Source organism: Laceyella putida, from assembly GCF_042665195.1.
In the GTDB taxonomy this organism is placed as follows: Bacteria; Bacillota; Bacilli; order Thermoactinomycetales; family Thermoactinomycetaceae; genus Laceyella; species Laceyella putida.
Genome location: NZ_JBHTBW010000046.1, coordinates 1 through 56,327 on the forward strand (window position 1 = coordinate 1; position 56,327 = coordinate 56,327).

At 46.3% G+C, this 56,327-nt stretch carries 56 protein-coding genes and 1 pseudogene; 23 read left to right on the forward strand and 34 right to left on the reverse strand.

Going from position 1 to position 56,327, the window contains the following annotated elements; translation table 11 throughout:
* Positions 1-409: 409 nt before the first annotated feature.
* Positions 410-1,084, reverse strand: a complete 675-nt coding sequence (locus tag ACFQNG_RS13905; protein ID WP_379865887.1) for a deoxynucleoside kinase — start codon at positions 1,082-1,084, stop codon at positions 410-412.
* Between the two features lie 664 nt (positions 1,085-1,748).
* On the opposite strand from ACFQNG_RS13905, the gene ACFQNG_RS13910 reads away from it, so the two are divergent.
* The gene (locus ACFQNG_RS13910) at positions 1,749-1,949 is read left to right on the forward strand and encodes a hypothetical protein (protein WP_379865890.1); all 201 of its coding nucleotides are present in this window, start codon (positions 1,749-1,751) and stop codon (positions 1,947-1,949) included.
* Positions 1,950-2,397: 448 nt separating this feature from the next.
* Here ACFQNG_RS13910 and ACFQNG_RS13915 read toward each other — a convergent pair whose 3' ends face one another.
* The 8 genes from ACFQNG_RS13915 to ACFQNG_RS13950 form a co-directional block, all read right to left on the reverse strand.
* Positions 2,398-3,177: an enoyl-CoA hydratase/isomerase family protein gene (locus tag ACFQNG_RS13915; protein WP_379865892.1), complete on the reverse strand. Its 780-nt coding sequence runs from the start codon at positions 3,175-3,177 to the stop codon at positions 2,398-2,400.
* A gap of 51 nt (positions 3,178-3,228) precedes the next feature.
* Complete coding sequence (locus ACFQNG_RS13920) at positions 3,229-4,899, reverse strand: long-chain fatty acid--CoA ligase (RefSeq protein WP_379865894.1); 1,671 nt, start codon at positions 4,897-4,899, stop codon at positions 3,229-3,231.
* A gap of 58 nt (positions 4,900-4,957) precedes the next feature.
* Positions 4,958-6,697, reverse strand: coding sequence for an acyl-CoA dehydrogenase family protein (locus ACFQNG_RS13925; protein WP_379865897.1), 1,740 nt, complete (start codon positions 6,695-6,697; stop codon positions 4,958-4,960).
* A gap of 27 nt (positions 6,698-6,724) precedes the next feature.
* Complete coding sequence (locus ACFQNG_RS13930) at positions 6,725-7,780, reverse strand: phosphotransferase family protein (protein ID WP_379865899.1); 1,056 nt, start codon at positions 7,778-7,780, stop codon at positions 6,725-6,727.
* Between the two features lie 66 nt (positions 7,781-7,846).
* Positions 7,847-8,629 carry an enoyl-CoA hydratase/isomerase family protein gene (locus ACFQNG_RS13935; protein WP_379865901.1) on the reverse strand — a complete coding sequence of 261 codons (783 nt, stop codon included), beginning with the start codon at positions 8,627-8,629 and terminating at the stop codon, positions 7,847-7,849.
* Positions 8,619-9,509 carry a 3-hydroxyacyl-CoA dehydrogenase family protein gene (locus tag ACFQNG_RS13940; RefSeq protein WP_379865904.1) on the reverse strand — a complete coding sequence of 297 codons (891 nt, stop codon included), beginning with the start codon at positions 9,507-9,509 and terminating at the stop codon, positions 8,619-8,621. The genes ACFQNG_RS13935 and ACFQNG_RS13940 overlap by 11 nt, the downstream gene beginning before the upstream one ends.
* 39 nt (positions 9,510-9,548) lie before the next feature.
* A complete protein-coding gene (locus tag ACFQNG_RS13945) occupies positions 9,549-10,322 on the reverse strand; it encodes an SDR family oxidoreductase (protein ID WP_379865906.1) in 774 nt (257 codons plus the stop codon).
* A gap of 28 nt (positions 10,323-10,350) precedes the next feature.
* A complete protein-coding gene (locus ACFQNG_RS13950; protein WP_379865909.1) occupies positions 10,351-11,568 on the reverse strand; it encodes an acyl-CoA dehydrogenase family protein in 1,218 nt (405 codons plus the stop codon).
* Between the two features lie 193 nt (positions 11,569-11,761).
* On the opposite strand from ACFQNG_RS13950, the gene ACFQNG_RS13955 reads away from it, so the two are divergent.
* A complete protein-coding gene (locus tag ACFQNG_RS13955; protein ID WP_379865911.1) occupies positions 11,762-12,388 on the forward strand; it encodes a TetR/AcrR family transcriptional regulator in 627 nt (208 codons plus the stop codon).
* 131 nt (positions 12,389-12,519) lie between these two features.
* The gene (locus tag ACFQNG_RS13960) at positions 12,520-13,059 is read left to right on the forward strand and encodes a flavodoxin family protein (protein WP_379865984.1); all 540 of its coding nucleotides are present in this window, start codon (positions 12,520-12,522) and stop codon (positions 13,057-13,059) included.
* 298 nt (positions 13,060-13,357) lie between these two features.
* Here the strand turns inward: ACFQNG_RS13960 and ACFQNG_RS13965 are convergent, their stop codons facing one another.
* Positions 13,358-14,491, reverse strand: coding sequence for a DUF418 domain-containing protein (locus ACFQNG_RS13965; RefSeq protein WP_379865913.1), 1,134 nt, complete (start codon positions 14,489-14,491; stop codon positions 13,358-13,360).
* 218 nt (positions 14,492-14,709) lie between these two features.
* Here ACFQNG_RS13965 and ACFQNG_RS13970 point away from each other — a divergent pair, with 218 nt between their 5' ends.
* The 3 genes from ACFQNG_RS13970 (at position 14,710) to ACFQNG_RS13980 (ending at position 17,994) form a co-directional block, all read left to right on the forward strand.
* A complete protein-coding gene (locus ACFQNG_RS13970; protein ID WP_379865916.1) occupies positions 14,710-15,318 on the forward strand; it encodes a TetR/AcrR family transcriptional regulator in 609 nt (202 codons plus the stop codon).
* A gap of 156 nt (positions 15,319-15,474) precedes the next feature.
* Positions 15,475-16,290, forward strand: a complete 816-nt coding sequence (gene yunB / locus ACFQNG_RS13975) for a sporulation protein YunB (RefSeq protein WP_379865918.1) — start codon at positions 15,475-15,477, stop codon at positions 16,288-16,290.
* A gap of 507 nt (positions 16,291-16,797) precedes the next feature.
* Positions 16,798-17,994 (forward strand): iron-containing alcohol dehydrogenase, encoded by a 1,197-nt coding sequence (locus ACFQNG_RS13980; RefSeq protein WP_379865920.1) that lies wholly within the window; start codon positions 16,798-16,800, stop codon positions 17,992-17,994.
* Between the two features lie 214 nt (positions 17,995-18,208).
* Here the strand turns inward: ACFQNG_RS13980 and ACFQNG_RS13985 are convergent, their stop codons facing one another.
* Positions 18,209-19,282: a M42 family metallopeptidase gene (locus tag ACFQNG_RS13985; RefSeq protein WP_379865922.1), complete on the reverse strand. Its 1,074-nt coding sequence runs from the start codon at positions 19,280-19,282 to the stop codon at positions 18,209-18,211.
* A complete protein-coding gene (locus ACFQNG_RS13990; RefSeq protein WP_379865925.1) occupies positions 19,279-19,962 on the reverse strand; it encodes a YneB family resolvase-like protein in 684 nt (227 codons plus the stop codon). Before ACFQNG_RS13990 ends, ACFQNG_RS13985 begins: the two co-directional genes overlap by 4 nt.
* 81 nt (positions 19,963-20,043) lie before the next feature.
* Here ACFQNG_RS13990 and ACFQNG_RS13995 point away from each other — a divergent pair, with 81 nt between their 5' ends.
* Positions 20,044-20,220 (forward strand): DUF896 domain-containing protein, encoded by a 177-nt coding sequence (locus tag ACFQNG_RS13995; protein WP_379865928.1) that lies wholly within the window; start codon positions 20,044-20,046, stop codon positions 20,218-20,220.
* Between the two features lie 152 nt (positions 20,221-20,372).
* Positions 20,373-21,269: a DMT family transporter gene (locus ACFQNG_RS14000; RefSeq protein WP_379865930.1), complete on the forward strand. Its 897-nt coding sequence runs from the start codon at positions 20,373-20,375 to the stop codon at positions 21,267-21,269.
* A 49-nt stretch (positions 21,270-21,318) separates the two neighbouring features.
* Here the strand turns inward: ACFQNG_RS14000 and ACFQNG_RS14005 are convergent, their stop codons facing one another.
* Together ACFQNG_RS14005 and ACFQNG_RS14010 are read right to left on the reverse strand one after the other, a co-directional pair.
* Positions 21,319-22,191, reverse strand: coding sequence for a cation diffusion facilitator family transporter (locus tag ACFQNG_RS14005; protein WP_379865985.1), 873 nt, complete (start codon positions 22,189-22,191; stop codon positions 21,319-21,321).
* Positions 22,192-22,270: 79 nt separating this feature from the next.
* Positions 22,271-22,894 carry a LysE family translocator gene (locus ACFQNG_RS14010; RefSeq protein ID WP_379865986.1) on the reverse strand — a complete coding sequence of 208 codons (624 nt, stop codon included), beginning with the start codon at positions 22,892-22,894 and terminating at the stop codon, positions 22,271-22,273.
* Between the two features lie 176 nt (positions 22,895-23,070).
* Between ACFQNG_RS14010 and ACFQNG_RS14015 the strand changes: the two genes are divergently transcribed.
* Positions 23,071-23,397, forward strand: a complete 327-nt coding sequence (locus ACFQNG_RS14015; RefSeq protein ID WP_379865932.1) for a transcriptional regulator — start codon at positions 23,071-23,073, stop codon at positions 23,395-23,397.
* On the opposite strand, the gene ACFQNG_RS14020 is transcribed toward ACFQNG_RS14015, so the two are convergent.
* The 3 genes from ACFQNG_RS14020 to ACFQNG_RS14030 form a co-directional block, all read right to left on the reverse strand.
* On the reverse strand, positions 23,385-23,750 hold the full coding sequence (locus ACFQNG_RS14020; RefSeq protein ID WP_379865934.1) for a hypothetical protein: 366 nt from the start codon (positions 23,748-23,750) through the stop codon (positions 23,385-23,387). The genes ACFQNG_RS14015 and ACFQNG_RS14020 overlap by 13 nt on opposite strands.
* A 204-nt stretch (positions 23,751-23,954) precedes the next feature.
* Positions 23,955-24,113, reverse strand: coding sequence for a hypothetical protein (locus ACFQNG_RS14025; protein WP_379865935.1), 159 nt, complete (start codon positions 24,111-24,113; stop codon positions 23,955-23,957).
* Positions 24,114-24,132: 19 nt separating this feature from the next.
* On the reverse strand, positions 24,133-24,498 hold the full coding sequence (locus ACFQNG_RS14030) for a hypothetical protein (protein ID WP_379865937.1): 366 nt from the start codon (positions 24,496-24,498) through the stop codon (positions 24,133-24,135).
* A gap of 330 nt (positions 24,499-24,828) precedes the next feature.
* Between ACFQNG_RS14030 and ACFQNG_RS14035 the strand changes: the two genes are divergently transcribed.
* On the forward strand, positions 24,829-25,746 hold the full coding sequence (locus tag ACFQNG_RS14035) for a class I SAM-dependent methyltransferase (protein ID WP_379865939.1): 918 nt from the start codon (positions 24,829-24,831) through the stop codon (positions 25,744-25,746).
* Between the two features lie 210 nt (positions 25,747-25,956).
* Here the strand turns inward: ACFQNG_RS14035 and ACFQNG_RS14040 are convergent, their stop codons facing one another.
* Positions 25,957-26,430 carry a macro domain-containing protein gene (locus ACFQNG_RS14040; RefSeq protein WP_379865941.1) on the reverse strand — a complete coding sequence of 158 codons (474 nt, stop codon included), beginning with the start codon at positions 26,428-26,430 and terminating at the stop codon, positions 25,957-25,959.
* A gap of 162 nt (positions 26,431-26,592) precedes the next feature.
* Between ACFQNG_RS14040 and ACFQNG_RS14045 the strand changes: the two genes are divergently transcribed.
* Together ACFQNG_RS14045 and ACFQNG_RS14050 are read left to right on the forward strand one after the other, a co-directional pair.
* Positions 26,593-27,381, forward strand: coding sequence for a PHP domain-containing protein (locus tag ACFQNG_RS14045; RefSeq protein WP_379865943.1), 789 nt, complete (start codon positions 26,593-26,595; stop codon positions 27,379-27,381).
* Positions 27,382-27,497: 116 nt separating this feature from the next.
* Positions 27,498-28,391 carry a DMT family transporter gene (locus ACFQNG_RS14050; RefSeq protein ID WP_379865945.1) on the forward strand — a complete coding sequence of 298 codons (894 nt, stop codon included), beginning with the start codon at positions 27,498-27,500 and terminating at the stop codon, positions 28,389-28,391.
* A 42-nt stretch (positions 28,392-28,433) separates the two neighbouring features.
* Here ACFQNG_RS14050 and ACFQNG_RS14055 read toward each other — a convergent pair whose 3' ends face one another.
* Positions 28,434-28,970 (reverse strand): histidine phosphatase family protein, encoded by a 537-nt coding sequence (locus ACFQNG_RS14055; RefSeq protein ID WP_379865946.1) that lies wholly within the window; start codon positions 28,968-28,970, stop codon positions 28,434-28,436.
* 105 nt (positions 28,971-29,075) lie between these two features.
* Between ACFQNG_RS14055 and ACFQNG_RS14060 the strand changes: the two genes are divergently transcribed.
* Positions 29,076-29,633 (forward strand): hypothetical protein, encoded by a 558-nt coding sequence (locus tag ACFQNG_RS14060; protein ID WP_379865949.1) that lies wholly within the window; start codon positions 29,076-29,078, stop codon positions 29,631-29,633.
* Between the two features lie 103 nt (positions 29,634-29,736).
* On the opposite strand, the gene ACFQNG_RS14065 is transcribed toward ACFQNG_RS14060, so the two are convergent.
* The 6 genes from ACFQNG_RS14065 to ACFQNG_RS14090 form a co-directional block, all read right to left on the reverse strand.
* A complete protein-coding gene (locus ACFQNG_RS14065) occupies positions 29,737-30,486 on the reverse strand; it encodes a glycosyltransferase family 2 protein (RefSeq protein WP_379865951.1) in 750 nt (249 codons plus the stop codon).
* Positions 30,479-31,333, reverse strand: a complete 855-nt coding sequence (locus tag ACFQNG_RS14070; RefSeq protein WP_379865953.1) for a hypothetical protein — start codon at positions 31,331-31,333, stop codon at positions 30,479-30,481. The genes ACFQNG_RS14065 and ACFQNG_RS14070 overlap by 8 nt, the downstream gene beginning before the upstream one ends.
* Positions 31,334-31,546: 213 nt before the next feature.
* A complete protein-coding gene (locus tag ACFQNG_RS14075; RefSeq protein WP_379865955.1) occupies positions 31,547-31,870 on the reverse strand; it encodes a c-type cytochrome in 324 nt (107 codons plus the stop codon).
* A 17-nt stretch (positions 31,871-31,887) separates the two neighbouring features.
* Positions 31,888-32,745 carry a cytochrome c oxidase assembly protein gene (locus ACFQNG_RS14080; RefSeq protein WP_379865957.1) on the reverse strand — a complete coding sequence of 286 codons (858 nt, stop codon included), beginning with the start codon at positions 32,743-32,745 and terminating at the stop codon, positions 31,888-31,890.
* A gap of 184 nt (positions 32,746-32,929) precedes the next feature.
* Positions 32,930-33,085 carry a DinB family protein gene (locus ACFQNG_RS14085; protein WP_379865959.1) on the reverse strand — a complete coding sequence of 52 codons (156 nt, stop codon included), beginning with the start codon at positions 33,083-33,085 and terminating at the stop codon, positions 32,930-32,932.
* Complete coding sequence (locus ACFQNG_RS14090; protein WP_379865961.1) at positions 33,082-33,456, reverse strand: DinB family protein; 375 nt, start codon at positions 33,454-33,456, stop codon at positions 33,082-33,084. The genes ACFQNG_RS14085 and ACFQNG_RS14090 overlap by 4 nt, the downstream gene beginning before the upstream one ends.
* 659 nt (positions 33,457-34,115) lie before the next feature.
* Here ACFQNG_RS14090 and ACFQNG_RS14095 point away from each other — a divergent pair.
* The 3 genes from ACFQNG_RS14095 to ACFQNG_RS14105 are packed head-to-tail and all read left to right on the forward strand — an operon-like array spanning position 34,116 to position 35,900.
* Positions 34,116-34,877 carry a DUF2087 domain-containing protein gene (locus tag ACFQNG_RS14095; RefSeq protein WP_379865988.1) on the forward strand — a complete coding sequence of 254 codons (762 nt, stop codon included), beginning with the start codon at positions 34,116-34,118 and terminating at the stop codon, positions 34,875-34,877.
* Positions 34,878-34,895: 18 nt separating this feature from the next.
* Positions 34,896-35,297 (forward strand): GIY-YIG nuclease family protein, encoded by a 402-nt coding sequence (locus tag ACFQNG_RS14100; RefSeq protein WP_379865962.1) that lies wholly within the window; start codon positions 34,896-34,898, stop codon positions 35,295-35,297.
* Positions 35,298-35,315: 18 nt separating this feature from the next.
* Positions 35,316-35,900, forward strand: coding sequence for a linear amide C-N hydrolase (locus ACFQNG_RS14105; RefSeq protein WP_379865963.1), 585 nt, complete (start codon positions 35,316-35,318; stop codon positions 35,898-35,900).
* Positions 35,901-36,186: 286 nt separating this feature from the next.
* Here ACFQNG_RS14105 and ACFQNG_RS14110 read toward each other — a convergent pair whose 3' ends face one another.
* Positions 36,187-36,810: a L,D-transpeptidase family protein gene (locus tag ACFQNG_RS14110; RefSeq protein WP_379865989.1), complete on the reverse strand. Its 624-nt coding sequence runs from the start codon at positions 36,808-36,810 to the stop codon at positions 36,187-36,189.
* Between the two features lie 294 nt (positions 36,811-37,104).
* A complete protein-coding gene (locus ACFQNG_RS14115) occupies positions 37,105-38,469 on the reverse strand; it encodes an Nramp family divalent metal transporter (RefSeq protein ID WP_379865964.1) in 1,365 nt (454 codons plus the stop codon).
* A gap of 452 nt (positions 38,470-38,921) precedes the next feature.
* Between ACFQNG_RS14115 and ACFQNG_RS14120 the strand changes: the two genes are divergently transcribed.
* The 4 genes from ACFQNG_RS14120 to ACFQNG_RS14135 all read left to right on the forward strand — a co-directional run bounded on the left by ACFQNG_RS14120 (position 38,922) and on the right by ACFQNG_RS14135 (position 45,425).
* Positions 38,922-41,600, forward strand: a complete 2,679-nt coding sequence (locus ACFQNG_RS14120) for a phosphoenolpyruvate synthase (protein WP_417498502.1) — start codon at positions 38,922-38,924, stop codon at positions 41,598-41,600.
* Between the two features lie 160 nt (positions 41,601-41,760).
* Positions 41,761-42,957: a glycosyl hydrolase family 18 protein gene (locus tag ACFQNG_RS14125; protein ID WP_379865966.1), complete on the forward strand. Its 1,197-nt coding sequence runs from the start codon at positions 41,761-41,763 to the stop codon at positions 42,955-42,957.
* 679 nt (positions 42,958-43,636) lie between these two features.
* On the forward strand, positions 43,637-43,822 hold the full coding sequence (locus tag ACFQNG_RS14130) for a hypothetical protein (protein ID WP_379865967.1): 186 nt from the start codon (positions 43,637-43,639) through the stop codon (positions 43,820-43,822).
* 394 nt (positions 43,823-44,216) lie between these two features.
* Entirely contained in the window at positions 44,217-45,425 is a 1,209-nt protein-coding gene (locus ACFQNG_RS14135) for an oxalate decarboxylase family bicupin (RefSeq protein WP_379865969.1), read from the forward strand.
* 387 nt (positions 45,426-45,812) lie between these two features.
* On the opposite strand, the gene ACFQNG_RS14140 is transcribed toward ACFQNG_RS14135, so the two are convergent.
* From ACFQNG_RS14140 to ACFQNG_RS14170, 7 genes are all read right to left on the reverse strand, one after another.
* A complete protein-coding gene (locus ACFQNG_RS14140; RefSeq protein WP_379865970.1) occupies positions 45,813-46,046 on the reverse strand; it encodes a hypothetical protein in 234 nt (77 codons plus the stop codon).
* Positions 46,047-46,155: 109 nt separating this feature from the next.
* A complete protein-coding gene (locus ACFQNG_RS14145) occupies positions 46,156-48,267 on the reverse strand; it encodes an RNA degradosome polyphosphate kinase (protein ID WP_379865972.1) in 2,112 nt (703 codons plus the stop codon).
* Between the two features lie 114 nt (positions 48,268-48,381).
* Positions 48,382-49,953, reverse strand: coding sequence for a Ppx/GppA phosphatase family protein (locus ACFQNG_RS14150; RefSeq protein ID WP_379865974.1), 1,572 nt, complete (start codon positions 49,951-49,953; stop codon positions 48,382-48,384).
* Positions 49,954-51,201: 1,248 nt separating this feature from the next.
* Positions 51,202-51,834 carry an NAD(P)-dependent oxidoreductase gene (locus ACFQNG_RS14155; protein ID WP_379865976.1) on the reverse strand — a complete coding sequence of 211 codons (633 nt, stop codon included), beginning with the start codon at positions 51,832-51,834 and terminating at the stop codon, positions 51,202-51,204.
* Positions 51,835-52,069: 235 nt separating this feature from the next.
* Positions 52,070-52,447: a DoxX family protein gene (locus ACFQNG_RS14160; protein ID WP_379865978.1), complete on the reverse strand. Its 378-nt coding sequence runs from the start codon at positions 52,445-52,447 to the stop codon at positions 52,070-52,072.
* A gap of 128 nt (positions 52,448-52,575) precedes the next feature.
* Positions 52,576-53,235 carry an FMN-dependent NADH-azoreductase gene (locus ACFQNG_RS14165; RefSeq protein WP_379865990.1) on the reverse strand — a complete coding sequence of 220 codons (660 nt, stop codon included), beginning with the start codon at positions 53,233-53,235 and terminating at the stop codon, positions 52,576-52,578.
* A gap of 222 nt (positions 53,236-53,457) precedes the next feature.
* Entirely contained in the window at positions 53,458-53,907 is a 450-nt protein-coding gene (locus ACFQNG_RS14170; protein WP_379865980.1) for an RrF2 family transcriptional regulator, read from the reverse strand.
* Positions 53,908-54,929: 1,022 nt separating this feature from the next.
* Here ACFQNG_RS14170 and ACFQNG_RS14175 point away from each other — a divergent pair.
* The 3 genes and pseudogenes from ACFQNG_RS14175 (at position 54,930) to ACFQNG_RS14185 (ending at position 56,200) form a co-directional block, all read left to right on the forward strand.
* Complete coding sequence (locus ACFQNG_RS14175) at positions 54,930-55,376, forward strand: ArsI/CadI family heavy metal resistance metalloenzyme (RefSeq protein ID WP_379865982.1); 447 nt, start codon at positions 54,930-54,932, stop codon at positions 55,374-55,376.
* Positions 55,377-55,403: 27 nt separating this feature from the next.
* On the forward strand, positions 55,404-55,805 hold the full coding sequence (locus ACFQNG_RS14180; RefSeq protein ID WP_379865983.1) for an ArsR/SmtB family transcription factor: 402 nt from the start codon (positions 55,404-55,406) through the stop codon (positions 55,803-55,805).
* Positions 55,753-56,200 (forward strand): annotated as a pseudogene (locus tag ACFQNG_RS14185) (arsinothricin resistance N-acetyltransferase ArsN1 family A). The gene ACFQNG_RS14180 and the pseudogene ACFQNG_RS14185 overlap by 53 nt, the downstream one beginning before the upstream one ends.
* Positions 56,201-56,327: the final 127 nt, after the last annotated feature.

The window sequence follows — 56,327 nt, forward strand, 5'->3', positions numbered from 1 at the left end:
TGAGCCGTTTTGGTTCCAAAAACTGTAGAATAATCATTTTTAAGTAATCTTTCTGCATCAGTCTCATCAAGGAAGGCTTTTGCTGCGTGTCTTATCCGTTCAATTGTCCGACTATTCAGTCATTTTTCCAGAAACCTCTTGCATTATGTAAATTATGCTTGAGGCGGTTCGCCGTGCAGACGTTTCATGGAGCTTCACCTCCTATCTTTATCGATTTTTCTTTTTCAACAAAATCGATTCGTTTTCCTCTTTTCCACCTACAAAATCAGCTAAATTATATAAAATCATTTTTTCGGTTTCCGCTCTGACGCCTTATCGCTTTTTCAAGTGCTGTCCAACTCCATCATATCAGCGCATAGAATAGAAAAGGGAGCCTCCAGCGAGCGAGTCCCCCTATGGCATATAACATTTAAACGCTGATACCCATTTTGTTCAATCTTGCTTTGACTTCTCTGATCACCCATTCCGCATCTTCCTTATTGTTTACCACATCGATCCGATCCATATCCACCACAAAGACTTCCGAAGCTTTATAATGATGCTGCACCCAGTCGTCATAGCCAGACCATAACGTGCGGTAGTATTCCACTAGGCTGGGATCCTGTTCGAACTCGCGTCCACGCATGCTAATCCGTTTCAACACGGTGTCAAAGGAAGCGCTGAGATACACCATCAAGTCGGGAGCTTTTTTGGGCATCCCTTCAATTTCTTCGAGCATGTTGTCAAGTAGCCGTTCATACGCATGGAATTCCAAGTCGTTGATGCGACCCAATCCATTGAGGGTTTTGGCGAAATACCAATCTTCATAAATGCTGCGGTCCAATACATTTTTTCTGTCGGTTAATGCGCGCTTGATCGCCTTGAATCGCGTATCCAGAAAATGCAATTGCAACAGAAACGGATATCGCATCCGTTCGCTTTCATCTTCAGAAGCGGTATATAACAAGGGAAGCAACGGGTTGTCATCAACAGATTCATAAAACACCTTACTGCCCAACGCCTCTCCCAATAATGTCGCAACACTGGTTTTTCCCAATCCGATCATCCCACCGACTACAATCACTAGTTCGTCACTCCCTACCATCTTGTTCACCTCTAAACCAACGTGCTTATATCGGTTAAAAGTCGTTCATTTCATTTGTTATCATAACGGCTATGTAAATAGCAACTCATTGATGATACCATCAATTTAAGCAAAGATGCTAGGGAAAAATTTGACGTTTGGATTATTTCGTTCGCTTCAATTGAAACCACGGTTCTTTTCCCATATTCAATCTCTTATTTTGGCCAAATGGATTCGATGACACGGCCGCCCCTTGATTGTCCCTCTTCATATATTTCTGATTCATCGTCCAAATATCGAGGTTTTAAATCCTCAACATTTCCATCATAGAAAATCACATGATATCCTTCCCCCGGCTCTTGGGGGTCCTTCTTACTTTTTTGTTTGCGAAACATTATCGTACGCATTCAACGTTGGTTGAACCCAGATTTGTTGTGCATTGAAGGAGCATGCACCGATATAGGTTTTCTTTTAACTATCCTTATTGACAATCTTCATGCTTTTGTGGATTTAAAGGTGGAACATCATCAGGTTACCCTGGATCCCTGTTCTCGTTCATTAACGTTTGACATTGTTTAGCGGTGCCCACAAATATCGGCATGATTAGAAGGAAAAATGGGTAAATTTTATAATAATACGAATTTTGCTGATGGTAAGAAAATATTTTGCAAAAGCAGGTGAATGGATGGATAGAGACTTTATGCTAGGAATTTTAGTTTTAGGAATCGTTTTAATATCCGCTGTCACTGTTGTTGTACTACCAAAGCTAAAGAAGAAACAACAACCCAATCATCATGATCCTTATATTAATCAATATAATCAGCCAAATCCAGGAGTTATAGATGCTGATCACATAACAAGTGATACCGGAAGCGATTCCAGTTAATCAGGTTGATCCTCCAGAAAAGCAAAGTGAGTGAAGTAAAACTATCTTCCCTCCGTTAACTGAGGAGAGGTACTTGGCTTCATACAAGGAGTGTCGGGCAGAAGGTGTTGAAACCTTGTTACTGCAGAAAGGGGATACCGTATCCACTTTGGAAATCATTGAAATAATACTGTATAAACAAAAGGGCAGGGGTGTATAAACCCTGCCCTATTTGGTAGGAGTCTGTTGTATTTTGTCTCATCATTCACGTGGATTCCATTTAGCCAAGCGTTGCGCAATGGCAAGACCGAGGGTTCAAGCACGCATGTTATTGCTGTGCCGACAGATTTTATCGATCTAACGATTTATTATAACCACATTTCAGCTGAGCACACAATATGACTGGAATATTGCTGATTGGCAAAAAGCCCTCCGCTCGATGTTTATCGACGGAAGGCCTGTCAACGGGTTACTGCCCCTTAAAGTGCGGCTTTCTTTTTTCCCGGAACGCGGAGACCCCTTCTTGGTGATCGTAAGAGGTGACCATCAGCGCTTGGGTAGCCCGCTCCATCTCCAAGATATCTGCCAGGTCGCCCAAAAGGGCACGGTTGGCGATTCGCTTGATCTTGCCATATACCGCAGTGGGGCCATTGGCCAGTTTGCGGGCCAAGGCAATTGCTTCCGATTCCAGTTGCTCAAGCGGAACGACATGATTTACCATTCCCCACGCCTCCGCTTTGGCGGCGCTGATGGGTTCTGCCGTGAACAACAATTCTTTGGCCCGATACAATCCCAGCGTGCGGGGGAGAAAGAAAAGACCACCACCATCGGAAATCAGGCCCACTTGGGCAAAACTGAGCGCAAATCGACTCTCTGCCGCCGCCATGATCATGTCGCACGCCATCGCCAAACAAACCCCCGCTCCGGCGGCATAACCATGAACCACGGCAAGCAACGGTTTTTCCAAACTCGTCATTTGCTCAATCAAGCCATTCAGAATCCCGATATGATCATAATATTCTTTAGCACTAGCCTGTCCCATTTGTTTCACATCGCCCCCGGCGGAAAATGATCTTCCGGCTCCACGGATGACGATGCAGCGTATGTTCTCATCCTGCTCGGCTTTTTGCAACGCTTCCTGCAAGCCGAGTAACATTTCTTTGCTGAAGGCATTTAACACTTCCGGGCGGTTTAATGTCAAGACCATCACCCGGTCATCGATGTCCATCAACAGATGTTCGTTTGCCATTTCCTTTTCCACCTTTCGTACTCATTAGCCATATTGCTCGTTTCCTCACGTTTATGAATTTTTGAATTCCTTTTCCTGCAATACGCGCCACAAGATCTTGCCTGTGCTCGTCATCGGCAACGTGGAAACGAATTCGATGCTCTTCGGGCACTTGTAAGCGGCCATCCGTTCCCTGGCCCATTCAATGATCGCCTCTTTGTCCGCCCCACCCGCGACTTGATCCCGCAGGATAATATAGGCTTTCACTGCTTCCCCGCTTCTCCCATCCGGCATGCCGACAACACAAACTTGTTGGATGGCTGGATGCTGGTATAAAATCGACTCCACTTCTGTCGGCCACACCTTAAATCCGGATACGTTAATCATCCGCTTTAACCGATCCACGATGAAAAAATACCCTTCCTCATCGTACTGCGCAATATCCCCTGTACGGAAAAAACGCTTCCCTCCGATCGTGATAAACGATTTCTCCGTCTCTTCCGGCCGCCCCCAATATCCTTGGAAAACTTGGGGCCCGTGAACCACCAGCTCTCCTTCCTCTCCCGCGCCCAGTTCCCGTCCACTCTCAACGTCGATAATTCGCGCATCCACATCAAAAGATGGAATGCCCATGCATTGCAACTTTGGTCTTCCCGGAGGATTAAAGTGACTATGCGACATGGTTTCCGTAAGCCCGTAACCTTCTACGTAGCGCAAATGGGTCAACTCATACAACTTTTCGCCCACCGCTTTCGGAAGCGAGGCCCCGCCCCCGCCTATGAAGAGAAGCGAATCCAATCGCTCAGCGGTCAACGTCGGTTGCGCCAGAAAGTCAACCAGCATCGTGCTGATATTGATCCAATGGGTGCAACGGTACTGTTCGATCCATTCCGCGGCCAATTCCCTGTTCCATCGCGTCATGATCACCATGGTTCCACCGTTTAAAATCGGGGCATGCATCGAATGAACCATGCCCGTTACGTGAAAGAAAGGCAAGCATGACAATGAAACCGTATCGGAGGTGAGGCTTGCCCATGTCTGGGCGCCAAAAATATTGGCTTGGACTGTCCTGTGCGAATGAATACAGCCTTTTGGTTTCCCCGTTGTGCCTGATGTATAGGGAAGAACCGCCAAGTCATCCGCACGCACTTGGCGTTCCTCGGGTTTAAGGCGAGCGGATAACACTTCTCTCCAACTTGTCACCCCTTGCTCGGTGAAGGATTGTGGTGGCAACTGCACTTCTTTGGGCCACGATGTCGATGGAGATCGTTCCGGATTGGCGTATTCGGAGTAGGAAGCCATGATCAGGTGTTTCAAGCTTCCCCGTTTCAATAGAGGAAGCGCTTGGCTTGCCAGCTCTTGGCCAACAAACGCCGCCTCCACCTGACAATCCTGGACGAAAAACGCCAGCTCGTCTGTTTTGTTCATGGGATTGATGGGAACCACCACCGCCCCGATCCGCAGGATGGCGTAGTAGGCCACAACAAACTGCGGGGAGTTTTGCATATAAATGGCAACCCGATCTCCCTGTTTCACTTTCAGCCGCTCTGCCAGGAAGCCGGCTACCCGCTCCACTTGATCCGTTATTTCCCGGTAAGTTAACACGCCTCCGTAATAAATCACCGCGGGTTTGTCCGGATATCTTCTCGCCGCAACAAACAAATTGTCATCAATCGGGGTACACGGTACCGTCAATGTTTTGGGAAGCAACGGTGGCCAATGCGCAAAATGTTTGGATAACATCTTTCTCCTCCCAATCCGTTTGACTTATTGGCGTGGCAAATCGCCTGCAATCTGACTATCAATTAACGGCATATTCCCCCAACTGGGTCAACTCTTCGGCCAACTTTTTCCGCTGTTCAGCCATTCCCGCCAGATGATATTGACCAGCGTCTTTTTGCAACATGGTCAACATGTCGCTTTCCACCTGCCTGTCGTTTGCGAGCAAACCAATCAACCTGCGGACAATCCCTTCGCTTTGCACGAGAGCCTCTTCCGCAAACGTCCGCGCCAACTCGGCTGATCGCCCCATCCAGCCCAACTTGTCGGCCCTTAACTCCGCTGATTCAACTGCATATAAGATAATTCCCAAGTCCGCCAGTTTCATCAGCACTTCTTGTCTTGAATTGAGCCCCGATCCATATGCTTCCCGCGCCAGTCCGCACATCACAAGAAACCAACGCCGGATGATAGAAGTTATCCCTTGTCCCTCCGACAACGTCCCTCCCGATTTCCATTCAGCCTGCGCCTGTTCGATGGCCACCTCAAGCGCGAGTTGCCCTTTACCCGATTTTTTGAACAAAAAGTCAGGGATCAAAAGCCGATTAATTTCGTTCGTCCCCTCAAATATGCGATTAATCCGCGAATCCCGGTACATCTGTTCAATGCGGTAATCGCGCATGAACCCATACCCACCGTGAAGCTGGAGCACTTCATCCACCACCTGATCCAACGTCTCTGATCCAAACACTTTGCAAGCGGCGCATTCGATGGCGTATTCACTTAGCGCCGCCACCACGTTGGCTGGATCGGTCTCCTTGTCCACATCGGCAAGCACATTTTCCAACAACCCCGCCGTGCGGTAATGGAGCGATTCCGCCGCAAAAACGCGCGATGCCATGACGGCGATTTTCTCCTGCGTAGCCGCAAAAGAAGCAAGGGAACGATTAAATTGCCTGCGCTCCTTCGTATAGGACAAAGCCAGTTCCAAAGCCAACTTGGCTGAACCCGTACAGGCGAATCCAAGGTTAAACCGTCCCAGATTAAGAACCGTAAAGGCGATGAGATGCCCTTTGCCCACTTCCCCCAACACGTTCTCCACCGGCACTCGGCAATCTTCCAAATAGACGGAGCGGGTGGAAGAACCGTGAATGCCCATTTTCTTTTCTTCCGGTCCCAATGACAGCCCCGGAAAATCTTTCTCCACAATAAAAGCCGTAAACTGGCTTCCGTTCACCTTGGCATAAACGATGAAAGTTTGCGCAAAACCGGCGTTGGTGATCCACTGCTTTGTCCCGTTCAGCAAATAGTGGGAGCCATCCTCCGTTAAAACCGCCGTCGTTTTGATCCCGAGTGCGTCAGAACCGGAAGTGGGCTCGGTCAGGCAATAAGCGCCTAAATATTCCCCCGATGCCAATTTTGGCAAATAGGTGGCCTTTTGCTGCTCTGTTCCGAAATAAGTGATGGGCAGTGTGGCAATACAGGTATGGTTAGAGTGAGCCACCCCGTACGATCCGGAGCGGCCCAGCGCCTCACCCACCACTCCCTTGGTGATCTTGTCCAATCCCAATCCGCCGTATGATACCGGGATACTGTGGGCGAGCAAGCCCAATTCACCCGCTTTACGCAATAATTGAACCATTAGCCCCTCTTTTTGTTGTTCAATCTCCTCCATCCGCGGCACCACTTCATTCTCCACAAACCCCTTGGCAGTGCGGGCAATCATGCGATGTTCCTCCGACAATGCCTCTGGCGTAAACAATGCGTCTGGCGACGCGGGTTCCACCAGGAAAGAACCCCCGGCCACCTTCCCCTGTTCCATCGCTCTCTCCCCTTTCAACACATCCCATCAGCCGCGCTCAGCATATTGTCTGGCCAGTTGGATCAACGCACGCACCATCTCTCCCAGTCTGGCAAAACGCTCATCTTGCGTTTGCCCACGCTTCCAGCGGTAATAAATCTGCTGGCAAATGACCGCCAGCTTAAAATAAGCAAAAGTCAGATAATACTCGATATAAGAAAAGTCACGCCCGCTTTTCTTCGCATAATCCTCCATCATTTGCTCCCGGGTCATAAAACCGGGAAGCACGGTAACCGGAGGTTGGCCAAAAGCCTTCTTCAGGAAATCCGGGTCCCCTTCTTCCACCCAATAACTCATGGCACAAGCCACATCGGCCAGCGGGTCGCCGACAGTGGCCATTTCCCAATCAAACAGCCCCACCAATCCAGTGAGCTCCGGATCAAACATGGCATTATTCAGTTTATAGTCATAATGGATGATGGTGGGCTCAGGGGATGGCGGAACCCGGTTGGCCAACTGCCTGGTCACCGTCTCCACTCCGGGGATGTCGTCTGTTTTCGCCCGGTCATACCGCCGTATCCATCCCTCCACCTGCCGCCTTAAAAATCCTTCCGGCCGGCTGAGGTCACCCATTCCCGCTTCCTGATAAGGGATATCGTGAAGCCGAACCAGGGCATCCACAAACATCTCCGACAAATGGCGGCATTTCTCCATCGTCGGTGTGTACCCATGGGGAAAAGAAGTGTCCAAGACGACTCCTGTTTTCCGTTCCATCAGGAAAAAGGGGGCTCCCACCACCTCTTGTTCCCCGCTGTAAACCAGTGGCATGGGTGCAAGGGGAAACACAGGGTGCACCCGCTTCAAAACTTGGAATTCCCGCTCCATATCATGGGCTTTGGGAGCGATGGGCCCCTTGGGAGGACGCCGCAACACCGCTTCCCAACTTCCCACGCGCACCAGGTAGGTCAAATTGGAATGGCCCGCGGCAAATTGCTCGATTTCCACTACGGCGTCTTCCAGTTCAAAATGCGTCCGCAAAAAACGCGCTAACTTGCTCGCATCCAACTCTTCCCCTTTACGCACAGGAATGGTTTCCCTTGGCATTTTCCGTAACCCCCTTCACTTTCGTATTGACTTCGTCCCGCATCTTAATCAATCGCAATCCACCCTTCACCGATGGCGAAAAACGGGCTTGCGCTTCTCAAGAAAAGCTTGCACCCCTTCTTTAACATCCTCAGTCTGAAATATTTCCTCGAACAACTCCGCTTCCAGCTCGATTCCTTCCGACAGCGGCACTTCCAAGCCCCGGTCAACAGCCCGTTTGATCCGCGACAAAGATTGCAGGGAGGTTTCTTTCCATTTGCCGGCCCATTTGAGTCCCTCTCCCAGTCCCGTTCCGGTTGGCACCACCGCGTTGACAAGACCGATGTTTAAGGCGTGACCGGCACTGACCGGTTCACCGTTGAACATCAGTTCTTTGGCTCTTCCCGCACCGACCAAACGCGGCAGGCGTTGCGTACCTCCGCTTCCCGGAAAGATGCCCAACTTGATTTCAGGGAGTCCGATTTGCACATGCTCCTCCGCAATGCGCACATCACAAGCGAGGGCCAATTCACATCCGCCGCCAAGGGTCAAGCCATTCAATACGGCGATGGTCGGTTTCGGCAAACTGTCGATACGGTTGAATGCCTGATGGGCCTCCATCACTTTCTTTTTCATCTCGCGATTTCCGATCATTTGGGGAAACTCTTTAATATCCGCACCCGCCACAAACGCCCGTTCACCCGCCCCTGTCACAATGGCCACAACAATCGAGTCATCCTGTTCGATCTCAAGAAAAGATCGCTCCAATTCCCGAAACACTTGTTGGTTCAACACGTTGAGCGGTGGATGGTCAATCGTTACAATGGCAATGCCGTCTCGTTTCTCCAGGTGGACTCGCTCATTCACCACGGATTCGCCCCTTTTCGTCGTATTCATAAAATCCTTTGCCCGTCTTGCGTCCCAATTCCCCTTTGTTAACCTTTTCCTCAAGCGTCTTTGTCGGACGGTCTTCAGGGTCACCTGTCTCCGCATACCGTTGCTGCATCACATAATAAGCGACATCAATCCCGGATAGGTCAAACAGTTGAAAGGGGCCCAACGGATGGCCAAGCGCTTTGGTCACAATCAAGTCGATATCCTCGTAATCGGCCACCCCTTGTTCGTACAGGTTGAGCGCTTCTCTTTGCATAGCCCCCAAAATCCGGTTGGCGACAAATCCGGAAATTTCTTTTTTCAGCAAAATGCCGTTCCGGTTGATCTTCCTGCATACATCCAACACCACTTGCGCCGTCTCATCCGATGTTTGATCGCTCATAACCACCTCGATACAATCCATGACCAAGGGCGGAAAGAAAAAATGCATGTTGCACACTTTTTCCGGACGGGAAGTTACATCGGCAATCAGCGAATTGACGATCGTGGAACTGTTGGTCGCGAGAACCGCATGGGCGGGGGCTATTTCGTCCAAACGGCGAAACACGTCCCGCTTCACTTCCAATTTCTCCACAACCGCTTCAATGACAAAATCGGCACCTTGCGCCGCTTCCTTCAGATCAGTAGTGAAGACGAGACGGGAAAACGCGTCATTCTTTGCCGTCTCGGAGATTTTCCCTTTCTCCACCCAGTCGTTCATCCGTTCGCGCAATGAATGTTCGGCCCGCTTCAACGCCTCCTCCCGCACATCCTGAAGAAAAGTTTGAAAGCCGCCCAATGCGCAAAGCATAGCGATCTGATGCCCCATGGAACCGCTTCCAACAACGCAAACGGTTTGAATGTCAGCCATGTTCATTCCCCTCTCTCTTATGATCCGTGTTACGTAAACAAGTTCTCACATCGCGTTCATGCCGCCGTCGACAACCAGCACATGACCGGTGACATAATCGGAAGCGGGAGAAGCCAAATACACAACCGCGCCTTTCAAATCGCGCTCCGAGCCAAATCGCTTCAGCGGCGTCCGCTCCAATATGGCTTCTCCCCGGTAATCCAACACCGCTTTGGACATTTTGGTCGGAAAAAACCCAGGCGCGATGGCGTTGACATGAATATCGTAGGGGGCGAGTTTGCACGCCAAATCTTTGGTGAACGCGATGACCGCCCCTTTGCTTGCATGATACCCGCTGGCGTCCAGCACACGCGGATCGGTGCCCGTCAGCCCGGCCACGGAAGCGATATTGATGATTTTGCCCGACCTCTGTTCCGCCATTTTCCGTCCCACAGCCTGAGACATGAGGAATGTTCCGGTGACATTGACCTCCATGACCGTCTTGAACTTGTCCAAAGGCATGTCCAAAACGGGGGCTCCCCAAGACATCCCGCTGTTATTCACCAAAACGTCTATCCGGCCAAAGGCGTTCACCGTTTCTTCCACCACCTGTTTCACCGCATGTGGATCAGTGACATCACATGAAACAGCCAGGGATTGGACCCCATGCTCCTTTAGCCGCTCACTCACCCTTTGGCAAGCTTCCACCTTTCGCGAGCAAACCACCACATTGGCACCGGCCTCAGCCAACCCAGTCGCGATTTGTTCCCCCAGTCCTCGGCCTCCGCCAGTGACAATCGCCGTTTTCCCCTTCAGACTAAACAGCTCACTCACATGCATGCGCTTCCCTCCGGTCAAAATAGTCTTGCTACTGTCGATGAACAGACTGCTCCTTTAACTCCAATCTGGCCACAGACATGCGATGAACCTCATCCGGACCGTCGGCAATACGCAGGGTGCGGGCATTGGCCCAATGCATGGCCAAAGGAAAATCATCAGACACCCCTGCGGCACCCAGTGCTTGTATCGCCCGATCCAACACATTTAAGGCCACTTGGGGCGCCATTACCTTGATCATGGCAATCTCTTTGCGCGCTTCTTTGTTCCCTACTCGATCCATCATGTAGGCCGCCTTTAATGTCAATAAGCGCGCCTGTTCAATCTCGATGCGCGAATCGGCTATCCACTGCTGAACCACTCCTTGTTCCGCAAGAGACTTACCAAATGCCACCCGGGTTTGCGCACGCTGGCACAGGATGGAAAGCGCCCGTTCCGCCACACCGATCAACCGCATGCAGTGATGAATGCGCCCAGGTCCCAAGCGCCCTTGGGCAATGGCGAATCCTTTCCCTTCTTCCCAAATGATATTTTCTTTGGGCACACGCACCTGGTTAAACTCGATTTCCGCATGTCCATGCGGGGCATGATCATAGCCAAAAACAGGCAACGTGCGGATGATTTCCACGCCAGGCGCATCCAGCGGCACGATTATCATCGAGTGACGTTCATGCTTTGGCGCATCGGGATTGGTGAGCCCCATGACAATGGCAAACCGGCAACGGGGATCGCCCGCTCCGGATGACCACCATTTGCGCCCGGTGATGACATACTCATTCCCGTCCCGCTCAATGCGTGTGCGCATATTGGTTGCATCGGAGGAAGCCACATCCGGTTCCGTCATCGAAAAGCACGAGCGGATCTCTCCCTCCAAAAGAGGGATCAACCATTTTTCCTTTTGCTCTTGGCTTCCATAATAATAAAGAACCTCCATATTCCCGGTGTCGGGTGCCGCACAGTTAAAAACCTCCGGTGCGATAACCGAACGCCCCATCAATTCGCACAAAGGGGCATACTCCAGGTTGTTGAGTCCGGCCCCGTATGTGCTGTCAGGCAGAAACAAATTCCACAATCCTTCCTTGCGCGCCTCTGCTTTCATCTCCTCCATGATCGGCGGATTTTTCCAGCGTGTCCCCTGTTGGTTCAGCTGCGCTTCTACCGCCTTCTCATTGGGGTAAATCACCTTTTCCATAAATTGCTCCAACTTGTCCCGCCACCGCTTAACCTTGTCCGAGTAATCAAAATTCACGCTTTGCCTTCCCTCCCCTTTAAGCACGATCAGTGCCATTCCTTATCAACCAAGATCTCCCATGATGCCAACCCAATAATGATCTTTGCATCAATATTGACATAGGTGTCAATCTATCTAAATTGTCGTATAATAATATATTATTGTCAATATATCTTATTATTTATTAAATTAAAAATGAGGTGTTCTTCTTATGACGATGAAAGAAAACCGGCAACAGCGTAGAAAAACCAAAACCAAAAACGCCATCCGCCAAGCGGCATTGCATTTGTTTCTCACAACGGGTTACCACCAGACCAATGTAAAGGACATCATGAATTCGGCCGATTTGGGATATGGGACCTTTTATCAATACTACGAATCTAAACTGGATGTGTTAATCGAACAGGCAAATGAAGTGTATGAAATGATCACCACCCGTTATCAAAAACCCCCCTCCGCGGAAAAAAGTATATATAAACGCACGGTAAACAGCATTTATAATGTTTTTTACACCTGCAATACGCACAGGAAAGTGATGACTGTTTTAAAACAAATGCGGCACCTGGAAGAGGACGCAAACAAACTCTGGGACAAAATCATGAAAGAGTTACTTCATCGGTTGGAATTCGACATCACTTGGAGCATGGATAAAGGATTGTGTCGGAATGTTGACAGGGAATTGGCCATCGCTTCCCTGTACGGGATGGTGCTTGGGGCTCTGGACTACTTGCTCAAACAGGAACGGACTGATGAAAACATCCTGGAGTTGGCCGAACAATTCTCCCTTCTCTTTAAAGAATCCATCTTCGTCAAGGATGAAATGCCTCCGCTTGAATAGCATGATGCCTATCGATCGAGGAGGCCATTTTTCTTAAACCCCGGCTGTGATATACTTACTTCAACTAAAAATGCGTCCACCAGTGAACGCGTATTAGTAAAGATCTGAGTAAAGGGTGATTTTAAATGAAAATATCCGTCATCCTGGGAAGCTCCCGTGAGAATGGGAATTCAGAGACCCTTGCACGTCGTGTGTGCGAAGGGATCGATGTGGAATGGATTACACTGAGCGAAAAGAACATTCACCCCATCGTCGACCAACGTCATACAGAGAACGGCTTTGATCCGGTTGACGATGATTATGAAGATGTGATCCAACAAGTGATGGACAGTGACATTCTTATTTTCAGCACGCCTTTGTATTGGTATGGCATGTCCGGCCATATGAAAAACTTTGTTGACCGTTGGTCGCAAAGCTTGCGAAACACCGCCTATGATTTTAAAGGCAAAATGAAGGGTAAGCCCGCTTACGTGATCATTTCCGGCGGGGAGTCTGCCAAGATCAAAGGATTGCCCCTGGTTCAACAGTTCCAGTACATATTTGAATTCATGAATATGAAGTTTGCGGGCTATATCATCGGCAGGGGATCCAAGCCGGGCGAAGTGTTGAATGATGAGGTTGCTTTGCAAGAGGCCGACCATCTTAACCGTATGCTGAAATCACGCGGCTAACGTTGAATACTCATGTGGCTGAGCAAGTGTGTCGCTTGCTCTTTTTATTGTGAACAAAAGCATAAAAAAGTGCAGGTGAAGAACCTGCACTTTTTTATGCGCTGTAACTTCGATTTATTGTGACTATGCGGAATCTGTTCCGTCTCCTCTTTGCGGATCGCAAAGGAGTTCAAAGAACCAGTAATCACAGATAATCAAGAACAATGTGTCTTGCGGTACGCTTTACCATTGGCAATTGTGCCATTATAGACAGCTTTGCTTGCTTGACGTGAAGTTTCCGCCAAGTAATGAGGCCTCTTTATATTTGTCTTTTTTTAACCGGCAGTTCGGATAATCTCCTCCATACCCATTCAACAGGACCAGTGGGAAAAATACGCAACCAACCATGTGAGAACGCCATCAGTAAGACGGAAATAAGCAACCACATCCCCACTGTGAACAACGAACCGTAGGTGCTGCCCAAACCCAATCCCCAACCGTAAAAAATAAAGGAAGCGATTATATTTTGCAGCATGTAACAGCTGAGCGCTGTTTTCCCTATTTCCTCAAAACGTGCCATTAGACTGGAAAACCAACTAACTTCCATGATCTTCGCGATTAGCGTATATCCCATGGACAAGATAGGAGCAAACAAATAACGCACAGGGAGAATGAAAAATCCTCCAGGAACAAAAATAAGCAAATTTAACGGTAAACCCAGTCCGAGTCCCCAGCGCAACATTTTTCTTCTGATTGCTCGTCCCTTTTCGTCAGGCGCAAACGCACCGGAACGCATCAGCATCACGCCAAAGAGAAACAGGAAAATGTTCATGGGCAAAATCCCAATCGCCTCGATCCGGTAAGACCAAAAATGATCGTAGCGATATTGGATTTGTTCCACCCAGGTGCCGTACTGATAAAGCGCTACAGGATCGGCTATAGAAGTGTCGGAATGAAGAGGGTTTGTAATGGCAAGGAGAGTGAATAATGAGGATATCATCAAGACATGAAGAATTCCGAAAGCAATCATGGTTCTTTTGATCGCCTGGGTGCCCCGTTCCACGATAAAAGCGACAATCATGGCGGTTACGGCATAACTCATCAAAATGTCGTATTCCATCACGAGTAAGTAATGCAAAAACCCGTCAACCAACAATAAAAAAGATGTCCACAAGTATAATCCAGGCCATGTTTGACCAAGGCGTGCCGCTTTTCTTCTTTTCAACTCCAGACCAACGCCAAACATAATGGTCAACATTCCCAGAAACTTACCGTTCACAAGAAGCGAAACCACCGTTGCGATGATATGATCAGGATTTGTCCACCATGGCGCGTCTGAATTCGAAAACATGGCTTCCAGACTCCCCAGATCGGCGAAAATCCAAATGTTCGTCCCAAGTGTGCCAATAATGGCAAATCCTCTTAAAACATCCAGCAATCTAATTCTATGCATATCATGCCTCCATGAGTTAGTCTTTGATGCCAACTTCCATGCTAAAGAAAATCAACAACTTTTTTTCTTCCTAGGCCAAATTGTATAGCTAAAACTCCACAAAAAATCTATGCCAAGCACAAATGACCAGCGGAGGGTTATGTTAAGCAGTTCATGTGTCCGGCTTGTGTCATTGACAAAGAATATCATTCCGATTAACAATAGGTTTCCGATTGACCATGCGAGCAAATGCCGATATGCCAAAGATTGTTGATCACGAAAAACAAAGAGAAAAACTGGCCAAAGCCACTTGGAGGGTCATTCGCCAAGGAGGCATAGGACAAGCGTCCTTCCGAAATATAGCCGAGGAGGCTGGCGCATCCGTTGGTTCAATTCGCCATTATTTTCCCACACAGTCTGAACTCCTGGCTTTTTCAATGAAACTGATATCCGATCGGATAAACCAACGAATCCGTAACATCAAATGGTCGGATTCACCATTTGAGGGCATGAAACAATTATTGCGAGAGATATTGCCCATGGATGAAGAACAAAGAATAGAAACGGAGGTATGGTTTGCATTCACAGCGAAAGCGCTTGTCGACCCCACACTTCAGCCTTTCAGCAATGAGATATATGATGAGCTACGGTCAGTATTTACATTCATTATTGAGCATCTAATCAAACTTGATCTTGCAGTACCCGATCTGGATGTGGAAATGGAAGTGGAGCGAATGTATGCACTGATTGATGGATTGGCTGTACACGCCATTCTCCGACCGGATCGGCTAAAGCCAGATATGATTGAATCTGTAGTCAATCATCATTTAAAATCACTCTGTCGCTAATCGGTGTGGGCATTATTGAAAAGGACCGGAAATCTCCACATAGAGATTTCCGGTCCTTTCTCGTAAAAAACGAGCTTTTCAATAATGGCTTCTTTTTTTCAATTGTTCATAATAGATATAAGGGTAATCACTCTGTGTTAAAGGTGGGCTTCAGCCATGCTGAAACGGCGCCGATTCCTCTTTAGACGGCCATGGCCGTTTTCTCTGAAATGGATAAAACAACTGGCTCAACCAATCCGTTTGCGCCGGGCATCTGGCTTTGCCACGCGCAAAATCGCTCCGCCCCCCACCCCCTCAGGCCATCCGATCCGTATGGGGTCGCGTGGGTGGCGGGTAAAGCTCTTTCTTCTCGTCCTCATCTTTTTAGTCATATGCGCTTTTCCCTTATGGTTGATCGAATCCCAATTTGAACCGACCCTCGCCACCATCGCCAAAACGGAGGCCAAGAAAATCGTTCAACAAGCTTTCTTAAAAGGAGTGGAAGATATCCAGCAATCTCTGAACAAGGAGAAAAAACAGGTCGCTTATTTGCACAAGGATCAACAAGGCCGGATCGCAGGCATCAGCTTTGACAGCCATGCGGAAGGCATGATATATCAAACGCTGACGAATCGGATCTTGCATGAGCTAAAGGAATCGCAAGACCGTGAACTCCATATCTCTCTGGGAAAAATTGCGGAAAGCAGCATCTTATCTGACTTTGGCCCCAGTATTCCATTGGAAGTCTGGATAGAGGGGTCTCCCCATGTCACCTTGACGACGAAAATGGAGGAAACAGGGATTAACACCACCATGGTAAACATCTTGGTGCATGCGGACATCGAAATCTCCACCTTGATGCCTTTTGCCAAAGAGCACTTTGCCGTCAAGTTTGATTACCCCATTATCCGGGAGCTCGTTGTGGGAGAAGTGCCCAGCATCATGCCCGATGCGAATAAAACCAAAACGATCCCGCTGGTGCCTAGTCAATAATAGGATTTGGAAACGAATTCATTTTATCGCGCTACTTAAGTGAGGGTTCTTATCACGCAAAATCCCGAATCCAACCCTTCAAGTGGTTGAAAATCGGGGTTTTGCATTGATCTATCTTGCGTAATCCTTCACTTTTTTTCTTATTTCAGATAAAATTTTGTCCACCCATTTTTCCACATGGATACCCACGAAAAACGGAAGCAATAAAACATTGAGTGATCCTGAAAAGGTATCATCATGAGCTTCTCCACTCATCAAAAAATGATTCTTTATTTTTAACACGCCTTTTTGTTCATATTGCTTGGAGGATTCGTTTTGTATATAAAGAAATTTTAACTTGATGGGCATGTGAGTACTGAATTTTCCGTTTTAAACCGATTGAATGGAAGGCGTGGGAATGTTCAAGACAATGAATCCGCAACGGGTGAAATGTGCTCAAGAGATGGCGGAAGCCAGAAGAGGATGTTGAGGAGCTGGAAAAATCTCTAAATAAGTGGGGGATAAAAAATGACCACTTCCTTTTTTCGCTTTTCCTTGCGAACCCAAATTTACAGTGGGTCAGGAGTCCGAACCAAGCTTCCCAAATTAGTTCGGGGACTTGGCGGAAAGAGGGCAGTACTTTTTACAGACAAAGGAGTAAATCAAGCGGGTGTGACCGACCAAATTAAAGAATTGTTTGGGCAGATGACGGGATCCGTCCAGCTCGCCGGTGTGTTTGACGAAATAGAACAGGATGCAAAAGCGACAATCGTCAACCGGGCCGCCCGGTTTGTGAAAGAGTGTAACGCGGATACGCTGATCGCGCTCGGCGGCGGAAGCGTGCTCGATACGGTAAAAGGCGTCAAGTGGTTGCTGCATAAGGAGAGTCAAGATATTGACCAGCTTCTTCAAGGCAACGTGATGGAAATATGGCCGGAAGCTGGGCCCATCCCGATCCCGCATGTAGCCATTCCGACAACGGCTGGGACAGGTTCAGAGATCTCACCCATTGCCGTGATCTTTAACGAAAAGCTTCAACTCAAGACAAACCTGAATCATTCGTTTATCAGCGCAGACATAGCCATTCTCGACCCCGAGCTAACCGTTAACTTGCCTCCGCGAATCACCGCTTTTACAGGATTTGATGCGCTGACGCATGCGGTAGAAGCTTACTTTTCCCCAAAGGCCAATCCTATGACCGATGCCTGCGCGCTGCATTCGATCCGGCTGATTCTGGAGAATCTGCCGGGCGCAGTCTCCCATGGGACCAATCTTGAAAACAGGGCCCATATGCTGATCGCCAGCTCGATGGCTATTACCGCTTTTAGTCTTTCAATGGCCGTGATCCCGGTGCACAACATGGCGCACGCATTTGGGGCGAAATTTGGCATACCGCATGGGCTGGCGAATGCCGTGTTGCTGCCGAATGTCATGTCTTCCCTGCCAAACCTTTATTTGCCCAAGATACAGGATTTTGCCCGTGTGCTCGGAATCGCCGATCCTTTTCAGGATCCGGAAGCATGTTTGCACGGGGTTGTACAATTTATCCGGGATTTTCGCAAAAAAGTAAGCCTGCCGGATACGTTTGCTGAATTTAAACTAAATGCGGACAAGCTGCAAAATATTGTATCGATTGTACAAAATGACCCGGCCGGAGTGGCCTTCCGCATACCGGAGGATATCATCACCAAAGTGGCCAACGAGGTATCCGGGATGACCATTTAACGCTAGGCAGCCGTTTTTTGAATAGTCGGGGGTATTTTAAGACTGGTATAAACCGTGCATGTACTCTTAAACAAGAATTTTCATGAAAAACGACGACAGGAGCTCACCTTATTAAAGGTGTAGAGGAAAGTCGGCGTTGCTCGGTATCCCCCCTTGCGGGAATGCTTAGAGCAACCATTCTTCTCTTTTCTCCTGTCGTTCCACTCCTTGTTTGTTATCGGTCCAAAATCGATTCGAATGTCGATTGATCCAGTCGTTTGATGAGCGCCAAGGCAAACGCTTTTGCCGCTTCGATATCCTCTTTGTCCACAATCGCGGCATGGGAATGGATGTAACGCGCGCAGATGCCGATCGCCGCGGAGGGAATGCCGATCCCGGTTTGGTGTACGCGTCCAGCGTCCGTTCCGCCTTGGGACACAAAGAATTGATAGGGAATTTGTTCAGATTCGGCGGTGTCCAACATGAAATCCCTCATGCCAGGTGAGGTGATCATGGACCGGTCGTAGATCCGGATCACTACGCCCGCCCCGATTTTGCCAAATCCTTCGCTCACACCTGGCGTGTCGCCCGCCGGTCCCGAATCCACAGCGAAAAATACATCAGGCCGGATCATTTCCGCGGCGACCCCCGCCCCGCGCAAACCCACTTCTTCTTGAACCGTCGCACCCGCATACACCGTGTTGGGATGATCGGTATCCACCAGACTTTCCAGCACTTCCAGCGCCAAACCACAGCCGAAGCGGTTGTCCCACGCTTTGCTCATCAAGCGTTTTCCGCCTTCCATTTCAACGAATGGGCAATGTGGCACTATGGCATCACCAAGGCGAATTCCCCACTCTTTTACTTCCTCTTCGCTTGTCGCTCCGATATCGATAAACATCTGACTCACTTCAATGGCTTTATTGCGGCGCTCATCACTTAACAGATGGGGAGGAATGGAACCGATGACACCCGGAATCCGTTTGCCGGCACGAGTGATCACATCCACCCTCTGAGCCAGCATCACTTGGGACCACCATCCACCCAAAGTTTGGAATTTCAAGAAACCTTCCGCGGTGATCCGGGTCACCATAAAGGCCACTTCGTCCATATGCCCAGCAAGCAAGATGTTGGGCCCTTGCCCTGTCCCGCGCTTGACACCAAAGATGCCCCCCAAACGGTCTTGCACAATCTCTTGGGTGACCTCCGATATGTATGAACGCATCACTTTGCGCATTTCCTGTTCAAAACCGGGCGCTCCCGGTGTTTGCGTTAAAACCTCATATCTTTCCCAGTTTATGGTGCTCATCGGGATTCCTCCATTTCAAGTGATTTTTGCAACATCTCTTGTTGAGATTGTTTCCATTCTCGATATCTTCGATGTACGGTTGCCCGTGAGACATCATAACCAAACCCTTTTAACGTAGCGGCGATTTCTTCATAGGTGAGCTTTTTTTCTTTCAACGCCACGATCTGCTCCAATGGGACCTCTTTCTTCTCGCGCCCGCCTAACCCTTGGTTTTTCAAGTTTTTGGCCGGATTATATCCCTTCTCTTTCACAGCTCGCTGCATGCCCCAACTAATCTTCTGATTCATCATTTTTCGTTGCAGTTCTTCCACTTTCGCTATGATTGATAACACCGTCGATTCACCTGCGTCTAACTCCAACTCTCCCCGTTGCTGCAGGGAGTAGAGTTTACACCCAACACGATGAAGCTGGTGAATGATCGCCAGTTTCGCTTCTCCCCGTCCCAAACGCGTATCGTCTTGGATAAGGACGGCCTGAATTTTCCCTTTTTTCAGGGTGTCAAACAGCTCATATAAACCCGGACGGTTCAGATCGAAACCACTATGCCGCTCCGAGATGACGTCAACCACATCAAACGACAAATCTTCAGCCCACTTGGTCAATTCAACCACTTGCCGATCCAAACTCGTTTCTTGCTCTTCCTTTTTCGTACTGACACGCGCATAGATAATCGACTTCATCTTCGTTTCTCTCTACCATCCTCTCACAATCTTGCAAATCAATATAGATTTAGGTAAAGTGGGTTAGAAGGAGTGATATGGATGATCGATCAAAAGCTGATCAATAGAATCAATGAGCTGGCACATAAAAAGAAAACCGTTGGACTTACAGCAGAAGAACGACAAGAACAACAACAATTATATAAAGTCTACTTAGGAGCCATTCGCGGACAAGTAAAGCAACAGTTATCTAATATTCGGTTTGTGGATAAACACTGAGACTGGTAAACACTTCAATTATATCGCATGTCCCATTGACGAACAAATGGTTCGTTTACGATCGTTGATGGACGCAAATGAGCAGAGTGGGCCTGTCGCCTCTGCTTTTTTCGTTAGACGGAAAAGATGGAATATTTAGGGGTGAGGAGCAATTGCAAAAGTGGATTGGCCCCATTTGCTTATCAATAGCGGCTGCCATCTGGGGCGGGATGTATGTGGTGAGTAAAGTCGTATTGGCCAAGATCCCTCCTTGGGTCTTGCTGGAACTCCGTTTTCTGCTCGCATTCATTGTGCTGGGATTATGGGCTGGATGGAAACGGGAGTGGAAAGTCGCCAATCGGGATTTGGTCATGTTGGGCTTGATAGGCCTAATCGGATACACGGGCTCAATCGGGTTCCAGTTTGTCGGCACGAGCCTATCGGGAGCGGCCATGGGCTCACTCATCACCTCCGCGTCACCGGCATTAATCTCGTTATTCGCTTGGTGGTTATTGCGTGAACAAATGAGTGCCCGCAAAATCGTTTCTATCACCATCGCCACACTCGGTGTATTGATCGTAAGCGATCTATCTGGCATCTCTTCAGACCCAAGCACAGCAACAACCTGGGGCAACTTGGCCTTGATCGCCGCTGCCGTGACTTGGGCTCTTTATACCGTCTTAAGCCGGGTGCAAACTCGCAAGTACACCTCCCTTACTGTTACCTTATGGGCCAGTTTGTTTGGTGTCCTCTTTACCGCGCCGATCGCGTGGCATGAAGCGCAAACAACCAATTTTTCCTTCCCCATGAACCCGTGGCTCTGGTTGGGTATCGTGTATCTGGGTGTGATTTCCACCGCGTTGGCGTTTTATCTGTGGAACAAAGGATTTGAATATACGGATGCGGCTACGGGTTCCCTGTTCTTTTTCCTTCAGCCGATAGTCGGAAGCTTGTTGGGAGCTTGGCTGTTAGGCGAACGTTTAACCGTTTCTTTCTTTATCGGAGCGGTTTGCATCGGGATTGGCGTATATTTATCGATCGGGGGACAGGAAAAAAACGACTCGCCGTGAAACCCCGTTACATACGCGCAACAAAAAGAGCCTGAAAACCGTTCAGGCTCTATCCCTTCCCCTCATACCACGGATTTAAGTGGATGAGGACCTCTTGTATTTCCCCATCAACCTCCATCAAGGCTTGCTTAATCTTTCGCGCGGTATCGTGTCCTTCTTGGATTGTCAACTCTCCAGGAAGACCCACCCGCACATCGACGATGGTATAATGGCCATGTTCTCTGGCGCGGATGCGATCGATTCGTTTGACGTGCGGAATGCTTAAGATGATTCGCGCATATTCGTTGATTTTCTCTCCGGGTAAATTTCGTTCCATTAAAATATCGATCGATTCGCGTCCCATGTGCAGGGAGATTTTAAGGATTAACAGAGATACGATAATGCTGGCCACGGGATCGCCATACTGAGTATAAGGCAGATGATAAGATTGGCCCGCAATCGCCGCTCCTATCCCAATCACGGCGGCCAGGGATGCATAAACATCCGTTAAATGATCATAAGCCGTGGCTATTAATCCTTTGCTTTTCGTTTCCCGTCCGACGCGAATGGTATAAACATAGAGAAATTGCTTCCAGATCAGTGAAAAGAGAGCGGCGACGAAGGATAACCAATGCGCCTTCACCGCCGGTTCAAAAAGCGATTCAATGGAGTGATAAATCATATAAAGGCCAATGATAAACAAGATGACGGCCACGATTCCCGATGCGATGACTTCCGCTTTTCCATGCCCATAGGGATGATCCTCATCAGCCGGTTGTTTGGATACGCGCATTGAACCCAATGTTGCCCCAGAGGCGATCACATCGGCGGCATTGTGGGCTCCATCCGCGACCAGCGATGGGCTCCGGAACGCAAATCCAACACCAATCTTCATTATAGTCAGGACAATATTGCTTACCAAACCGATCCATGCGGCAACCATTGGTGAGTTTAACCATGTTTTCACTTTCTTCACCCATTTTTTACTGTTCACCTATGGACCGGATTTTAAACAGCTTTGCTTATTTTTCTACGAAAGCCAACCGAATTCCCAATAAGGCAAAAATTCCAGCCGTACCATAGTTGACCCATTTGCCCTTGAGATGTTTTTGTAAAAAGCGTTCACCCAACTTTCCGGCGATGAGAGAGACGGCGGTGAAAATCACAAGGGCTTGGGCGATGAACACAAACCCCAAGGTCAACATTTGCAGCGGCACATGACCTGCCTGCGCCTCAACAAACTGGGGAAAAAAAGCGAGAAAGAAGATAGAGACCTTCGGATTGAGCAAATTCATCAGGATTCCCCGTTTATATAAGGCACCTAAGCTTTGTTTTTTCTCCGCTGGCTGAAGCGAAGCCTCCCCCGTCGCTTTCAACGATTGCCAAGCCAGATACAACAGGTACGCCACACCCGCAATCTTTAGGACATGAAAGGCCAATGCCGAGTGATACAATATCATCGAAACGCCTAATGCCGCCGCCAAGGTATGCGCGATCAAACCCGTACACAGCCCCAGCGAGATCGCGAGCCCGTCTTTTTTGCCTTGAAACACGCTTTGGGAGAGAACAAACAAGATGTCAGGACCAGGCAACAGGGTTAAGCTGACTGAGTAAGCCAAAAAAGTAAGAAGCGTATCAAGTTCAATCAAGTGAATTCCCTCCGTGGAATGATTTCATTTTCGCAGGTTACTGTAGATTTTATCACATGTACATCGTTCATTGGGTTTCTGCGTTGGAGAAATCTTTGCACATTTCCATTTAGCGTTTATAATACAAACTAGTTACATACATAAATCGATTTGCCGAAATGGAGTGGTTCCTTATGATGCCTTTTAAAGAAATGACACGTTTGGATAAATTGATTCATGAACCTGCACGATTAGCGATCATGAGTGCGCTAGAAGCTTGCACCATGGCGGAATTTCTCTTCTTGCAAGAACTCACTGGTCTGACCAAGGGCAATCTTTCATCCCATTTATCCAAATTGGAGAGAGCCGGCTATGTAGATATCAGCAAACAATTTGTGCGGAAAAAGATTCCACACACGACCATCCGCATCACACACGACGGCAAAACGGCCATCGCCAAATACTGGGAACAACTGGACCATATTCGCGATACGGTGCGCGAATGGCATCAGAAAGAATAAGGTTGCTCATCAACTAAATGATAGCGTTTCAGGTGATATATCCCTGACTTATTGCGTGAAATTCCGTGCGCTATCGGGATATCCTGCCAAGCGATTCCTAATTCCCGGCGAAACTTGTCCTTGATCTCCGTCCGATGCCCTTCTTTCATGATTAACTGACGCGCATCGGCGGTAAGGATACAGTTGACGACCCAATTAAACAAAAAATCGACTTCTTGTTGACTCAACCCTTCAGCCAACATGGCCATATAGGCCCGCCGCAAGCCATCTTTAGCGGTAAATCCCTGTCTCAGTGCTGCTAGCGCTTTTTCTTCGACACGTTTAAACGTTTGGAGGCTAATATCGATACTCATAACCCTTCCCTTTCTACTGGTCTGTTTCTGTTTTGTTATTTTTTAACATTTCTGTCGCGGAATCCTGCCAGCTAAATCTAACAAAAAGATGTCAAATATTCTTTTTTCTTGTAAAAAACGAAAGAAACCAAAAGGGTTCCTTTCGTTTTTTTAACCAATCGCTTCCTGGTGTGAAGTCTTGTTGTAGATCGGTTAGCCGGACTTTTAAAAAGCAGTAAAAAAGCCACCTTTCTCGGTGACCGGGCGAAACTGTCTTTCACAACTTGATGGCATGTCTGCTGTTCCTCTTCCTAATGATACAAACGATGATTTATCTGTTGAATCTTCGGTTTTTTCGTTTTTGATCTGGCTGATTCTCTCCAACCATTTGCCACACCTCCTACTATTCCTGTCCCTCTTCTTCCGAAATCCCCATCTTGCGGTACTGATATCGGCACCAAAAAGCGGAGCGGGCATAGTCATAATGATACTTGCTAAATACGCCATCCGGATGGAGATAAAGCCAAACCTCGGGATGGGCTTCCCTGATCTCTTCAAGGACATGCTCTCTCTTTTCATCCATCTTATGTTGATCAAACCCATGCTTGGCAGCGATCAATTCGAAACAGTCTGACACGAATGTGGGCACCTGCCTCCAATTTTGTCTCCATTCATCGTATGATTCAACCAAATAAGAAACAGACAAGTCGGAGTCAAAAATATCGTAAAGCAAATGCCCGGGCAACGTTTCTCTTGTTTTCATAGTCATAGGAATTTCCTCACATATGTAGTAGTTATTCTCATTAAAGGCTCAGCTTAATGTAATATACAATAACTCACATTTCCATTCCTGCTAACCCCGAAAAAAACGCGTCCGATCGCCTTTTTCATTTCCTCAACATTCGCAATACCCTTATAATATTCTCAAGAAACAACGCATCGGAATGGGTACTATGAGCATCGATGAAAAACATCATGAGTGGCTGGGGTATATTCGAGATACCAACAAAAGCTGATTGAAAGAAGAAAGTAGAATCATTCCATATCATTACAAGAGTTACTATGATACATAGTAGAACACTATTAGGGAGGAATACGAATGGACGAAACCAAAATAAAACGAACTGCACTTATGAGTGCCTACCTTCGAGCCCACCATGCCGTTTACGCAATGCCTAAAATATTTGACGATTTTATGGCACCTAGATTGCTCACCGAGGAAGATCTTGTAGCGTTTGATAACGCAATGGCGACCGCACTGCCAATAATTGACCCAGAGCGTGCGGCTCAGTGCCCCGACCGGGTGGATGCAATCAAATCCATGGTACAATCTTACTTTCCAACTTCCCTCTTCCTCAGTCGTTCAAGATATACGGAAGATCATCTAAAAGCAGCTATTCAGCAAGGGATAACACAATATGTTATTCTCGGCGCCGGAATGGATACCTTTGCGTTTCGGAATCCTGAGTTGCAACACAATTTTCAAATCTTCGAGATCGATCATCCCGCTACGCAAGATTTCAAGCGAAAGCGCCTCACTGAGCTAGGGTGGGACATTCCATCTAATCTACATTTTATTCCGGTCGACTTTACGAAACAAAAACTGCATACCGAATTAGCGAACACATTATACGATCCAAAAGCGCCCACCTTTTTCAGCTGGCTCGGCGTAATTCATTACTTACCGTACGATGTGGTTTTTCACACACTCCGTACGATCACAGACATCAGCCCCGCAGGTAGTAAGATCATCTTTGATTACTGGGATAATGATGCATTTATTCCCGAAAAAGCCGCAGCACGTGTGAACATTATGCAAGCTATGTTGCGTCAGGCGGGCGAGCCTATGGTGACGGGACTCGATCCCTCCACCCTCGCCTCTGAGCTTGAATCGGTAGGCTTACGCTTGGTGGAACATCTCAGCCCATCGGATATCCAGGATAGTTACTTTCAGAATCGTTCGGATGATTACTACGCGTACGAGCATGCGTATTTCGTGAAAGCAGTGGTGAAATAAATTTTTATCATTTTCTCTGATGCAAGCACAAGGCAGCGGATGATACCTGCCGCCTTGTTTTTTTATTTTCTTTTTGAATGAGCTCAACCCATTTCACTATCTTTTTTCTCCGGGAATTCAAGACTTAGAAGTTCTAACTTCCCGTATTGAAATGAGCATTGATATCAGTTCCTCTAATCTTCTGCTCATCCAAGGTCCTTTCTGAAAGATTCATTGTAACTGATATAGATAAATATCACGATAAAACTGATTAGATACTTTTTCGATCACATGCATTATCTCATTCCAATCCCCGCTTACGAATTCCGCACCCATTCCGTATGGAAGACCAACTTTAATCCACTCTTCTCCACACAAATCTTCCACTGATTCGATTTTTTTCATCATTTCTTCTAATGCTTGTTCAAGCTTACGAACAACCGTATAGTTTCCCTTTCTTCCATAACGATGTTGACCATAAAGATTATATACTAAGCGACTTCCGACATATTTATCCTTCACCCATGCACAGGATAAGTGTCCTAATCGCTTTTCTCCAAATGGAATAGGATAGTTCTGATCTGCTTCGTATACTTCAGGGTAAAGATCACAAATCCGCTTTGCGATTTCAGTATCCATGACACCGAGACAGTTACATTGATGACCAATCACTGTGCAGTTGGATATTAATAGCAACCAAGACATCTTCTCGTTTCATGCCGATTGATGACTTTCCCAAACGGCAGATAGATGTCTTCGTGGTTCTTCTGCCAGTAGGTGGAGTTCATCCTGGAACGAGTAAGAAAATTTTCCTGTTTCATCTTTTCTTAATATTAGTATAATATAGATGTTACAGGGGGTTAAAAAATGAATATATTGAATGATCTCGAGCCAGGAACATTTGATCTACATATTCATACCCGCGCTTCTGACGGGATTTACTCTCCAACGGAAATAGTGGAAAAGGCGTTCACCCTGGGGTTGCAAACAATCGCGATCACAGACCACGATACACTGGAAGGCGTGTCGGAAGCCGTGAAAGCGAGTCAGCATATTCCACTTTCGGTGATTCCAGGTGTGGAAATCCGCACACGGTGGAGAAAGCGCAATGTGGATTTGTTAGGATATAACATAAAGGACTCACGCCGATTGCAGCATAATTTACGCGCCATCCAACTAGAAAGGGAAGAACGGGCACGGAAAATCATCGAAAAATTCCGCCAATTAAATATGCCGATTACCCTAGAAGATGTCAAGCGGCAAAGCCAAGATGGCGTGATTACCCGCCCCCATATCGCCAAGGCAATCGTGGCCAAAGGGTACCTTTATAGTGTGCGTGACGTTTTTTACCATTACTTGGGTGATGGCCGGCCAGCAAACATCGATTTGACCGGCATTTCGTTAGAAGAGGGGATCACAATGATCCATGATGCCGGAGGAGTCGCCGTCCTAGCCCATCCGTACTATATCAAAAATCCAACCCATATCGAGGAAATGATTTCTTTGGGGTTGGACGGATTGGAAGTCTGGCATCGTGAACACCGCCCACGCGATGTCAATAAATTAATACATTTGGCAGAAAAACACCACCTCTTCGTAACCGGCGGATCAGACTTTCATCATGACGCCCATCAGCTGGGACAATTTTTGATGTGAACCATGATGCCGCCGGGCAAAAACTCGGTGGTTTTTATTTTTTCTATATGAAGATCCATTCGTTTCGATTAAACTAAAAGGGAGAAACATTGCGAGTATAGAAAGGTTTGGCTGGGATGAATCTGAAAAACATCGGACTCTTGTTTGCGCTTGCAGCATTATGGGGCGCTTCTTTCCTCTACATTCGTGTGGCGTCTCCAGTGGTGGGACCGGTCTTTCTGGTATTGCTGCGAGTGGGGATTGCCCTGTTGACTCTGGTAGTTTATGCTTATTTGCTAAAAATTCCCTTCACCATTAAAAAAGATCAGAAAAAATATTACCTGCTCGGCCTCATCAATACGGCACTTCCCTTTGTCTTGATTTCTTACGCCGAAGTCCATATCACTTCGTCTTTTGCCGCCATATTAAACGCTACTACTCCGCTTTTCACGGCGCTGGTTGCCCGCGTGTGGCTAAAGGAATGGATTACGTTGCAGAAAGGGCTTGGACTTTTTGTCGGATTTATCGGCGTCTGTGTATTGGTTGGATGGTCTCCCATGGAGTTGACAACCAGCACGATCCTTGCCATCTTAGCCTCACTTCTAGCGGCTCTCTTCTATGGGATCGGCTCAACCTATGCCAAGAAATATTTTGATGCTTCACCCTTATCCTTGTCGATCGGCCAATTATTCGGTTCGACGGTCTGCGTCTTGCCGTTTTCTGCGTTGGATGTTCCAGCTAAGCTTCCCTCTCTTTCAGTGAATCTCTCCATTTTGGCATTGGCGGTCTTATCCACTGCTTTCGCCTATTTGTTGTATTTTCGGTTGTTAAAAGAAGTCGGTCCAACCCAAACAACCTATGTCACCATGTTGGTGCCCGCTTTTGGGGTGATCTGGGGCGTGATGTTTCTCGATGAAACCATTACGGCTGGAACCATCATCGGGATGTGCCTCATTTTGCTCAGTATCATCTTTTTTTCGAAACTTCCGTTGCCAAAGCGAAAAAAAGCGACAGACGATCATGCCGCTTAAGCGTCGGGAGCCTTAGCCACATACTGGCCTAAGGCTCTTTTTCTAACGCCAATTTCGTTCTATTTTCCAGCCATCCTCATGCCAAATTCGATACACATCCGGATTCGTCATTTGTTCCCAATCTTCAAATCCGATGCTGTGATCGAAATATTTAAGCAATAATGTGATTAGATTTCCATGAGATACCATGATGACGCTCCCTTGAACTGTACGGAGTCTCTCCTCGCAGACCGCGACCGCTCGCAGCATCGCCGCTCGGCTGGACTCGCCTCCCTCAAAGCATAAATCCAAATCCCCAAAGGTTTGTCGCAAACATGTTCGCCAATCCTCACGCGGCTCGCCAGCCAATTTTCGTTCGACCAACCGCTCATCTGTATGAATCGACAGCCCTTTTTTCCGCGCTGTCGGTTTGATGGAATCCACCGCTCTCACATAAGGACTCGACACGATGTGTTCGATTTCGACCGCAGCGAAAAACTCGGCCAATTGTTGGGCCTGTTCGATTCCTTGTTGTGTCAAGCGCGCCTCTCTTTCTTGGCCTGCCGCTTGACAATGCCGGACAAGAAAAATCTCTGTCAATCGCAATGCCTCCTTATATAAACGGAAATGGGAGGAAAGATAAAAAGGATTTCCGTGGTTAGGGTATAAATATTTCAAATCGAACCTTTGCAAGGAGCGAGTGGAATGAAGGACATTGAATCGTTTTTACAAGGCTATAAGCCTGCTTTACTTACAAATCCGCATTATCAATTATATCATGCCGCAGATTTGCTGAAATTATCAACTTATCCCAGTACTAAAGTGAAAATCCATAAGATGGACCAACTCTTATATTTTCAAACGAAAGCGGAGAAACAACGCTTTCTGCAACAAACGCATCCCCTACTCCCCGATTCCCCCTGTTATCATCGGGAAGTGGGATTAGCCCTGGGTTTTCCGCCCAAAGCAGTGGAATATTATGTGACGACCATGCATCATGAATCTGTGGACGAGCAAAAGGTATATTTGGAATACTGCGGGATTGGCTTTGTTACCTCGATTGACTATATGATGGAAGATATCCAGTGGCTATGGCAGCATGTCCCAACCAGGTCAAAACCCTTTTTCACAAATGTTTGCTATAAGGTTCAAGGGAAACAAAAACCGTTTCATCTGAAGATCGCTTATTCAGATTCATCCGCTTTAACCTCAGCTTATCTCACCATAAAAAATACGCTGGAAGTCTCCAGCGTCCACATTTGACTGGTCGACGATTTTACAGTCGTTTTCTTTTTACATAAATGCCGATTGAAAGTCCACGGCTTCAGTCGTGTGAAGTCTCAAAGCGTGTTTCCTCTTTCAGATATCAAGGCATAAACGGGCCAACTTGTGTCCCCCACTTGTGAATGAAGTACCGTTGATTCTGCCATTCCCTCTTCTTTCTCTCACGAATGGAGTCCTTATCGACTTCTTTTTCATAAAACCGGTGAAGATAAGTATCCCCGGCCACGAGCAACCGATACCCCGCTTGCTTCAACCGAAGCGCATAATCATCCATCTCATGGCTCCCCATTCCATACCATTCATCCAGTTCTCCCACCTTTTCCACCGCTTCTCGAGGAAGGACACAACAGAAGGACTGAAGACGCTCGACTTCCTTCCAATGACGTGGGTCACTGTGGTTATATTGGTTGCTGAAACGATGGATTTTGCTGGGGGTTTGAAATGGAACTGGAATGCGTTGCTCATTAATGCCCCAATTGGACATCGGCCCGACCATTCCAACTGAAGGTTCCTCTTTGAGAACTTTGATCAACTGGGTTAACCAACGATATGAAGGCAACGTGTCTTGTTTCAACCAGACAATATAGCTACCGGACGCTTTCCGCATTCCTTGATTGACCGCAGCGACATCTCCTCTGTCCCACCCATTGCGGATGAAATAAATGTCTTCCTGGTTCAAGATGAAGTCGGGAATGTAATCAGAGGCATTGTCCACTAAGATGATCTCGTAAGGTTCATCCGTATATTGTCGAAGGTTAAAAATACACCGCCATACACTGGCCCATTGATTCTTTGTGGGAACAATAATGCTAGACGTCAATGGTTCACTCACTTTCTATCGCCTCACCCATTCCTCTGATTCTGCGTAAGAGAGATTGCCCATTTCTTTTTAGTCCCAGCAGCCAGGTAGGGTTGTCTGCCATCATCAACAAATAAGAGCGCAGTTCTTTATTGAGCGTTTTTGGATTAAGCACCACTCCAGAAAATTGATGGCGTATCCATTCATCATGGTCACCGGCTCCATCCGTCAGCACAACAATCCCTGTATGAAGGCATTGAACGTGCAGAGGAACAAACGATTGATCCGTCGGACCCACCGTAAGCAAGAGGTCCGCTCCATACCAAAGTTCATTGCGTTCAACTTCATCACGGGGAATTAACCAAATATGTTTATGTCTCGCCTCTTTTTGCTCAGTCACCCACACAACTTTCAATCGAGGTGACATCCGGCAGGTTTGTTGTAGCGTATCCAAGAGACTCGTCTTTTCACTCTGCGGAATCAAACACTCATCAACCCACAACAGCAGTTGCTGCGCTGCACTGAGGTGTTGTTTCGCTTCTTTTTTCCGTCTGACTAACTGGATGACAGCGCGGGGAACGGGATACCGTACTTCCGTTTTCACTTGGTGTTGTTGGCAATGATAACGAAACGCAAAAGAAGGAACCCATACCGTGCGTCCACGCAAGAGAGGAAGAGCTTCCTGGGAAGGCAACATGTCGTAAGCGATGATCCGATCACTTTGTTCAGGTAATGATTGCAATACGTCGACAGAAGGGTTGAGCAGCACGCGGCTTTTCTCTAATTCCCCCCTTTGCCCCGATATCGCCGGAAATATCGCACAACACTGCTCGGGCAGAGACGAAGAAAGCGGGATTGGACGAACAGGTTGTTGTTTCATAAGCGAACTCCATTCACTTTTTACCTTTACTGTATTCTTTTAAACGACAAACGGTCACAGAACGATATAAAGTCTCACTCTTAGCTGGGCACAGTTGTGGGTAAAAACGCATAAACACCGCAAGCAAGGGCGTTTCTGGAAGTTCACTAAAAAACGCTATCCTTTCTCGGTGTCTCCAAAGAAAGAATAGCGTTTTTTTGTTTTGAAAATATTTTATTTCTGTTGTGAAAGCCATTCCGCCAAGGTCGCTTGATCTTTTTTGTCCACATAATCCTGCGATGGCATGTTGCCTTTTCCTTTTTGGATAATGTGGAGAATCTCGTCTTTGGCATATTTGCTTCCCACTTTTTTCAAAGCAGGCCCAAATCCACCCTCCAAGTTTCCACCATGGCAGTTGGCGCAATGCTGAAGATACACATCCTGCGGCCCGGCAGTCTGGGTCGCCGCAGGCGACTTTTCACCACCCGTGCTCTGACAAGCGGTGACGACAAACAAAAGAGAGAGGCAAACAAGAGAGGCAACTCCAACCTTTTTCATATGCCGCACTGCCACTCTCATGATTCTTTGAGCTTCATGTTGTTTTGTTGTTGCCACTCCCGCAATTCAGCCTCGTCTTTCACTCTTTCCTGCCGGATCCATTTTAAGAACACCAGACCAATCGCCGTAATATAAACGATTTCCTGCATGATTTTCATAATTACGCCGCCCAATTGCTGGTCATGAATGGGGCTCATAATTGGAAACATTTGCGACATGTCCATGTAGTCTTTAAACAGGACCGAATCGGTAAAAGTGATCATCGCGCACGCAGGAGTGAGTAAAAAACCATCTGCGAAAATGAGTCCCAATTTATGAATGGGCTTTATACGATCCCAATCGGGTAACGGGGCAACAATGGGCCACCACATGCATAAGGCCGCAAACAACAACAACCCGTGCGAAACATAATGCCAGACCGGTTCCTTCATGATCGTATCGAAAACGACTGGCACGTGGTAGAAAGTCATCGCACCATTAAAGAAAAATAAAGTGATCAATGGTTTAGTAAAGAAACGAATCACGCTTTGCAAACCTTTAATCGAAACGACAGGACGCAACAAGTAGGCAGGCATGCCCAGCAATAATAAAGGTGGCACCACGAAATACAGAAAAGACATCTGTAACATATGCATGCTGAACAATTCATGCGCCATCAAATTAAGCGGACTTCCCAAAGCGAAATAGTAAAGGATTAACCCGATTAAAAAAGATATCTTTTTCCATCCGGACACCGATTCCGCATCTTTGAAACGGTGTCTAAACGGTCCCGTTAGCCAGATGTACAGCATGCCCACCGCCAGGAAAACCAAATTCAATTTGTAGTCCCAGTTACTCCAATATAAAAACACTTGAAAGAACTCTTGACTCGACATGGAACAAACCTCCGTCCCAACCATTTTCAATTGTCATCATATCATATATTATCCGCTTTCGCCTTTCGGCAAAATGTGAAGGTGATGTGACCAAAAACGAAAGATTCAATGATTCGTGTGTGAACGGATAAAATTAACCACTCGGGCTTAACACCTGAGTAGTAGTTCGCAGTACGGAGAAAAGTTACTCCGTTTGATTGCGCTTGACATACAAATAAAAGATAAAGTCCGTGAACGTCCCTTTGTTGTCCAATTGCCTCAACATGGCCGTGATATTCCCACGGTGATATGTTCCGTGGTTCACCACATGCTGAACCAGTTCGGAAAGATTAATTTTCAACTGCCCATAAAGAGAATGTTCGATGGAAACAGGCTTCTCCATCTCCGGGTGTTACCGGAGAAATGTTTTGTACCGCTCAGATAAGCGGCAAAAAATCGAATCCTTCTTTCCCCTTTCGTCTCCTCCTCTAGTTTGTCCATCATCCCCCTGATACTTTCGAAACGCTCACCGGACATCACTTTTAACCAGATGTGATCGACAACGTAAATATGCGAAAACGCTTTTGAAATGGAAGGTAATACACTCTGCATTTCCTGGTTATAGATGTTTTGTGGAAGTTCTTTCAGATGATCGAAAAGCTTTTGATTCGCCCATACAGTTCCAAGGTTTGTTGACTCACGGGAAATCCCTCCGCTTTTTATAGTTCCCACTTTTTTTGTTACCCCCTTGTTTGTTTTTGAGGGTTTACCATCATGCCTTGGTATGTTTGTATTTGTTCAACTTTTCGTTTGTATCACAAACTTGTTTATGGTATAGCGGGATTTTTTATACAAAAAACGTACTTGTTATTCGTTCCCAATCTTATCAATTCCAATCGCAGACGCATAAAAAATGCTGATGCCTCTTAATCCAGTGAAGGTTTGATCAAACCCTACAACTCATGTTTCCTTGCACTTTAGCTTTTCTCGCAAGGATGGGCTCCCTCCACTTTTTAAGTGAATAATAATTTAAATATCTATTTGATAGAAAAATCCATATCTTCGATAGAACCCCGCTTCGTCTGCATCTGTTTCCGCTATTAGGGCAGGTGTGGCAAAGCAAGTTGATCGATAGGAGGCGGCTCCAAAACCTTTTCCCGATGAGCACCGATGGACAAGTGAAGCAAATGGGAAAAACGATGACTTCTATGTGTCGCAATATGTTTGATTTTTAAAATGGCAGGCGCAAGCTCTTCAAGACCTATCTGGGGGTTTTATTGCAAAGATATAATAATAAATACACCACAGTTACGCATTCACTATTGCAATTAGATAAACGATATCATATTATGTTTATGAATAAAACAAACAAAAGAGGGGTTTGTTTGGATATGAAGGACCTATCCGATTTGTTTTGGGACGCATCCGTGGAAGAATTAAAGCGCGGCTATGTTTATGATCAAGAGGCTGATGCCTATGTTTGTTTGGTGTGTGGCCAAACCTTTGAGCAAGGCATCATCTATTCCGACAATCACACTTTCTATGAGGCGGAACGATTCACCAAGCATCATATCCATAAAGAGCATGGTTCGATGTTTGCATACTTATTGGGTTTGGACAAAAAGGTGACGGGCTTGACCGACCTGCAAAAAAAATTGTTGGGCTACTTCTTCCAAGGGCTTACCGATAAAGAAATCGTTCAGGAGCTTGGCGGTGGAAGCACCTCCACCATTCGGCACCACCGCTTTACCTTGAGGGAGAAAATGAAACAAGCCAAAGTGCTCCTCGCCCTGATGGAATTGACCGAAGCGCATTCCGCCAAACCAACCCAATGGATCCATCCCCCACGCCATGCCCGGATGCTTGACCAACGCTACGACCTCACCGAAGCGGAAAAACAAGAAATTTTGGATAAATACTTTCCGGATGGCCCAGACGGACCACTCGCCGATTTTCCCAAGAAAGAAAAACGCAAAGTGGCCATCCTCAAACATCTGATCACCAAGTTTGCGCCAAACCGCAAATACAGTGAATTGGAAGTGAATCGCATTTTGGAGCGGATTTATCCTGATTATGTCACATTAAGACGCTACCTGATTGAGTACGGTTTCATGGACAGAACACCTGATGGTCGTCAATATTGGGTCCTTTAACGGAAAGGGATGATTTAAATGGATAAACAAAAAAGAAAACAAATCGCCAAAAATTACAAGCAAACACATCGTCCGATGGGGGTTTATCAAATCGCGAACCAAGCCAATGGGAAGATTTTGATCGGAGGCAGCATGAATTTGGACAGTATCTTCAACCGGGAGAAGTTTGTCCTCTCTTTGGGACGGCATTCCAATCGCGCCTTGCAGGCAGACTGGAACCACTATGGTGAAGAAGCGTTCACCTTTGACATCCTTGAACAAATCAAGCCCCAAGAGGAAATCATCCTCCATTTCGATGAACTGAACAAGTATCGGGACGAATTGAAGAAGTTGGAGCAAAAATGGTTGGATCGGTTACAGCCTTATCATGACCGGGGATATAACTTGCCAAAAAAATCGAGGAATGCGGGTCAACCTTAGAAAAGACAGGTGAAAAAAATGTGCACAACTTTTTTTCTCAGAAACGGTGAGCAACGGATCGTCGGAAAGAATTTGGATATTTTTTATGATGACGGCTGCCTGTTCACCAACTCACGGGGTTTGAAAAAAACGGCCCTTATCATGCCTCCCGAACAACCCCTGACATGGGTCTCGCAATATGGAAGTCTTACCTTTTCCCAAACAGGAAAGGAGTTTCCCGTAGGGGGCATGAACGAGAAAGGGCTCGTGGTGGAACAGATGACCTTGCCTGAAACCCAATACCCTGAAGTGGATGATCGCCCCGCCGTGAAAGAGCTTCAGTGGATTCAGTATATGTTGGATACCTGTTGTTCCGCCCAAGAAGTGCTGGAGTCTGCCAAACTCATCCGCATTAGCCAAAGCACCTCTCACCTTCACTATCTCGTCTGTGATCCATCCGGCAATGCCATCTTGGAACATGCGGATGGAAAGCTTGCGACGTATTCCGGAGACGAAATAACAGTACATCCCTCACCCAAGCAAACCCAGGCATCGCAATGCCTGGGTTTTCATTATTCCACACCTTTGGAAAATCCCGAACACGCTGATCACGCAAATGATTGACCCATTCTCTCTCATCTCCCTCTTGCGGATGTATAAATCGGCTTCCTTTTTAAAGTGGGATTGGAACCCAGTTGGCTTATGAAAAAGGGATTTCCATATTCTCGCATAACCGCATTTTCTGTTGGTTCATTTGTTGTTGGTTCATTTGTTGTTGGTTCATTTGTTTATGATACAAACTTGTTTATGATTAAATGAGCCCAATGAAAATAAAAATCGCTTACTTCCACCTCAATTCTCACGGAAATAAAAAAACTCTCCAATGAAAGGGTTGTCATCATATCCAATTTTACTCCAGCAGTCCCAATGCAAGATATTCTTCTATATAAATTTGCCCGTCTTTTATCAATCCATGATCTTCCTGGAACCGCAACACGGCCTTTTCCAACTCCCGTCCAAAAATGCCGTCTGTCTCCCCGTTGTAATATCCAGCATGGTAAAGTCGATTTTGTACCAGTTGGACCAATGTCCCTTTTTGCCCTTGCACCAGCTTGGACATTTTTTCATTTTCATTCACGCCTAATATTGGGCCCTCAATGATCACCTTGCTTCCAAGCGGCACCATTTCAAATAACTTCTCAACATCCGTGTTCAATAGTCGTAGACACCCATGACTTGACTGTTTGCCGACTGAATAAGGTTTGTTGGTTCCGTGAATGCCAAACCGTCCCCAGGGAACATTTAGCCCGACCCAACAAGGCCCAAAACCGCCTCCCCAGTTTTTCCCTTTGTCTACAATGAACCATTCTCCGATCGGAGTGGGAGTTTCCTCTTTGCCAATTCCGATGACAAATTCGGCTTTGATTTGCCTTCCTTTCATTACATAGAGCCTGTGTTTCCACAAGTCAACCAGTACCCAAACTTCTCTTGGCTTATTTTCTTTGGCACAAACAACCTGAAGTGGAAGCAACATAACAAAAGTTAAAAACAACAAGATAAAGACATTCCTCGATCTTATCCTCTTCGCCTCCTTCTCATTTAATTTTTACGTTCAATCATAATTGAAAAGCTATTTCTTTAGCCACTTTAAATTTTCTCCATCCCCATTTTTTATATGCAAAAAATGGGGACTTCTCCCGAACCTCTTGTGCTGACAACAGGATACGAATCCGCATCCGTTCAAAATACCCGTTTAAAAAAAGCACCCGGTTTTCCTTAACTTGTGGAAAACCGGGTGACTTTCACCTTCCATGCTGATGTTGATTGATCACCCAAAAAGTGTGCTGTACAACAGATAAGCATTTAGTCCCGCGATGACGACGGCAACTGTCCAGGCGAGAATCTGCAACCATAGAGGATTGGTGAATTCCCCCATTTTCTGTTTGTCACTGGTAAATTGGACAAGTGGTATGACAGCAAAAGAAAGCTGTAAAGATAAAATCACCTGGCTTAGCACCAATAGTTGCATCGTGCCTTCTGAACCATAAAGGGCGGTAACGGCAACAGCCGGGACAATGGCGATTAATCTTGTGATTAATCTGCGCAACCACGGCTTCAATCTTATGTTCAAGAAGCCCTCCATGACAATTTGGCCGGCCAGCGTCCCTGTCAAGGTAGAGTTTTGCCCTGATGCAAGCAAGGCAACACCAAATAATACACTGGCAATGGAAGTTCCCAATAACGGCGCAAGCAACTCATACGCTTGGCTGATATCTTCTACCACCTTGCCTGATTGGTGAAAAGCGGATGCGGAAAGAATCAGGATGGCAGCGTTGATGAATAAAGCGAAAAACAGTGCGATGGTGGAGTCCATCGTAGCGAAACGGATAGCCGATTTTTTTCCTTCCGGAGTCAATTCATATCTTCGCGTCTGCACAATGGAAGAGTGAAGATACAAATTATGAGGCATGACTGTAGCCCCCAGAATGCCAATGGCGATATACAGCATCTCAGGATTAGTCACTATTTCGGCGCTGGGGATAAATCCTTTTGCTATCCCTAAAACATCTGGCTTAACCAAAATCAGCTCCACCACAAAACAAGCCCCGATGATAATGATTAAGGAAAGGACAATGGACTCAATATAACGAAAACCTTTATTCTGCAAGAGCAAAACAAGCAATACATCTAATGCCGTCAACATGACCCCGTAAAGCAACGGAATGCCAAACAGTAAGTTCAGCGCAATCGCCGAACCGATAAGCTCCGCCAGATCACATGCCGCAATGGCCAACTCGCACAATACCCATAAGCCCATGGCTACCGGCTTACTATAATGATCCCTGCAAGCTTGCGCAAGGTCTCTTCCCGTTACAATCCCCAATTTCCCGGCTAACGCTTGCAGTAATATCGCCATCATATTTGAAAGCAAAATGACCGATAACAACGTGTAATTAAAAAGCGATCCCCCTGCCAAATCGGTAGCCCAGTTCCCCGGATCCATATATCCAACCGCCACGAGATATCCCGGGCCGACAAAAGCTAAAAACTTGCGGAACCAAGATCCTTTCGCCGGAACCGGCAAAGATCGATATACTTCGGAAAGACTGGGCAGTTCACGTTTTTGGCGCCATCCGAGTTCCATTTCTTGCGTGTTCGCTTGTTCCAAATCCAACTTTATTGAACTTTTCATTTCACCCTACCCCTTTCTTTCGAATATTTATGCGCCAGACCATAAGTTTTGCGCCGAGGCAAATTTAAGAGCAAAAAAATTCACGTTTATATCGCAAGCTGATTTTAGCTACAGACCAAAAAAGTTTCCTTCATCTAAAATATACTACAATCAAAGTTCTTTGTGAATAAAATTTTGTTTCCACTAGGGCGTGTCTAATAAATATGTTGGCGCATTATAAAATGATATATTATCGGTCATTTAGTTGCGGGATACCGGAAATAGGGTGAGGCGACCCTTGGTTTTGACTTTGCCGATCAAAGTGTAGTTGATATCCCAAACTTTTTTATCTGCCTATCCCGTCTTCATTGCTTGATAATTAATGAATAAACACCATTGACCATGCGGTCATAATACAATATGATTGTATTGACCACGTAGTCAATATAAGTGTGGCTAAGGGAGTGAGAAGGATAGAAACATACGTTCTGTTATTCAACGAAATGGATCGCGCGAACTTGAGTGATGTCGGAGGGAAGGGAGCCAACCTGGGGGAAATGTGTAAAGCCGGGTTTCCTGTTCCCCCCGGGTTTTGCGTCACGACAGCGGCTTACCGCCATTTCATCGAAACCAGTAATGAGATGGATGCATTGTTGGACTCGCTTAATCAATTAAAGCCGGAACAGCTCGATGAAATCCGCTTATTGGGACAGAGAATTCGTGATCACTTGCTTACCGTCACGCTTTCTGAACAAATAAAATCAGTGATCATCGATGCCTGGACGAAGCTGGGGCGAGATCACGCGTATGCGGTTCGCTCCAGTGCGACAGCCGAAGACTTACCAACCGCTTCTTTTGCCGGTCAACAAGAAACCTACCTGAATGTGAAAGGTTCTGATCAGCTAATCGAAGCTGTTCAAAAATGCTGGGCATCCCTTTTTACGGATCGGGCTATCGTTTACCGTGCAAACAATGGGTTCGATCATCGTTCAGTATACTTGTCTGTCGTAGTTCAACGGATGGTATATCCAGATGTTTCTGGAATTATGTTTACAGCGGACCCGATCACAGGACATCGACACACGGTTTCCATCGATGCTGGATTCGGACTGGGCGAAGCGCTTGTCTCAGGCATTGTGACTGCCGATTTGTATAAAGTGCGCAACAACCAGATTATCCTAAAGCAAATCGCGAAGAAGGAAAAAGGGATTTTCCCCATTTCCCAAGGTGGAACCGAAATCAAGGCACTTCCGCCTGAACTTCAACAAAAGCAAGCTTTGCCAGACCGGATGATCATGGAGCTGGCTGAACTTGGCCGTAGAATAGAACAACATTATGGTTCCGAACAAGATATCGAGTGGTGTCTGGAAGGTGATCAGATCTATATCGTGCAAAGCCGGCCAATCACTTCCCTATACCCCGTGCCGGCTGCAGACGATGATCATTATCGTGTGTATTATTCTTTCGGTCACAAACAAATGATGACAGACTATATAAAACCGCTTGGAACATCTGTCTTGAGAACCCTTGTTCCATTTGACAAAGATTCGTTCCGTGAGGAAAGCCGGAGCTTAGTTGAAGCGGGCGGCAGGCTGTTTTTTGATTATTCCTTTCCGATATATCTGAAATCCGTACAGCGCAAGCTTAGTGAAAGCTCGATGGTGGACGATGATCTGCTGGCCCTTAAAAAGGTCGTATTACGTGAAGAATTTCAACAGAGAGCACTCAAACGGGGGGTGAAGAGACATATTTTCCGCGCATATAAACCGCTCTTGGGCTTCTTTGGCAAAATGGTCCCCCGATTGCTTAAAATCATATACTTTGAAGATCCGCATCGAGCCTTGGAGCGGGCATATGCCACTTTCGAGCGGGACTTAGCTCGCCATCAACAAGCGGTCTTTCAGCGTTCCGGAGCGGAACGGATCAAGTTAATACAAGAAATTGCCGGGCGCGATCTGTTTCTTTCGACCTTTGATTCTTTAACATACACTTTATCCGGATTCATCGCATGGACTATCGTAGACCGCAAGGTTAAAAAATGGTTGGGTGAAGAATTGAGCGCATCGATTCATAAATCTCCGCCGGGGAATGTGACAAGTGAAATGGGTCTTATGATCGGTGATTTGGCGGATGCGGCGAGAAACTGTCCTGAAGTGGTTGCATATCTGCAACGTGCGGAAGACAACACGTTTTATGAAGGTTTGAAAAAGATTGAAGGCGGGGACGCATTTAAGGCTGAACTGGACCAATTCATGAAAAAGTACGGGATGCGGTCCCCTGGTGAAATCGATATGACAAGAGTGCGGTGGAAAGAAGCGCCGACCATGATTGTTCCGTCCATTCTCAGCCATATGAGAAGCAACGCTCCCAATGAGCATCGGGAAAAATTCAAACAAGGAGAACAAGAAGCGAATGAGGCGATCCAAGCCTTGTTAGCGCGGATCAAAGCAACACGTGGCGGCTCACGGAAAGCAAAAAAATTATCCCGATTCATCTCCCTCTTCCGGAATACGGTGGGAATTCGTGAACTGCCTAAATATATCATCATCCGCTATTTTGACATTTTCAGAGAAGCGATTTTGGACGAAGCGAAAATTCTTTCTGAACAAGGAATCATAGAAACCAAAGAAGATGTCTTCTACTTGAAGTTAGATGAGCTGATCGCCTTGCTGAACAACCGCTTAAAAGATGATGTGAAGGATTTGATTTATTACCGGAATATGTTGGAAATCCGATATCGGAACCTCACCCCTCCCCGTGTCATCACAAGCGACGGGGAAGTGTTCACAGCCGAAAGAAGCAATGAGGAAGCGCCACCAGGTGCTTTGCTCGGTATCCCTGTATCGGCGGGTGTTGCGGAAGGGTATGTCAAAGTGGTCCTCAGACTCGAGGAAGGAAAGTTAAACAAAGGGGATATCTTGGTCGCTCCCTATACAGATCCGGGTTGGACCCCTTTGTTCTATTCAGCCAAAGCGCTCGTGACGGAAATTGGGGGCATGATGACCCACGGTTCAGTTGTGGCGAGGGAATACGGAATCCCCGCCGTTGTCGGTGTAGAGAATGCGACGAAAATATTGAAGGATGGCCAGTATATCCGTGTTGACGGCACGAACGGATTCGTTGAAATACTGGATGGAAGCCCCAAAAGTTGAACGTGCATTTTTATTGAAAAAGCGATGGTCTCATCCCCAAAATGTGCGCATCATCTATTCTCGGTACGGTTATGAAAGCAGCACTTCAAGAGATTTAGGATGGGAATGAATAAAAACAGGAAAAGGCAGAAAGCTATACTATACAAACTCAAATATAAGGGTGATAAAATTGAAACAAATCTGCCTTGTTTTCATGGCGTTAACCCTGCTAACGTCGGGATGCAATCTATCGAAACAAAGCGGCGAAGCCAATCGCATCCATCCAAGACAAGTGAGCAACCAACAGTCCGCCCATCCAGAAGTCGTTCCGATGAAAAGCAGAGGCCGGGTGTTACCTGACAAAAGAGGGGAAAACACACTTCAAGCCAAAAAGAACAAAACACGCATCGAAACGATTGGGTATCTTGAACCGGTAAGTCCCGTACAAGCGGTTTCCGATGTCAATGAAACTGCCAAGAATTTGACTTATGTCGGTTTTTTCAGTTACCGTGTCCAACATAACGGGGATTTAATTCCTTTGAATGACACTGCTTCCTTGAAAGCCACTAGACATAACAACGCGATCCCCATGTTGGTGATCACAAACTTCGCCAATGGGAATTTCCAGCCTGATATCGCTCACCGGATCTTTACCGATCAAGTTGTATCCCGGCGGCTGATCAATAATGTGATTCAAGTGATGAAACAAAAAGGATACCGCGCTCTAAACGTGGATTTTGAGCACATCCGAGAAAAAGACCGCCAATTGTACAATGGCTTTTTGGCAACGTTGCTACCACGGGTAAAAAAAGAAGGGTTCCTTGTATCCACCGCTCTTGCCCCCAAAAGCAGTGACAAGCAGGCAGGTCCTTGGCACGGTGCCCATGATTATGCTTTTCATGGCAAAATCGCGGATTTTGTTATTTTGATGACGTATGAATGGGGCTGGACCGGTGGACCTCCCATGGCTGTCGCCCCCCTCCCACAGGTCCGTAAAGTCGTCGATTATGCCGTTTCCAAGATCTCTCCGAACAAAATCATCATGGGCGCTCCCCTATACGGCTACGACTGGATCTTACCGTATAGGAAAGGCGGCCCACCTGCCAAGCGGGTATCGCCTCAAGAAGCGGCGGCGTTTGCTTACCGTAAATCGCTGAAAATACAATACAATAATCGCGATCAAGCTCCGTACTACTATTACACGGATAACAGCGGAAAAAAACATGTGGTCTGGTTTGAAAACGAACAGAGCGCCCAAGCCAAATTCAATTTGATCAAGGAATATCGGCTAAGGGGAATCAGTTATTGGGTTCTTGGTGAGGACTTTCCCCAAAACTGGAAACTGCTTAGAGATAACTTCATCATCCAAAAGTATTGAAATCGGTCTCACCCAGGAAACCTTGCTTTTGTAAGAAAAATTGGGTTTCCCATTCCACTGTACGCTTCCTTCGTTGGGAAAAAACTTGTTTGACATCCTCGGCAGGGGATGTCAAACATAGCTCTCATTCATCTACGCCAATGAAATGGGCGAATCTTCTCTCGTGTTTCATGAATAAATTTTTCAAATTAGAGGGATGGGAAATGGACAAACGAATGAACAATCAAGTAAATGAAGATCATGTTGAACAAGAAAACAGAAACATTACTGAATCGTTTCTGGGGCTCCCATTAAGATCGTTAATAAACAGTCCGATTGATTCAGCCATTGAAGAGGAAATGGCGAAAATAAAAAGGACCAAAAATCGAACAAGACAAGATCAGACATGAACCTCCCCCGCCACTAAGCGATTGTAGGCGGGGGTTTCTCACCAACGGGAACAAAGGCATAATCTCTTCATGAATCCCCTTGACTAGAATATTTTTTGTTTGCTTCGATGCGGGGACCAAGCCATATGGGTTTCCGCCTGCAAAGTGAGCAAGAAACAGCGAATGCCTTCACCACTCCTTTTTTAAGGACCCCGTATGGGGTAATTCAAGATATGTACAAAAGGACTGAGTATTATTTGACAGTATGTTGATCAAACTACAATAAACCCTTGCTAAAGGAAGTGACTTTAATGAATGAAAGAGAAGAAATAAACCAATTACGTGAAGAGTTAGCGGAATTGAAGAAAACGGTAAGCCAACTAAGTCAATCTCAGCGAACATACCAACCAACATCTGTACAGGAACAAATGTCACAAGAAATCATGTCACGGGTTTCCCGACCAGATCAGGAAACACGGCAGTTTTCGGGAAGATAATCTTTCATCTCGGTTGTATTTCACACGCATTTTCGATTCCCCCCTCATCCACGACAAGAATAATGTGAGAACAAAGAAAAGGGTGTCCACTGTTTAATGGACACCTTTTTCTTTGGGAAACACCATTCCTAACGATAAGACACTGTGAAAGGGGTTTTCTCCAATCCGCCTCTTGTTACCATAATTTTATGACCGCGACATGACGCGGCTTAGTTTCAGGTTTATCATTGAAGCCCTGGCCCTTCCGAATTCTTTTAAGCCTTGCATGGCATCCCAATATCCGGATTCTCGCCTTTTCGACGCAGCTAACATACTGAGAAAACCTGTGTCATAAGTTTTATAAGATATGATAAACAACTCTTCCTGCAATCATTCAAGGAGGGAGGCGCATCTTATGGAAAACGGCCCAAGAAATCGAGCTACATATGGATATGTGCCGCAACCGATAAGAAAGGATGGCGCCGGTGGGATCGATTTGGGTCCACGGGACGTCATGCGGGACCTAGAGAACCCCGATATGCTGGTTCCACCGACCACCGATGCCGGGACAATCCCCAACTTGAAGTTCTCTTTCTCCGATGCTTATATGCAGTTAAATCACGGTGGCTGGTCGCGAGAAGTGACGGTCAGACAACTGCCGATTGCTACCACCCTTGCTGGGGTGAACATGTATCTTACGCCGGGCGGTGTGCGTGAGTTACATTGGCATCAGCAAGCAGAATGGGCCTATATGCTTTGGGGCCGGGCACGCATCACCGCGGTCGACCAGGACGGGCGGAACTTCATAGCCGATGTCGGTATGGGCGATTTGTGGTACTTCCCCCCTGGCATTCCACACTCGATTCAAGGGCTGGAGGAAGGCTGCGAGTTTCTGCTCGTCTTCGACGACGGCAGTTTCTCCGATCTCAACACACTCTCCATCACCGATTGGTTCGCGCACACACCGAAGGACGTGCTGGCGGCGAATTTCGGCGTACCGGAAAGCGCCTTTGCCCACATCCCGACGGAACAGCGATACATTTTTCAAGCAAATGTGCCGGGCCCGCTGGAAAATCAAAAGGTACCGGATCCTTACGGTACCGTGCCGAAGAGCTTCACACACCGACTGCTTGCCCAGGAGCCGATAGTAACTCCAGGGGGGACGGTGCGCATAGTCGATTCCACCAACTTCCCCGTTTCGACTGCGATCGCGGCGGCGCTGGTAGAAGTCAAGCCGGGCGGAATGAGGGAAATGCATTGGCACCCGAATAACGACGAATGGCAGTATTACCTCGCGGGCACGGCGCGCATGACAGTGTTCGCGGCGAATGGCAAGGCCCGAACTTTCAATTACCGGGCCGGTGATGTAGGATACGTACCGTTCGCCTTCGGGCACTACATCCAGAACACCGGTGACCAAAGCCTGTGGTTTCTGGAGATGTTCAAGAGTGACCGGTTTGCCGACGTGTCGCTGAACCAGTGGATGGCACTGACTCCTCGGGAGCTGGTAGAGGACAACTTGCATGTGGGACCAAAGTTGATCAACGCATTGCGGACGGAGAAATGGCCGGTCGTCAAATACCCGGATGCCGCAGAGTTTCCAAACAGACGAGAAACCTTTTAAATTTTGAACAGTCCGCCCATTAATTCTCGGATTTTCAAGGAGAAATTGAGGATCATTGATCATTAAGTTTGCCGATCCCGGCCACCAATCATGATCAAAACAAAAACCCCTATCAACAGGGGCAAATGGAATATACCCAAACAGTTAATTGATTCCTAATACAGGTACTCATCGAAGGGCCATCTTGGTTCAATGGGAGGTACGTGTGGCACATGTGGTACGTGTGGTACATGTGGTTCGTGAGGTTCCGGATCAACGGGGGTTCGTGGAAACATCGGGCAATTACAAGGAAAATTATGGAAATAACACAACCAGTAAGATGGGTACCAGTACATCTGATAAAGAACATTCATATTGCATTCATCCTTTTTTAAAAGTCAGCTTTATTCAATTTATGTTCAAACACCGTTTGTGTTTACATACCCGGAACGTTTGCATCCCCGATTTTCCGCCCAACTGCCCATATGTCTGATACCCTTGAATCCCTTCTTCACGAATCCGTCTTTCCTGTGGTTCGCAACCAACCCATTGAAACCGGAAGGTACATGGGCAGTTAATACCATCCTTTGCCGTTTTCATGAACCCTGGTGCGGGACGGTCTGACACCTTCCGCTGGTCCACCGTCAGTTCACCTGAAAAAGCCACAAAAACAAGGTCGTCCTTGCATCTTCCTTTCAACGAGTCTTGCAAAGCCACCATAAAGTTTTTAATAAGCCCGGTCTGGAGTCTTTTACTCTTCGTCTTCAGCCACGCGATAAGACCATTTGCATAATTCCATCTGACTGTCGATCCCTTCGTCCCCCTGAATGGGACGAACGTAATGATAAGTTCCCTCCTCATTCAGCACGCGCGCTTTTCGGTTATCTTTCAACATTAAATCGAGAGCAGCACAAATTCTCTCCTTAATGTCCCGCTGCACAATAGGAAAAGCAATCTCCACTCGTTTTTCCATGTTGCGAGTCATCCAGTCGGCAGAAGATAAATACATTTTTTCTTCGCCGTCGTGATGAAAATAGTAGATGCGGCTGTGTTCCAAGAATCGACCCACTATGCTTCTGACGCGGATGTTCTCGCTGATTCCCGGTATACCCGGACGCAGACAGCAAATGCCGCGAACGATTAAGTCAATTTGGACTCCTCTCAGGGAAGCTTCGTACAATTTGACGATAAGACGCTTGTCCGTAAGTGCGTTCATCTTGGCGATGACACGCCCGTTGCCTGACCGCTCATGAAAATGAATCTCATCGTCAATCAGTCTGATCAGATGATCGCGCAGTTGAAATGGGGAAGTCGAAATGCGATTCCACACGGGTTGCTCCATGTATCCGCTCAAATAGTTAAAAAAGTTGGTGGCATCAATCGCAAACGGCTCGCTTGAGGTCAAAAGGCTCATATCGGTATAAAACTTGGCAGTAATGTCGTTGTAATTGCCGGTTCCAAAGTGGACAAAGCGCACAATCTTTCCTTCCTGCGTTCGCCGCACGATCAGGGTGATCTTGCTATGTGTTTTGAGCCCAGTCAACCCGTAGATCACATGAACACCGACGCGTTCCAGCTTTTTGGCCCACTGGATGTTGTTTTCCTCGTCAAAACGGGCTTTCAGTTCAACAAGAACCGTTACTTGCTTTTCATTTTCCGCTGCCCTGGCCAGCGCTTCAACAATGGGTGAATCGCCGCTCACCCGGTACAGGGTCATCTTGATGGCCAACACATCGGGGTCGTCCGCTGCTTTAGAGATCAACTCGATCACCGGCTGAAAACTTTCGTATGGATGGTGCAAAAGAACATCTTTTTTCCGGACGGCCTCAAAAATGTCCGCTTCACCGATCAAATCTTGCGGAGGCTGGGGAATAAAGGTTTCATATGCCAGATGCTCATGATCGTCTTTCAATTTTCCGTAGAAGGACATGAGAAAGGTAAGATCGATCGGTCCGTCGATCGAGTAGATATCAGGTTTATGAAGTTCAAGGACGCGCATCAAATATTCCAGCACTTCCTCATCCATCGATGACAGGCAGTACTCCAGCCTTACCGCTGCTCCCCACTTTCTTTTTTTCAGCTCTTTTTCGATTTCTTTTAACAGGTCACGTGCCCCTTCTTCCTCCAGGGACAAATCTGCGTTCCGGGTGATGCGGAAGGTGGAGACGGATTTTACTTCGTATCCGCTGAATAACTTATGGATAAAATATTTGATCACATCTTCCGAGAGGACAAAAAAACGCTTCTCTTTTGACGGAACTTCGATCATGCGGCCGATCCCCACGGGAACCTGAACGATAGCCATTTTCGACCGATCCAAGGGAGCATGCTTTTGCTGCAAAATCACCGCCAGATTCAGCTTTTTATTGGACAGCTTGGGAAAAGGATGATATGCATCGATAGCCATCGGAGTGAGAACCGGGAAAATATAGTCGTCGAAAAAATTCTCCAGAAAGGCTACTTGTTCTTTTTCCAGCTCTTTAAAGCAACGGAGGCAGATACCTTCTTGATCCAACAAAGGCAAAATGGTCTTATTTAACAACTTGTACTGCCTGTTCACCAACCGGTGGGTGATCCTTGCAATCTCCGCCAGCTGTTGTTTTGGCGTCATACCTGCTTTGTTCTCCGGCTTATTGAAGCCAGCGTGAACTTGATCTTTTAAACCTGCCACGCGGACCATAAAAAATTCGTCCAGGTTGGAAGAGAAAATGGATAAAAATTTCAACCGCTCCAACAGTGGATTTTGTTCGTCAAACGCTTCTTCCAATACGCGTTCGTTGAAAGCGAGCCAACTGATTTCCCGATTGATATAGTAACTGGGATTGTTCAAATTCAAATCAAATTGCTTCGTTTGGATCCTCAAAATAATCATCACCCACACAAAATACACCTTGTAAGTTAGAATGGTTTTATATTTTCAAGAGCGAATTCATTTCTCATGCAACGAATGTGTTGTTGGCAAAAGTTTGTAAAGGTGTTATTGAAAGCGGAAAACAATTTTCCGGCCCAATACTCTTTCCAGGTGTTTTTTTCGTCGATTCACTTCCTGTTCTTCGAACCGGCTGTTTTCTCGACAGACGACATGGAAAATAAGGGCTTCCTGTCCTTGCTCAATCAATAGCTTCTGGACGATCGGCCTTCTTGTTAAATTCAGGGCGAGAGCGATCCGCATCATCGCCCCCATCAGTTCCAGCTTTTTGACTTCTTCTTTACTGTACCATTTGGAAAACGGCTTTACATGACGCTCAAATTGTACCCGGTTTTTAAAGGAAGCGATCAGAGCCAGCTTGCACTGGTCGCGGTGGGAAAAGCCGTTCAGTGACTGGCAAGTCAACATGTAAAACAGGTGATTGGAGCTCGAATCCATGAGCTGGTCCTGTATGTAGACAATCGCGGCCGCGTTTCGCAAATGAACCCAATCCTCTTCACTCAGAAAAAAACCTTCACCTGATTTTAACTGGTCGAACATTTGCTTTAAGATTTGTGTCAGATGATCGACTTGATCAAAATCCACCTGATAAGTGTGCTGGAGTTGGTAAATGCTCTCTTCCTTAACGGTTGGGTACTGTTCAATCTGAAACTGTTCAAACAGGTATTGATAGATAATCCCTTCCCTTAGACCCTTGCGGCTCAACATAAAAAAAGGAGCGTCCACTTGTTGCGTCAGGGAGTGAATGGTTTGGATGGAAGGAATGATGATGTCGGCCCTCTCTTTGGACAGGCCATCCACTTTTTTACGTTTGGAAAGTGGAAGCGATGCCAGCATATCGTTAATATGTTCCATCTCTTTCGGTTTTATTATGTATTGATGAATTCCTTTGAATGGGTAGTCGTAGTGATACTTATGCATGAGTGCCAGGTTTCTGGCTGTCCCTCCAATCCCGACTACTGGAAGCTCTCTTGCCTGCAGCCAAGGCAATTGTTTCCACGCTCGCTCCAGAAAAGTACGGATTTTTCTCATCTCTTCCGAGGTGGGAGTTTCTCCTTTGACAAAATCTTGTTTCAACGTAAGGGAACCAAAGGGAAAGCTGTGGTATTTCACCATTTTGCGGTTAAGGAAAAAGGAGATTTCCGTGCTTCCCCCGCCAATATCGATCGTATATCCATCCTCAAGATAGGTGGAATTCACCACTGCCAGGAAACCGAAATAGGCTTCTTCTTCTTCACTTAATATCTTAGGAGAAAAAGAGCTGTTTTGGTTGATCTGGTCCAAGATCTGTTCCTTGTTTTGTGCTTGCCGGAGGGCCGCCGTGGCCACACTGATGATATGGTTCATCTGGTAATGAGCTGTCGCCGCTTCGAAGTTATGAAGAGCATCCAGAATGATCCCGACCCCTTTCGGAGTTAACCGACCACGGGTGTCAAAGTGGTTCCGCAAACGAGCCGTGACTTTTAAATTCACTTTTTCCCGAATAAGCCCGGATGGCTCCAGCTCAAACATGACATAGCGAATCGTGTTGGAGCCTATATCAATCACACCGACCCGCTCTTTTTGAAACAGCGGCAGAGAACTAACTGTTTTGCGTTGATGAAAAAATTTCTTCAGCATGAAACAGATTCATTCCTTTTGAAAAGTGATGACAACATCCACATAAGAGGATTTTTACCGATGCAGTTGCATCTTATGATGGGACATTTTTGAGGTTGGCTTGAAAATAACAATAAAAAGTAGACGTAACTAATTTGAATAATAGTAATTCCTCATTGCTATTATCTACGCTTTATTAAATACATATAACCGCGAACTCGTTTCATCAGAGATAGACATTGCGATTGACTGTTGCTGAATTGATGGGGTATATGATGTAAACATAACTAGGAGATTTGCGGCCCCATCAAATTGAAGAAACTGTAGATAGCCATTCCGAAACATTTTATTCTACATAATCATTACAAAAAGCTTATACAGACATATCCAGTCAGGCCGTAGCCCGGATGAAATCAAAATCTGAGCTAGTTTACTTTCATGGGGTTGAGCACTTGTCACTCAAACCCCAAAATGCAGACCGTTTTCGTCTGCCACAACCATGACTTTGGAGCCCTTCCCCGACTTGGATTTCCCTACATGAGACCCCCTTTTATTGGGCAGATGGCACCGAATTTGCTCGATGCTACCTCCACCCCTCCATGTGAAAGTCAGTAATAGGAGATATAAAATCTCCCGAAAAGGTGCATCCGTTAGAGGACACACCCACCAAGGGCTATTCTTGGCTGGTCTGTTTTTGCTTACGCCGTTGGTGGTTATATCGGGACAACTACCAAGTTAACAGCACAGGCCCAAGAATCGCCATCCATTCGTTTACTTCTTTGTAAACGAAGGTAAAAAACCCCAGATACGCATAACCCACCCATCACTTTTATTATGGCGCCCCATGCTACAACTTAAGTTACAACTGGGAGCTATTCAGGTGTTAAGTGGATGGAGCCATGATGATTTCTTTGATTGCCTGCCCCGCCCCTTGGGCTACTGGTCTTCTTAGTAGGTTTCATTGCCATAAACCCGTGACGAGATGCCGGGCTTTCTAAAAGGAGATGCAATCTGTCCCTCGTGGATGCACATATCGGAAAATAGAGCGCGCTCCTGTTGTTCAGTGAGCCATTTTGCCTTGATCCGGTCCTCTGGGATGAGTTTGATTTCTTCGCAAGGGTTATCTGGAATCATTTTTTCTCAATCATCCAAGCGAAGAGTTGTTTCAAATGTTTAACTGTGTTGTTGATCGTTCCGACCTTCCGCTTTTTACTCGCCGCACCTTGGAACCGTTTTTAAGGGGCCGGGTTTCATATCTTGGTTCCCCCTTCAGTTGCTGATTCCTGGAGCTTTTCTTATATAGTCTGTTGTTGTCACTTGATCGAGCATGAATTTTGCTATGCTTGCCCTTGAAATCGGCACGCTTAACAACCCATGGCCGTAATAACCGACTTTTACCGGCTGAACGGACTTATCATTTAAAAGCCCGACCCGGACAAGCGTCCATTTTAAACCGGAAGAGCGGACAATATCGCCGATTCTCACAATTTCATCATAGGCGCCCCGAACCCCGGTTTTAACAAGCGCTACGAGAAAGCGGAACTTAAAATCAAAACGGTCATTGACATCTTTTACGCTGGGTGTGGCAAGCGCGATAATCCTATTGACTCCAAGCTTTTTCATCGCATCCACAATATTTTGCACACCGTCGCTGAGTGCCGTATTCTTCACGTTTCCGCTCGGCCCCAATACGCTTATGACCCCATCGGCTCCACGGATTGCATCTTCAATCGCTTCCCGATCGGACAGTTCCCCTTTTATGATTTTCAGCTTTTCATGCTTGAATTCCTGAAGCTTCTCCGGATTTCGTGCAAACGCCGTTACTCCATATCCTGCTTCAAGCGCCTGTTTAATCACTTCTTTCCCGGTCGGGCCGGTCGACCCAAACAGCGCTATCTTCATTTAATCACCTCATCCTGACATTGATTCATCCAATCCTTCATACTGTTCAGCTTGTTGACTTGTGCAGAAACTGCTTTAGGGCATGTCTGGCAAATCAAGTTGATCGATAGGAGGCGGCGGAAAAACCTTTGCCCGATGAGCGCCGATGGACAAGTGAAGCGAATGGGAAAACGATTTTGGAGCCGCCGACATATTTATCAGACACGCCCTAGATACCCTTTTTCTTTTGCTTTTATTAAGCTGTTTCTTTTTGTTTTTTTGCAACTGAGAGTCCACCAAATAATACGAGTAAATTAAGAATGAGCAGGACCGAAGCCGGTATTGCCGCACCCATTCCTTGACCAGCATTTAAATGTGTGAACACTGCTCCTACCATCGTCAATGCCAGTACCCCAGCAACGAAAAAGCTAACTTTTGGCTTCCAGAAGCCAATCAACAACGCGATAGCGGCCAGTACCTCAATGACACCCACCACATACATAAACCCAACACCATACCCATACGCTTTCGTAAATGCTTCCACTTGCATCGGGACTGCGGCTAGTTTTGCTCCACCAGCGAACAGAAAAGCAATCACAAGTAATCCTTGAATAATTCGTACAACCCATTTCATAGAAAGCACCTCTATTTATTGTGCCTTTTATAAGCACAGTAATGCTCGAAATAAAGTCGCAGTCATCGACTAACTGCAATTCATTCAAGCACATTATATGCCCGAAAGGAATGAAAGTGCATGAGAATTTAAAAGCGCGATGCCAGTTCGACCGTTTTCTTCAAGCCAACTTCCACGATCTCCTTCGCGCGTTCCGGAAATTGATTATGACCTTCAATGACGACAACTTCAGGATTTAAAATACCCCACAAGCTAATCGCAGTTTTTACATAGTTTAGCGACATCTCCATCGGTGCCATTTGCTCAGTGGAATAAACTCCTCCACGAGCATTCAACAGAGCGACTTTTTTATCCGCTGCTAATCCAACAGGGCCTTCCGCCGTGTACTTAAACGTTTTCCCGGGTTGCATCAGATAAGAAATGTAGGTGATAAGCGGAGCCGGAACCGTAAAGTTCCACAGCGGAAATGCAAAGACAATTTTGTCAGATTCCAAAAATTGATCCAAATACCGATTAACGATTTCAACCGCCTTCAGTTCTTCTGCACTGGTTTCCACTCCTTGGCTAAATTTATAAAGACCGGTAATCGCTATGTTCCCGTAGTATGGTAACTCGATGTTATAGAGATCTAGCTCCGTAATGCTGTCTTGAGGGTTTGCTTCTTTGTACTTTTTCAAAAAGGTTTCGTACATTTGGACGCTTACCGACTGATCTGCTGGACGATCGTTAGCTTTTACAAACAATACTTTTGCCATATCAAAACCTCCAATAATAATGTGTAGTAGTATATTATCGGCTTATCTGTATCTTTAAAAAGCACAGTTAAAACGATACGATTCTCCCGTAGGATCATTTAGCTCAAACTCTCTCACCGTTTAAAACTGAGCCTTTATCAGGCACAGTATAAACCGAAATAAATTGCAGTCAGCTTAGAAACTAACTGCAACTATTATAAGCACATTATATGCGTAAGCATTAATAGAATACAAGTCCCGTTCTTGTGTTCGTAATTATTTCCTTACACCGCTAAAATCAACATTCTCCATCAAGTCCTTTAAGGTGTACCCTTTCAAAAATTCAACTGTTTGCTGTTCTGCCTCATTCATAATGGCTTCCAAAACACTATCCAGCTGCTTCCCTGCCTCACCACAATCCATGCTTTCCCCTCTTTCCCCAGAGTCAGCACATTCCGATCTCACAGCCATATATACATCAGCAAGCGTAAGTTTATCTGCAGGTATCTTTAAGCTATATCCACCGTCTCTCCCCTCCTTGGCTTCAACAATTCCGGAAGACGCCAAAAGAGCCAACACTCTGCGGAGAAAGGTGGCATGAGAGTTTACTTGACATGCTATGGTTGCACTTGATAAGAGACCTCCACTTTGGGCGAGCCAGACGAGCACATGAACGGCAATTCCAAAACGTGGTGGGCCGATCTGACTACTTCGATTCGCACTCATTACTATTATCCCTCCTACTGAAAGTGTAACTTAACAGGTTGCATGGAAGCAAGGAAGCGTCACTTAGTCACCAATACAACCTTCATGTGAATGATTACTGATACAATTTAGAAAGAAAATTAGAAATGAGGCATTCTAAATTGAAGTTGTTATTGAGTACAAAGCTGAAAATTCCACAAGAATTTTTGTTTTCAATGTTCTATGATTCAAGTTTCTATCAGCTTATTCGGATATTGTTGATACTTATATTGATCGAGAAGGAGTTGGAGGTCATTTAGTTGTCACCTTTCAATCAAATGAAGGCATCCACACAAAGTATCACGAAATTACACAGTGGGACCCACCTATTCTGTTTGAAACCAAACAGATTGATGATTCTGTGACAATCATTACTCGTCGTCAATTAGAAAAAACAAAGACTGGAACACGTAAACAAAGTCGATATATTTTTTCAGATTCAAGTAGATTATTTTTGTTCATTTTATGGCTTTTAAAGTATAAAATACGCAAATCTAAAAAAAGCACTGGGATTATTTTATTAAAGAAGCGAAAAGAGAATTTGAAAAGAAATCAGAAAGAAAAGGAACTTTCGAAATGAGAAGAACATCCTTTTTGCACCAATGCTAGGGTGTTTAATTATTCTTCTGGCTCTATCACTGAAGGCACGTCATGGATTTACACACCAACCCATAAAAAGTGAGATCAGGTTTCCAAAACAAGACTATAATCAAGGATAGTTCTTTACGTATTATACGAGGGGATTATCCCTTTTTTCTTTCAAAGTAGTATAGGAACCTCAGTTTATTGGTTGGATGGCGACGTTAGTGAAGGTTGAACAGGTGATTAATTCTTATATATACAGCCTCTAATCTTTGTTTATATGTCATTAATGTTAACTCTCTATCTATACATCAATTATTTTCGATGCATGTATCGACCAATCAAATAAATTTGATGTATAATCAAATCAAGAAAAGTTGATGTGAGTCGAATACAATTATAACTTTTGGAGAGTGACTATTATGGTATTGAGACCCCATGTAGCAATTAATGTGAAAGATTTGAATCAATCAATTGTTTTCTATACTCAATTGTTTGGCAGCGAGCCGGTGAAAGTTCGTCCTGGATATGCTAAGTTTGATTTGGAACAACCTGCGTTGAATTTCACTTTAAATGAAGGTGGAGAAGTAATTGGCGGTCTTAATCATCTGGGGATTCAAGTGAAATCCACTGAAGATGTGTTGGCCACAAAAGAACGTCTTCAAAAAGAAGGTCTGGCTACTTTTGACGAGATGAATACTACTTGCTGCTACGCTCGCCAAGATAAAATTTGGGTTACCAGCCCGGATGGGCACCGTTGGGAAGTGTTTACAGTATTGGCAGATGCCGAAGAGAAATCCAATGAATCGCCCGTTTGTTGCACATTGGACGAACCAAAACAAACAGAAACCGATTGTGGCTGCTCATAATCAGTAAGAAAAGAGGAGGTGGGCGCGATGTCCTTATCTACAGAGAAATTTGCTCAAATCGCCAAGGCCCTGAGCGATCCGATTCGCATCAAAATCCTTGATCTCATTCAAGCCGGATACGATCAACTGGGTGCTTCACCTCCTGTTGCTTGTTGTTCTGGTGGTGTCTGTGTTTGTGATATTCAAGAGCAAATGAATATGGCACAATCCAAAGTGTCGTATCATCTGCGGGAATTAAAAAATGCCGGTCTCCTCCATGAAACCAAAGTAGGGAAATGGAATTTCTATGCCATCAACTATACAACGATGAAGTTATTTCGAGACGAACTCCAACATCGATATCACAGGGAGGCGGAAACCGTTGGAACAAAACTAGATCATTCGGAAAGCAACAGAGCAGGATCTGCTCAGGATTACGGAGATTTATAATCAGGGCATTGAAGATCGAATTGCTACACTGGAGGAGCGGGTAAAATCATTAGAAGAAATGTCTCAGTGGTTTCTGGTCATTGCGGATGGACAAGATATTCAAAGATGGGCATCCCTGAATCTTTATTCTCATCGTTGTGCTTACGCAGGGATTGCGGATATTTCCGTCTATATTGATCGCAACCGGCGCGGAAAAGGGCTTGGTTCTAAATTGCTTCAAGCATTAGAAGGAACAGCGAAAGAAAATGGTATTGGTACTGTTCACCTTTCCCTTTAACCAATTAGGGCAAGGTCTATATCGAAAAGCAGGCTTTCGGGAAGTTGGTGTTTTTCAGAACCAAGGGAAATTGGATGGAACCTTTGTTGATGTCATGGCGATGGAAAAACTGATATAGGGTTTAAACCTTTTTAATATGAGAAAGCCACATCCCGCAATAAAGGATGTGGCTGTTATTTAGCGTGCCCAGCAAGCCGTTAATTGCTAGTTGGTGAAAGTCCAACCGAGGTAAGAGCCAAGTCGCC

Excerpts from the sequence above, each read along its gene's own strand:
- ACFQNG_RS13905 (WP_379865887.1), bottom strand. The coding sequence starts at position 1,084 with ATGGTAGGGAGTGACGAACTAGTGATTGTAGTCGGTGGGATGATCGGA.
- ACFQNG_RS13910 (WP_379865890.1), top strand. The coding sequence starts at position 1,749 with ATGGATAGAGACTTTATGCTAGGAATTTTAGTTTTAGGAATCGTTTTA.
- ACFQNG_RS13915 (WP_379865892.1), bottom strand. The coding sequence starts at position 3,177 with ATGGCAAACGAACATCTGTTGATGGACATCGATGACCGGGTGATGGTC.
- ACFQNG_RS13920 (WP_379865894.1), bottom strand. The coding sequence starts at position 4,899 with ATGTTATCCAAACATTTTGCGCATTGGCCACCGTTGCTTCCCAAAACA.
- ACFQNG_RS13925 (WP_379865897.1), bottom strand. The coding sequence starts at position 6,697 with ATGGAACAGGGGAAGGTGGCCGGGGGTTCTTTCCTGGTGGAACCCGCG.
- ACFQNG_RS13930 (WP_379865899.1), bottom strand. The coding sequence starts at position 7,780 with ATGCCAAGGGAAACCATTCCTGTGCGTAAAGGGGAAGAGTTGGATGCG.
- ACFQNG_RS13940 (WP_379865904.1), bottom strand. The coding sequence starts at position 9,509 with ATGAACATGGCTGACATTCAAACCGTTTGCGTTGTTGGAAGCGGTTCC.
- ACFQNG_RS13945 (WP_379865906.1), bottom strand. The coding sequence starts at position 10,322 with ATGCATGTGAGTGAGCTGTTTAGTCTGAAGGGGAAAACGGCGATTGTC.
- ACFQNG_RS13955 (WP_379865911.1), top strand. The coding sequence starts at position 11,762 with ATGACGATGAAAGAAAACCGGCAACAGCGTAGAAAAACCAAAACCAAA.
- ACFQNG_RS13965 (WP_379865913.1), bottom strand. The coding sequence starts at position 14,491 with ATGCATAGAATTAGATTGCTGGATGTTTTAAGAGGATTTGCCATTATT.
- ACFQNG_RS13970 (WP_379865916.1), top strand. The coding sequence starts at position 14,710 with ATGCGAGCAAATGCCGATATGCCAAAGATTGTTGATCACGAAAAACAA.
- yunB (WP_379865918.1), top strand. The coding sequence starts at position 15,475 with ATGCTGAAACGGCGCCGATTCCTCTTTAGACGGCCATGGCCGTTTTCT.
- ACFQNG_RS13980 (WP_379865920.1), top strand. The coding sequence starts at position 16,798 with ATGACCACTTCCTTTTTTCGCTTTTCCTTGCGAACCCAAATTTACAGT.
- ACFQNG_RS13985 (WP_379865922.1), bottom strand. The coding sequence starts at position 19,282 with ATGAGCACCATAAACTGGGAAAGATATGAGGTTTTAACGCAAACACCG.
- ACFQNG_RS13990 (WP_379865925.1), bottom strand. The coding sequence starts at position 19,962 with ATGAAGTCGATTATCTATGCGCGTGTCAGTACGAAAAAGGAAGAGCAA.
- ACFQNG_RS13995 (WP_379865928.1), top strand. The coding sequence starts at position 20,044 with ATGATCGATCAAAAGCTGATCAATAGAATCAATGAGCTGGCACATAAA.
- ACFQNG_RS14005 (WP_379865985.1), bottom strand. The coding sequence starts at position 22,191 with ATGGTTGCCGCATGGATCGGTTTGGTAAGCAATATTGTCCTGACTATA.
- ACFQNG_RS14015 (WP_379865932.1), top strand. The coding sequence starts at position 23,071 with ATGATGCCTTTTAAAGAAATGACACGTTTGGATAAATTGATTCATGAA.
- ACFQNG_RS14020 (WP_379865934.1), bottom strand. The coding sequence starts at position 23,750 with ATGAGTATCGATATTAGCCTCCAAACGTTTAAACGTGTCGAAGAAAAA.
- ACFQNG_RS14030 (WP_379865937.1), bottom strand. The coding sequence starts at position 24,498 with ATGACTATGAAAACAAGAGAAACGTTGCCCGGGCATTTGCTTTACGAT.
- ACFQNG_RS14035 (WP_379865939.1), top strand. The coding sequence starts at position 24,829 with ATGGACGAAACCAAAATAAAACGAACTGCACTTATGAGTGCCTACCTT.
- ACFQNG_RS14040 (WP_379865941.1), bottom strand. The coding sequence starts at position 26,430 with ATGTCTTGGTTGCTATTAATATCCAACTGCACAGTGATTGGTCATCAA.
- ACFQNG_RS14045 (WP_379865943.1), top strand. The coding sequence starts at position 26,593 with ATGAATATATTGAATGATCTCGAGCCAGGAACATTTGATCTACATATT.
- ACFQNG_RS14050 (WP_379865945.1), top strand. The coding sequence starts at position 27,498 with ATGAATCTGAAAAACATCGGACTCTTGTTTGCGCTTGCAGCATTATGG.
- ACFQNG_RS14060 (WP_379865949.1), top strand. The coding sequence starts at position 29,076 with ATGAAGGACATTGAATCGTTTTTACAAGGCTATAAGCCTGCTTTACTT.
- ACFQNG_RS14070 (WP_379865953.1), bottom strand. The coding sequence starts at position 31,333 with ATGAAACAACAACCTGTTCGTCCAATCCCGCTTTCTTCGTCTCTGCCC.
- ACFQNG_RS14075 (WP_379865955.1), bottom strand. The coding sequence starts at position 31,870 with ATGAAAAAGGTTGGAGTTGCCTCTCTTGTTTGCCTCTCTCTTTTGTTT.
- ACFQNG_RS14080 (WP_379865957.1), bottom strand. The coding sequence starts at position 32,745 with ATGTCGAGTCAAGAGTTCTTTCAAGTGTTTTTATATTGGAGTAACTGG.
- ACFQNG_RS14095 (WP_379865988.1), top strand. The coding sequence starts at position 34,116 with ATGAAGGACCTATCCGATTTGTTTTGGGACGCATCCGTGGAAGAATTA.
- ACFQNG_RS14100 (WP_379865962.1), top strand. The coding sequence starts at position 34,896 with ATGGATAAACAAAAAAGAAAACAAATCGCCAAAAATTACAAGCAAACA.
- ACFQNG_RS14105 (WP_379865963.1), top strand. The coding sequence starts at position 35,316 with ATGTGCACAACTTTTTTTCTCAGAAACGGTGAGCAACGGATCGTCGGA.
- ACFQNG_RS14110 (WP_379865989.1), bottom strand. The coding sequence starts at position 36,810 with ATGTTGCTTCCACTTCAGGTTGTTTGTGCCAAAGAAAATAAGCCAAGA.
- ACFQNG_RS14115 (WP_379865964.1), bottom strand. The coding sequence starts at position 38,469 with ATGAAAAGTTCAATAAAGTTGGATTTGGAACAAGCGAACACGCAAGAA.
- ACFQNG_RS14130 (WP_379865967.1), top strand. The coding sequence starts at position 43,637 with ATGAATGAAAGAGAAGAAATAAACCAATTACGTGAAGAGTTAGCGGAA.
- ACFQNG_RS14135 (WP_379865969.1), top strand. The coding sequence starts at position 44,217 with ATGGAAAACGGCCCAAGAAATCGAGCTACATATGGATATGTGCCGCAA.
- ACFQNG_RS14150 (WP_379865974.1), bottom strand. The coding sequence starts at position 49,953 with ATGCTGAAGAAATTTTTTCATCAACGCAAAACAGTTAGTTCTCTGCCG.
- ACFQNG_RS14155 (WP_379865976.1), bottom strand. The coding sequence starts at position 51,834 with ATGAAGATAGCGCTGTTTGGGTCGACCGGCCCGACCGGGAAAGAAGTG.
- ACFQNG_RS14160 (WP_379865978.1), bottom strand. The coding sequence starts at position 52,447 with ATGAAATGGGTTGTACGAATTATTCAAGGATTACTTGTGATTGCTTTT.
- ACFQNG_RS14170 (WP_379865980.1), bottom strand. The coding sequence starts at position 53,907 with ATGAGTGCGAATCGAAGTAGTCAGATCGGCCCACCACGTTTTGGAATT.
- ACFQNG_RS14175 (WP_379865982.1), top strand. The coding sequence starts at position 54,930 with ATGGTATTGAGACCCCATGTAGCAATTAATGTGAAAGATTTGAATCAA.
- ACFQNG_RS14180 (WP_379865983.1), top strand. The coding sequence starts at position 55,404 with ATGTCCTTATCTACAGAGAAATTTGCTCAAATCGCCAAGGCCCTGAGC.